This is a genomic window from Marinobacter sp. (genome assembly GCF_033722735.1).
In the GTDB taxonomy this organism is placed as follows: Bacteria; Pseudomonadota; Gammaproteobacteria; order Pseudomonadales; family Oleiphilaceae; genus Marinobacter.
On sequence record NZ_JAWVYN010000013.1, the window covers coordinates 56,897 to 114,181 of the forward strand.

Genomic DNA, 57,285 nt, shown 5'->3' on the forward strand with positions numbered 1-57,285 from the left:
GAACTGGGTCCGCAGCTTGACCTGCTTGCCAATCACCTTTTGGGCATTCTGCAATACCCGCGGGAATGAGAACCAACGCGGTTCCCCGATATCCCGGAACATCTGGTTGGTATTGAAGGTGATGATCTGCTTGACGGAATGGCGCAGGGCCTTGGACGGGATGGTCCCCCAATGGGTGCAGTTACCGCCCACCGTGGGCTTGTCCTCGATAATCGCAACCCGCTTGCCATTTTTCGTCGCATTCATCGCCGCGCCTTCTCCAGAAGGCCCCGCACCGATCACGACGACGTCGTAATGATGTTCTGCCATGCGCGCAGTAACTCCTTATCCACGTCGTATTTGGAAGTTGTGTTGGCTACTTTTATTGCTTTTCTGATAAGCGATTGCTGCTCGACGATCGCCCATACAGCTGGTCCAGCTGCGAAGTCTGATTCGGCATTGCTACTCTGGCTTGCTGGCATCGTACGCCAGGGCGTCGGCGGTCTTCCCTTCTTGGGCCAGACGTTCGTTTTCTTCCTTGCACTTCCTGGTGTTGCCGCCACAGATCTCACAGGCCCCGTCGATGCCCAGCGCACCAATACCGCCGCAGGTACCGCTGATCGGCTTGCGCCCCATGATGACGCCAATGGACATCGCGGCCAGCAGAATGCCTACGATAAGAAAAACCAGTAGAAAGGTACCCATTGTCCTGTCCTCTCAACCCCCTCATTCCACCAGGTAGGAGGAAAATGCCGGGGTATAGTGTGATTCAAACCCGTTATCGCCCCGCACGATAAAATAGGCGGGAATATTCTCGCGGATGGCCAGATCTCGCGCTTTCTCATAACCCATGACATTGAAAGCGGTGGCCATCCCATCTGCCAGCATACAGTTTTCTGCGATCACCGTCACAGACGCCAGGTTGTGGCCAATAGGCTTGCCGGTCAGGGGGTCAATGGTATGGGAATAACGCTGCCCCTGGGATTCGTAGTAGTTACGATAGTCGCCTGAGGTGGCCATGCCATGACGCTCCAGCGCCACCACGCGGTTGATCACACCGCGTTCAGCCACCGGCTCTTCAATGGCCAGCCGCCAGGCATCACCGTTCGGTTTACGCCCACTGGCCCGGACTTCGCCGCCAATCTCCACCAGAAACGCCGTCACACCCTGCTCCGACAGATACCGCGCCACCGCATCCACGCCGTAACCTTTGGCGATGGCCGACAGGTCCAGGTACTGGGGCCGGCGGGTGCGGACGGCCGGCGGGTCCTGCCGCAGCTCGATGTTCTGGTACCCGGTGGCGGCCAGGCGTTGCGCCAGTACGCGGTCGTCCGGGACGGTCTCCGGCCTGGCCTCCGGGCCAAACCCCCACAGGTTCACGATCGGCCCGACGGTAATGTCAAAGGCCCCCCCACTGAGTTCGGACACCGCTTGCGAGGCTGACAACACCTGGAGCAGACCGGGAGAAATCCCAAACCAGTCCGCCTGACTCGGTGCCCTGTTGAAGCGGGAAAGCTCGGAATCGTCGCGCCAGGTGGACATGGACGCATCCACCTCTTCCAGCACGGCAGTGATACCCTGCCCCAGATTCTCCAGACGCGCCTGATCATCCGTCAATACGACATTGATATGATAACGGGTGCCAAAAACTGGGCCGGAAAGCTCCCAGACTTTGAGCTCCTCCTGAAACGAGCAACCCGCCAGGGCCGCGAGTGCCAGCGTCAGAACAACGCTGGCAAACACACCCCTGACGGGTCGGATCATGCGGGATGTCATGAAGCCTGTTTAACCCCCGAAGTCATCCAGCATGATGTTCTCGTCCTCAACACCCAGATCCTTCAGCATCTTGATGACGGACGCGTTCATGATGGGGGGCCCACACATGTAGTACTCACAGTCCTCAGGCGCCGGATGGTCCTTCAGGTAGTTCTCGTACAGTACGTTGTGGATGAATCCGGTGTAACCGGTCCAGTTGTCCTCAGGCAGCGCATCGGACAGGGCCACATGCCATTCGAAATTGTCGTGCTCCTCGGCCAGGCTGTCGAAGTCTTCCACGTAGAACATCTCGCGGACACTGCGGGCGCCGTACCAGAAGGAGATCTTCCGCTGGGAGTGCAGACGCTTGAGCTGGTCGAAGATGTGCGAGCGCATCGGCGCCATGCCGGCACCACCCCCGATGAAGACCATCTCGGCGTCGGTGTCCTTGGCGAAGAACTCGCCGAACGGCCCCATCACCGTCACCTTGTCACCCGGCTTCAGGTTGAAGACGTAGCTGGACATGATGCCCGGCGGATGATCGGTGCCAGGAGGCGGCGTCGCGATCCGGATGTTGAACTTGAGCACACCCTTCTCTTCCGGGTAGTTCGCCATCGAGTAGGCGCGAATGGTCTCTTCCTTGTTGATCGCCTTGTAGCGCCAGATGTCGTGCTTGTCCCAGTCCTCGTGGAACTCCTCCTCAATGTCGAAATCCTTGAAGTCGATTTCGTAGGGAGGGCACTCCAGCTGGACGTAGCCACCGGCACGGAAGTCCACTTCCTCACCTTCCGGCAGCTTCAGCACCAGTTCCTTGATGAAGGTTGCGACGTTATGGTTGGAAATGACTTCGCACTCCCACTTCTTGACGCCGAAAAACTCTTCGGGAACCTCGATCTTCATGTTCTGCTTGACCGGCACCTGACAGGACAGACGCCAGCCTTCGCGCTCTTCACGGTTGGTGAAGTGGGTCTTTTCGGTAGGCAGCATGGCACCGCCACCTTCCAGCACCTTGCACTTACACTGGGCGCAGGTACCACCACCGCCGCAGGCGGAGGACAGGAAGATACCGTTGCCCGCCAGAGTACCCAACAGCTTGCCACCGGCCTCGGTGGTGAGCGTGTGCTCTGGGTCGTCATTGATTTCGATAGTCACATCACCGGTGCTGACCAGCTTCGAGCGTGCCGCCAGGATGATCGCCACAAGCGACAGCACGATAACGGTGAACATGACCACGCCGAGAATAATTTCTGTATTCATGGTCTCGCCTTTTCGTTAATTCGAATCACCGGTTGGATTACAGTGAAATACCTGAAAACGACATGAAGCCCAGGGACATCAGACCCACCGTGATGAAGGTGATGCCCAGGCCACGGAGACCTTCCGGCACGTCGCTGTACTTGAGCTTCTCACGGATACCGGCCAGCGCGACAATTGCCAGCGCCCAACCCAGGCCCGCACCGAAGCCATACACCACACTCTCTCCAAAGGTGTAGTCCCGCTCAACCATGAACAGGGAGGCCCCCATGATGGCGCAGTTTACGGTGATCAGCGGCAGGAAGACCCCCAGCGCCGAATACAGGGCCGGTATGTACTTGTCCAGTACCATCTCCATGATCTGGACCATCGCGGCGATCACGCCGATGTAGGTCAGCAGACCCAGGAAACTCAGGTCGATGTTCGGCAGCCCCGCCCACGACAACGCACCTTCACGCAGGATGTTGTTGTAGATCAGGTTGTTTACCGGCACGGTCAGGGTCAGCACCACCACCACGGCGATACCCAGGCCAACAGCCGCTTCGATCTTCTTGGAGATGGCCAGGAAGGTACACATCCCCAGGAAGAACGCCAGAGCCATGTTCTCAACGAAAACGGCCTTCAGAATCAGACTGATATAATGTTCCATCAGAAGGCCTCCTTGGCTTTGTGGCGAGACATCTTGTACTCAGGCTCCTCCACCTGCTCCGGCTTCCAGGCGCGCAGGCCCCAGATCGCCAGGCCGATGATGAAGAACGCACTTGGCGGGAGCAGCAGCAGACCGTTCGGAATGTACCAGCCCCCCTCGTTCACTACCGGCAACAGCGTCATTCCGAACAGGGACCCGGCGCCCAGCAGCTCACGGAAGAACGCCACGAACAGCAGCAGCACCGAGTACCCCAGACCGTTACCGATACCGTCGAGGAAGCTCAGCCAGGGGCCGTTCTTCATCGCAAAGCCTTCGGCGCGGCCCATGACGATGCAGTTGGTGATGATCAAGCCGACGAACACCGACAGCTGCTTGCTGATTTCATAGGCATAGGCCTTGAGCACCTGGTCGACCACAATAACCAGGGACGCAATGATGGTCATCTGCACAATGATCCGGATGCTGTTCGGGATCTGGGTGCGGACCAGGGATACCGCCAGGTTAGCGAAGGCGGTGACGGCAATCACCGAAATACACATGACAATGGTCACGTTCATGCTGGTGGTCACCGCCAGCGCTGAACAGATCCCCAGGATCTGCAGTGCAATCGGGTTGTTGCTAAAAATCGGTTCGAGCAGAACCTGCTTGGCTGAAGCGTCTGCCATGATCAGACCTCCCCTTGACGCAGTTTTTGCAGGAACGTGGCATAGCCGTTGTCGCCCATCCAGTAGTTGAGCAGCTGCTCAACACCGCGGCTGGTCAGTGTAGCACCGGACAGGGCATCAACCTTGTGTTCCTTGTTTTGATCGTTGGGATCAACACCACCCTTGACGAGACGAATCTGCGGCTGGGTCATGTCGCTGGCGTCGTATACGGATTTGCCAACCCACTGCTGCTTCCAGCGGGGGTTATCCACCTCGCCACCGAGGCCCGGGGTCTCCGCATGGGCATAGAATCCCAGGCCTTCGATGGTGTTGGCGTCCCCCTCGAGGGACACGAAGCCGTAGAGGGTCGACCACAGACCGTAGCCGTGCACCGGCAGCACCACCCGCTTAAGCTCGCCGTCTTCACTCAGGGTGAAGATCTTGGCGATGTTCGGACGACGCTTGATGCCCGCCGGGTCTTCGGAGGACGGCAGGGCTTCGGACATGGCCGGATCGGAGGCCGCCTTGTACATGTCGTACTTCATGGCGTCTTCGACTCCAACGGTCTCGGGATCGACATACTCACCGGTGTCCAGGTCGAGCAGACGTACGTCGAAGCGCTGGAACAGCTCTTCGATCTCATCGGGGCTGGCACCCTGCTCCAGCATACCAGCCGCAGCCAGGATGTTGGACTTGATGTCCAGGTTCTGGTTCGTCACCTGGGCCGGTTTGAGCATAACCGCGGCGGTGGAGACCACCACGGAGCAGACGATACACAGCGCCAGAGCAACAATCAGGGTTCTGGAGACGGTTTCCTTGGCTTTAGACACGGGCAAGCCTCCGTTTGATGTTGGCCTGAACCACGTAGTGGTCCATCAGCGGTGCGAACAGATTGGCGAACAGGATCGCCAGCATAATGCCTTCCGGGAACGCCGGGTTGATGACGCGAATCAGCACGGTCATCACACCTACCAGGATGCCGAATACCCAGCGACCGGTGTTGGTCATCGCGGCAGAGACCGGATCCGTGGCCATGAACATCATGCCGAAGGCGAAACCACCAATTACCAGGTGCCAGTGGGCCGGCACATCGAACATCGGGTTGGTGTCGGAACCGATCACGTTCAACAGCAGGGTCATGGCGATCATGCCGATCATCACCCCACCGACGATGCGGTAGGAGGCGATTTTCATCACCAGCAGAATCAAACCGCCGATCAGGATGGCCAGGGTGGAGGTCTCGCCCACCGAGCCCTGAATGGTTCCAATGAAGGCGTTCATCCAGCCAATGTTCTGCTCCAGCGCCTCGAGACCGCCACTGGCGGCCCAGCTCAGGGCCGTGGCACCGCTGAACCCGTCCACCGCGGTCCAGACGGTATCGCCGGAAATCTGCGCCGGATAGGCGAAATACAGGAAGGCACGGCCGGTCAGGGCCGGGTTGAGGAAGTTCTTGCCGGTACCGCCGAACACTTCCTTGCCGATCACCACACCGAAGGTGATGCCCAGGGCCACCTGCCACAAGGGCAGATCCGGCGGACAGATCAGGGCAAAGAGGACGGAGGTCACGAAGAACCCTTCGTTGACTTCGTGACGGCGCACGGTGGCGAACAGCACCTCCCAGAAAGCACCCACCGCGAAGGTGACGAAGTAGATGGGCACGAAGTAGGCCATGCCGTAGACGAAGTTGTCCCAGATGTTGCCGGGATCGTTACCCGCCAGCGCCTGGATAAAGGCGGTGCGCAGGCCGCCGTCGCCCATCAGGGCATCCGGGTTGGTTGCGAGAAAGCTGTTGGCCTGGAACCCAATGTTCCACATGCCAAAGAACATGGCCGGGAAGGTACACAGCCACACGGTGATCATGATCCGCTTCAGGTCAACACCATCGCGAACGTGAGCCGTGGTGGAAGTTACATAGCCAGGTGTATAGAAGATGGTGTCGACAGCTTCGTAAAGCGCGTACCAGCGCTCGTACTTGCCGCCCTTTTCAAAGTGATGCTCGATGCCATCGAGAAACGTACGGATACTCATATCGTATTAGCCCTCGATCTCGATTCGGGTCAGGTTCTCGCGGAGAATCGGACCGTATTCGTATTTACCCGGGCACACAAAGGTACACAGAGCCAGATCTTCTTCGTCCAGTTCCAGCACGCCGAGCTTCTGGGCGGACTCGGTATCGCCGACAATGATCGAGCGCAACAGCTGGGTAGGCAGGATGTCCAGCGGCATCACCTCTTCATAATTGCCGACCGGCACCATCGCCCGCTCACTGCCATTGGTGGTGGTGGTGAAGTCGAACTTCTTGCCACCGAACAGCCTGGACAGGTAGATGTTGAGCGTGGAGAACTTGTTGGTACCCGGCGACAGCCAGCCCATGAACTCCCGCTTGGTGCCCTCTTCCAGTACCGACACCTGGTTGGCAAAGCGGCCCAGGTAGGCACAGGGACCCGAGCCACGACGGCCGCCCCAGACGGAACCGGAGATCAGACGAACCTCATCGCAATCCGTCGCCACCTCACCCTCGGTCAGTTCGGTCAGGCTAGCGCCGATACGGGTACGCACCAGGCGCGGCTTGAGCGCTTTGGGCCCGCCGATGGCCACCACACGCTCCACCGGCAGCTCGCCGGTTTCGAACAGCTTGGCGATGTCGATGACGTCCTGATAGCCGATGGTCCAGACGGTCTTGTGAGCGCTGACCGGATCCAGGTAGTGGATGTGGGTACCAACATTGCCGGCCGGATGCACACCATCAAACTGCTGCACTTCGACCTTGTCGGACCTGGGAACGGACACGTCGGAGCCGGGCTTGCCAGTAACGAAGACCTTGCCATTGGTGAGCTTGGCCAGCAGGCTCAGGCCTTTCTCGAAGGCGGCACTGTTCTCACCAATGATCACGGTGGGATCGGCGGCCAGCGGGTTGGTGTCCATCACCGACACGAAGATGGAATTGGGGGTAGAGTCGATCTCGGGTACTTTGCTGTAGGGGCGGGTCCGGAACGCAGTCCACAGACCGGATTCCACCAGGTTGTCGACAACCTGTTGACGCTCCAGGCCGGCAATGTCGGCCTCGGAATAACGCGCGAAGGTTTCAGCCTCATCACCATCGATCTCGATGACAATCGACTGGAATACGCGGCGCTCTCCCCGGTTAACTTCTTTCACCACACCAGCAGCGGGTGACGTATAACGCACGCCCTCGGTCTTCTTGTCCGTAAACAGCAGCGACCCGCGCTTGACGCGGTCTCCCTCTTTGACAGCCATCGTCGGCTTCATGCCGTTATAGTCAAAGCCGATCAAAGCCACGTGGCGAACGGGCTTGCCATCGGTAATGGTCTGTTCGGGAGCGCCACTGATGGGAAGATCCAGGCCTTTCTTGATCTTGATCATTAGCCTCGTCCAATCATCAGAAACTTTTCGATGGATTTGCCACGCCTGACCCCTGCGGCTCAGGCTTCCCCCGTGGCTTGCGCCAGACCGGTTGAACCGAAGCAGCGGACGGACCGGTGGCATGTTGATGCCAGACCTCGTCGCCAGCAGGAAAGAAATGAAGTGATTTCTGTGTCAGACGTACCCAAAATCGCGCCAATTATAGAGACTCAGCGACCGCATTTCCACCGCAACCGCTCCGACTTTGTACCTAAAACGTAACCTGCTTAAGCACTTGCCGCCATATAAAAAAGCCCCCGACGATCAAAATCCCCGGGGGCTTTTGCTTGGACGGTTCAGCCTGTCAGATCAGGCCTCACTGTCGGTTCAGCGAGCGCGCTTGGGAAACACCGGGTAGGTGACACCCGCCATCTGGTTGACCACACGGATCACCTGGGCGCTGTAGCCAAACTCATTGTCGTACCAGACGTACAGGATCAGACGCTTGCCATTGGCAATGGTGGCTTGCGCGTCGACCACCCCGGCGTGACGGGATCCCACGAAATCGGTGGATACCACTTCCGGAGAGTTGACGAAGTCGATCTGCTTCTGCAGCTCGGAGTGCAGCGCCATTTCCCGCAGGTAATCGTTGGCGCTCTCGACGGTAACGTCCTTCTGCAGGTTGAGGTTGAGGATCGCCATGGACACGTTCGGGGTCGGAACCCGGATGGCATTGCCGCTCAGCTTGCCCTTCAGTTCCGGCAGAGCCTTGGCCACCGCCTTGGCCGCCCCCGTCTCGGTGATAACCATGTTCAGCGGCGCAGAGCGACCACGACGGCTGCCCTTGTGGTAGTTGTCGATCAGGTTCTGGTCGTTGGTGTAGGAATGCACGGTTTCGACGTGGCCGTCCTCGATGCCGAATTCATCGTGGATCGCCTTCAGCACCGGCGTGATGGCGTTGGTGGTACAGGACGCCGCAGACAGGATCTTGTCGTCGTCAGTGATCCAGTCGTTGTTGATGCCATAGACAATGTTCTTGATGTCGCCCTTGCCCGGCGCGGTCAGGATAACGCGGCTGACACCCTTGGACTTCAGGTGCAGGCCCAGACCTTCCTCATCGCGCCACTTGCCAGTGTTGTCGATGACCACCGCATTGTCGATGCCGTATTGGGTGTAGTCCACCTTGTCCGGACCATCGGAGTAGATCACCTTGATGAAGTTGCCATTGGCGATAATCGCAGAGTTCTCTTCGTCCACGGTGATGGTGCCGTTGAACGGACCGTGCACGGAATCACGACGCAGCAGGCTGGCACGCTTTTCCAGGTCGTTGTCGGCACCGCCCTGACGGACCACGATGGCGCGCAGGCGCAGGTTGTTACCGCCGCCGGCCTTCTCGATCAGGATGCGAGCCAGCAAACGACCAATCCGACCGAAGCCGTACAGGACCACGTCCTTGGTGCCGTTTTCAGCATTCTCCTGGGACTCGGCACCATACTGGCCAACAACCGGCGCAATCTCACGCTTCAGAAACTCTTCGACCGACTCGGAACCGCCCTCGGACTTGTACTTGACCGCCAGCTTGCCGATGTCGATATGCGCCTGGCCAAGCTCCAGCTTGTCCATGGCCTCGAGAATGGGCAGAGTGTCGTGCACGGACAGCTCGTATTCCTCGACCTGGCGGACAAAACGGTGGGCACGAATAATACCAATCACAGACTGATTGATGATGGCGCGACCGTAGACGGAGGTCACCACGTTGTTCTTGCGGTACAGGCGACCGATCAACGGGATCATCGCCTCAGCGGTGGATTCCCTTTCCGTCCAGTTCGACAGGTGCTGGTTAATCTGTTCGTGACTCACGCTTAGACCTCTGCAGTTAGCACTTGGCAGCTCCCGACAACATCCCCGGCCGCCATGCTGGGCGACGGGCCTGGATCAGGGGCTGATTGGAAAATGGGCGCATATTATCCAACGGTTTCGCGCCCAGCGCAAATGACCGCGCGTTTAACGTGCCGCAGGCTTTTAGGCCAGTGCCGCTCTCCAGCCACCCCCATGACCTCGTTACCGCGCCGGCGCTACCATGACAGCATTACCGGCGACCGGTAGAATAGCTCCCCTTTTCGGATCTAGAAAACAGGCCTGGCAGGAGCACCCCGTTAGCCATGACTCAAGGCGCATACCCCCAACCGACCAGCGGCCGCTTGCTGGCCCCCGAGTTCCCGGACAAACCGGCGGACCATCGCTACTGGACAGGCTTGTCCGGTAGCCGTTCCGCACTCGCCATCTGCGAGAGCGCCCGGGCACACCGGGGCCTGACCCTGGTGATCACCCGCACCACCGACGAGGCCCTGGAACTGGAACAGGGCATCCGCTTTTTCCTCGGCCTGGGCTTTGAGGAACAGCCCGCCCCGGGGCCGGACGGCCTTGAGTTGCTGGCGCTGCCGGACTGGGAAACCCTGCCCTATGATCAGTTTTCGCCCCACCAGGACATCACCTCCCGGCGAATTCGGACCCTGCACCGTCTGCCCGCCACCCGGCACGGCATCCTGGTGGTGCCGGCGCGGACCCTGATGCACCGCCTGGCGCCGGTCAATTACCTGCAGGGCAACACGCTGCTGCTGGAACTGGGCCAGACCCTGGATATCCACAGCTGGCGCCAGTCCCTCGAGGCCGCAGGCTACCGCCATACTGAAAATGTCTACGAACACGGCGACTACGCGGTCCGCGGAGCCATTCTCGACATCTACCCGATGGGCGCCACCCTGCCCTACCGCATCGACCTGTTCGATAACGAGATTGAAACCCTGCGCACCTTCGATCCCGAAACCCAGCGTTCCATCGATCGCATTGACCGCGTTGAACTGCTGCCAGCCAACGAGTTTCCCTGGCACAAGGAGGCCCGCTCGGGCTTCCGCAACCGCTGGTTCGAGCAGTTTCCCCACAGCGACAAGGACGCCCCCATCTATCAGGACATAACCCAGGGCATCACTCCACCCGGCATTGAGTACTACCTGCCGCTGTTCTTCGATGAAACCGCCACCCTGTTCGACTACCTGCCCGCGGACACCCAGGTATTTACCGCCGACCACCTGAAGGAAGCCATCGATCAGTTCCAGGACGACACCCTGGCGCGCTACGAAGACCGGCGCCACGACCGGCTGCGCCCCATATTGCCGCCCCAGGCCCTGTTCCTGCGCACCGAGGAACTGTTTGCCTCCCTCAAGGCCTATCCCCGCGTGACCCCGAGGGCCGAAACACTGCCTGACGAAGCCCGCGCCATCGCCTGCGGTGGCGAGCCCCTACCCAACATCGCCATGGACGGCCGTAGCGCTGACCCCGCTGCCCGCCTCAAGCAGTTCCTGAACGAGTTCGACGGCAGGGCGCTGATCTGCGCCGAATCGTCCGGTCGGCGCGAGGCCCTGATCGAGAGCCTGGTCGACTACGGCCTCAAGCCCAGGACCCTGGCCGACTGGCAGGGGTTCCTGGACGACGCCAGCTCGCTGGCGATCACTGTCGCACCGATCGAAGACGGCCTGGTGCTGCCCAGTCACCATCTGGCGCTGATCACCGAAGCCGCCCTGTTCGGCGAACGGGTCTTGCAGCGCCGCCGCCGAGAAAAACCCACCGAAGTGGACGATGCCGGCTATCGCGACCTCTCCGAGCTGCGCATCGGCGCCCCTGTGGTCCATATCGACCACGGTGTCGGCCGCTACCAGGGCCTCGAGACCATTCACGTCGACGGTGACGCAACCGAGTTCCTGATGCTCGAGTATGCCGGTGGCTCCAAGCTCTATGTACCCGTATCGAGTCTGCACCTGATCTCCCGCTACAGCGGCGCCGACACCGAACACGCGCCGCTGCACAAGCTCGGCACCGAACGCTGGAGCCAGGCCAAGCAGAAGGCCCTGGAGAAGATCCGCGATACCGCGGCCGAACTGCTGGACGTCTACGCCCGTCGGGAGGCCCGCCAGGGCTACATCTTTGAACACCCGGCCGAGGCCTACCGCAGCTTCGCCGCCGGCTTCCCCTTCGAGGAGACTCCCGACCAACAGGCCGCCATTGAGGCGGTCATTGAGGACATGACCAACGAACGCCCGATGGACCGGCTGGTATGCGGCGATGTGGGCTTCGGCAAGACCGAAGTGGCCATGCGGGCCGCCTTCATCGCCACCCACTCCGGCAAGCAGGTGGCGGTGCTGGTCCCCACGACCCTGCTGGCGCAGCAACATTACGAGTCGTTCAGGGACCGCTTTTCCGACACCCCGGTGAACGTGGCACTGCTCAGCCGGTTCCGCAGCGGCGCCCAGACCACCAAAACCATTGGCGACATAGAAAGCGGCAAGGTGGACATTGTCATTGGCACCCACAAACTGCTGCAGGGTGACATCCGCTTCAAGAACCTGGGGCTGGCGATCATCGACGAGGAACACCGTTTCGGCGTCCAGCAAAAGGAAAAGCTCAAATCCCTGCGGGCCGAGGTGGACATGCTCAACCTCACGGCAACCCCCATCCCGCGAACCCTGAACATGGCCATGGGTCACCTGCGGGATCTGTCCATCATCGCCACGCCGCCGGCCCGTCGGCTGTCGGTGAAGACCTTTGTGCGCCAGCGGGATGACGCCATGGTGAAGGAGGCCATCCTGCGGGAAATCCTGCGGGGCGGCCAGGTGTACTTCCTGCACAATGAAGTGAACACCATTCAGAAAGTGGCGGAAGACCTGCGCCAGCTGATCCCGGAGGCCCGGGTTGGCATCGCCCACGGCCAGATGCGGGAGCGGGAGTTGGAGCAGATCATGTCCGACTTCTACCACAAACGGTTCAATGTGCTGGTGTGCACCACCATCATCGAGACCGGCATCGACATACCCAGCGCCAACACCATCATCATCGAGCGGGCAGACAAGTTCGGCCTGGCCCAGCTGCACCAGTTGCGGGGCCGGGTGGGTCGCTCCCACCACCAGGCCTATGCGTACCTGCTCACGCCGCCCCCGAAGGCGATCACCAGCGACGCCCGCAAGCGCCTGGAGGCCATTGCCGAAGCCCAGGACCTGGGCGCCGGCTTCATGCTGGCCACCCACGACCTGGAGATCCGCGGTGCTGGCGAACTGCTGGGCGAGGAACAGAGCGGCCAGATCGAGAGCATCGGCTTCACCCTCTACATGCAACTGCTCGACGAGGCGGTCAAGGCCATCAGGGAGGGCCGGACTCCCAATGCCGAACTCCCACTGAGTCATGGTACCGAGATGAACTTGCGGATTCCGGCGCTGATTCCGGATGACTACCTGCCGGATGTGCACAACCGGCTGATGCTGTACAAGCGCATCGCCAGTGTGGATTCCAACGAGGCGTTGAAAGAACTGCAGGTTGAGATGATTGACCGTTTCGGATTACTGCCCGATCCGGCCAAGAACCTGATGCGCCAGTCGGAACTCCGACTGAAGGCCGAAGCCCTGGGCATCACCAAGATCGACGCCGGCAAGGACTGGGCCCGACTGGAATTTGGCGCCAGCACGCCGGTGGATCCGCTGACGCTGGTGCAGAAGGTGCAGCAATCGCCCGAGCGATTCCGCCTTGAAGGGGCCAATTGCTTCGCATTCCGGCTGAAGGACGCCACCACCGATGGTAAACTCACTGGCGTTTCAGACATGCTGAACCAGTTGGCACCGAAACCCGCCTAGCGCCCTTGCTTGATAAAACGCCAGGCACAACCCCCTGATTGTGGAGATCTCCAGTGCGATTGATTGCCAACCCACCTGTCCGACCACTACTGGCAGTGTTAGCCGTCCTGTTGCTGGCGCCACAGGCGCTTGCGCAGTCCAGTTCGTCGACACAGGCCAGCAATGCCTATCGGGCGGAAATCGTCCTGCTGGAACGGCTCGTAAGTCCGGAACAGGTCACCGAACGGATGGCGGGACGACACCCCAGCGTCACCGAAGACCTGCCCGCCAAACTGCTGGTCCGGGATTCCGCCGGTAACAGCCTGAGCACCTTGAACCTGGTCTCGCCCAACGAGATGCGCCTGGGTACCGCCGCCAACCGGCTGGTGAACAGCGGCCGCTTCCGGGTACTGATGACCGCTGGCTGGTATCAGTCGTTCCCGCCCAACTATGAGGGTGAAACCATGCAGGTTGCGCTCGGGGATTGGCTTGCGGAAGCCGGTCACCGGGAAATCGAAGGCACCATCACCATCGACCGGCAGCGTTTCCTGCACGTGAATGTCGCCCTGAACCACTGGCAGCCTGCCAGGCAGCCAAACACCACCTCGGCAGCGGACAACGCCGGCGAAACCCCGACGGACGGGTCGGTGGCGGCCATGGCCCGGGGCGGGGAAATCAGCGGGGAGGCGGCACGCCAGCCGGCGGCGGAACTGCTGACCTGGATTCGCGAAACCCGGCGGATGCGCAGTGAGGAAATCCACTTCCTGGACTCCCCCACCATCGGCGTGCTGGTGTTCTTCCGCAAGATTGAGGGTTAATCCGAGACTCCCCGAGCCCCCTCAGACCCTGGCGCCGAGCGCGCCAAGGTCGGTCACCGAATCGGCCAGGATACGCTTGACCCCGGACATCCCCTTGTCGATGGCCTGCTCAATCTCTTCCATGGTAATGATGTGATCGGTCTTGCCTGCCGCCCAGTTCACCACCAACGCCAAGCAGACATAATTCATCTTCAGCTCCATGGCCAACACCGCCTCGGGCATGCCCGTCATGCCGACCAGGTCACACCCATCCCGCTCCAGCCTGCGGATCTCTGCCGCGGTTTCCAGGCGAGGCCCCTGAGTGGCGGCATAAACGCCGAAATCGGAACAGGCGACACCGGCTTCCCCGGCCTTCCGGATCAGGATTTCCCGTGCCGCCGGAGTGTAGGGATCGGTGAAGTCAATGTGGGTGGTCGCCTCCAACTCCCCCTCGAAGTAGGTGCAGGCGCGCCCCCAGGTATAGTCAATCAATTGATCAGGGACCACCACTTGGGCCGGCCCCATCTCCGGGTGAATACCACCGACCGCATTGACCCCCACCACGGTTTCCACGCCGGCTTCTCGCAGGGCCCACAGATTGGCCCGGTAATTGACCTGGTGCGGCGGTATCCGGTGAGGATCGCCGTGTCGCGCCAGGAACACCACCTCCTGGCCATCCAGTTGACCAAACACCAACGGTGCCGAAGGATCGCCCCAGGGAGTCTCCACTTCCCGCTCGCCATCAATGGCAAGGCCGTTGAGTTTGGTCAGCCCGGTCCCTCCGATGATGCCAACGGGACACCGGTTTGTTGTTTGCAGTGTCGTCATGACGCTTGGCCTCCTCCGGCCTGAGGGGGCGCTGCCGCCAACGCTTCGTCCTGCCCGCCGGCGGCCAGTCGAACGGTGTCCGCCAGGTGCAGGGTGCGTGTCGGGAAGGCGACCTCGGCCCCATGTTTCTCAATAATCTGGCTGATCTTCAGCAACACATCCTGTTTGATGGCGTGATACTTCACCCATTCGGTCGTTCTGGTAAAGGCGTAGATCATGATGTCCAGTGACGACGCACTGAAGGCGAGGAAATTCACGATCATCGTCTGGTTGGTGTCGATCTCCTCATGGCTCTCCAGCATGGCCCGGATCTCCGCCACGATCGGCGCCATCTGACTGACATCGGCGTAGCGGATGCCAACCGTTTCGGAAATGCGCCGATTGCTCATTCGCGACGGATTCTCCACGGCAATCGTGGTGAACGCGGCGTTGGGGACATAGAGGGGACGCTTGTCGAAGGTACGTATGGTGGTCAGGCGCCAGCCAATCTGTTCCACGGTGCCTTCGATGTTGCGATCCGGTGAACGGATCCAGTCGCCAACCTTGAAGGGCCGGTCCAGGTGTATGATGAAGCCACCGAAGAAGTTGGCGAGCAGGTCCTTGGCGGCGAAACCGATGGCGATGCCGCCAACCCCGCCGAACGCCAGTACCCCGGAGATGCTGTAGCCCAGCGACTGCATCACAATCAGTACCGCGGTAATGATCACCACCGCGCGCAGCAGCTTGCTGATGGCGGTAACGGTGGTGTAATCCATCGGCCGGCGTACCTTGGCGGGAGACGACAGCATTATTTCGCCCTGCTTGATCACCCCCAGCAGCGTCCACACCAGCAACCAGATAAAGCCCAGACTCAACAGCGTATCGTTGGCGGTGAAGATCTCCGCCCGGGAATAGCGATAGGCCGCCTCGGCCGACCAGTAAACGCCCTGTAACCAGACAAAGCCCACGGCGGGCTTGCGAACCGCGTGCAGGAAGGCGTCGTCCCAGAGATTCCGGGTTCCCGAGAACTTGCGCTCCAGGAGCAGGATGATCTTGCTCACCAGAAACGCCACCAATCCCGTCAGCAGCACCATGGCGAACACGGCCAGGGTTATTCGCCAGGTCTCGGACAGGCCCTGCCAGCTATCCACCCAGTTGACGAGCAGTCCGGGAACGTCTTCTTCCATCACTTGCCTCTTCCTTCAGGTCAGTAGGTCAATCCAACACGAAACCGTTGCAATGAGCCCAGACTGCGGCATCAACGAATCAGCACCGGGGTACCGGCAGGCACCCGCTCAAACAAGGCCAGCAGATCGCAATTACGCATACGCACACAACCGTGGGAACGCGGCTCCCCCATGGGCTCGGAATCCGGCGTGCCGTGAATGTATATGAAGCGTCGGAAACTATCGACCCCGGGGCCGCGGTTTTTACCCCATTCACGGCCGCATAGCCAGAGTATGCGGGTCAGGATCCAATCCCGCTCCGGGCAACTCCGGGCCAATTCGGCCGAATAGAGCTCGCCAGTGGGCCGACGGGCCACAAACACCGAATTCTCTGGCTGGCCGTCGCCGATACGGGCCCTCACGTAATGCTCACCCCGGGGCGTGCAGCCGGAGTTCTGCCGTTCACCAGGGCCGTTGAGGGCGGTTGAAACGGGATAGACGACCGCTTCCCCACCCTCCGGCTCGAACAGGGTGAGGGTCTGGGTACCGATGTCGATCTCTATGTGTGGAGGGGAGGCTGCTGCCACGACTGTCGCTCTCTGTCATCCTGTTTGAGAATGCTTTCGAGCGTAACCGACAGCCGGGGAATCAGGCAACTGACGGCTTTGAGATGAGCGTCGGAATCGCCGCTTCAGCCTGCAGCCCGGCGGCAAGGAACGGCACCAGACGGGCGGCAATTTCCTGCACCGACGTTTCAACGCCCAGCTTGGTTTGCAGGATGTCCCGCAGGGCATCGCTGCTGGACATGGTGAAGGCCGTGGCTCCCAGCATGAACTGGATTCGCCAGTAACGGTCGACGGCAGACAACTGCGGCGTGGCTCCCTTCAGAAGGGCCATAAAGCGTCCAAACGTCTGACTGTACTCTTCTTCGAGGAATTCCCTCAGGTGACCCTGGGACTGGGTATAGGCCAGCCCCAGCAGGCGCATGAAGATCGAAATGCCCTTCTCATTACGCTGGGGCATGCTGACGGCGCTCTCCGTCAGGGCCCACAGGGTCTGCTCCAGGCTTGGGGGCGCACCCTCGCAGCTGGCTTCCAGATCATCGAAAGCGCTCTCCAGGGTTTCAGTGAACGGCGTCAGGAAACGGGCGAATACGGCCTGAATCAAGGCATTCTTGGAGCCAAAGTGGTAGTTGACAGCCGCCAGATTGACGCTAGCCTTACTGGTGATCATCCTCAGGGAGGTTTCGGAAAATCCCCGTTCCGCAAATAATTCCTCTGCCGCATCGAGGATGCGATCAACCGTATCAGACTGCGCCATGTGAATCCCAAGGTCCATACCAAACGTCTGTTTGAAACATACGTTTGAACCCTGGGGTTGTCAAGCTCTCGGCTCTGGCTCCGCGGCCGCCGACTCCCAACCTTCATCAATAGCGCGCTGATTGCCCTCAAAAAACGCCCTTTCCAGGCGACTGTAAGCTTTCTCGGACTCCAGCATATAGATGAGGTAGAGCCGGATATGTTCCCGCCGCGTCAAGTAACGGGGCAATAGCCGCCGTTCCGACATCTCGATCAGGCGACGAAATCTTAACGCCCTCAGCGCAGGATTGAATTCGACCATTTGCGCACATTGCCAGAGCAGGCCGGCGCTGCCCTCCAAATGCGCTATGTGTTTTCGGGCATCGCGCACCAGTCGTTGGCGCAGCAGTATCAGCTCCCAGTAGGACGGCTGGTCCGAATAGAGACGGCGAATCATGGGCACACCGCCGAGCAGTATGATCACGAAGGCACCAAACCCGGTTCCCGCTATCCAGGCGGGCACCAGTCCGGTCAGTCCGCTGAGGAACACCAGCCCCGCCAGGGTTGCGGCGAACAACCAGAGATCGCGGCGTCGACGTGCCGCTGCCACCGTGTAGTTATCCGGCCAGTCCGGCATCGCCAGTAAGTTGAAATCCAGCAGCAACACCCGGTCGCATTGTCGCAGCAACTGCCGGAGCTTCTTCAGCCGTTCTCCGGCCAACCGGCTTGGTGTTGGCGCTGCGTCCGCCGGCCCTTCAGTTTCACCCTTCTGGGCGCCCTCAACCGGTTGCCCTGGCCGGTCCGCTGGCGCCTGTTCGGCGGCCTCGGTGGCCTGAGCGCTCGCGTTCCCAGCCGATGGCTGCACCAGGGCAGGCTCAGCGCCCGCCTTCGGATCCGCCGGTCGCCCGGGGTGCAACATGGCCCCCCCTTCTGCCGCCCCAGCCTGTTGTGTACCTTTGGAATCAGCCATAGCTGCCTACCACACCGACAATTCCCATCGGCGCACCTCTCCTGATAGTCCGTTTGTTTCCGCCAGACCTTCCATTCACACAGTCGTGTGGCTTCCCTTCTTTGGCTATCGGCAGGGCATCCAGGAACTTGAGTACGTGGAACCCGGACACTTGGCAGCGGTACCCGTGACCGTTATGCTTGGCCTCGGCCACTGCGCATCTTAGAAAGAGGAACGGCATGTTTACAGGTATTGTCCAGGGTATCGCGACCATCGATCACATTGACAGCCGCCCAGGACTCAGCACGTTCAGCATCCGGTTTCCCCGGGAACATCTGCAGAATGTGGCGATTGGCGCTTCGGTGGCAATAAATGGAACCTGCCTGACCGTCACCAGTCAGCAGGACGACTGCCTCTGCTTTGACGCCATGCGGGAAACCCTGCGGCTGACCACCCTGGGGGATCTTCGTTCCGGGGATCGGGTCAACTTCGAACGGGCCGCCCGTATCGGTGATGAGATCGGCGGCCACCTGCTGTCCGGCCACATCCATACCACGGCGCGGTGTGTGGCGGTGGAGCGCCCGGAGAACAACTGCACCCTGCAGTTTGAACTGGCCGAAGAATGGCTGCGCTATATTTTTCCTAAAGGCTTCATCGCCATCAATGGCGCCAGCCTGACGGTGGGCGAAGTGACCGACAAGCGCTTCAACGTCCACCTGATTCCGGAAACACTCAGGGCCACGACTTTCTCCGATACCCGGGTCGGCGACCGGGTCAACATCGAGATCGACAGCCAGACCCAGACCATCGTTGATACGCTGGCCCGGCTTGGCTACGACCGCCCTGCCCGCTGATACGCAGTAGGTCAACGAATTAACCAGACGGGACACTAATGGCGTGCCTCGAACACCACGAATTTCGGCGTGGCGTCGAGTTGCCGAACCTTGCTGAAATCCCGGCGCAGGGATTTGTGGTAACCCAGGTGCCGGTTCCCGACCACCAGCAGGCGCCCGCCGGAGCGTAAGTGCCTCGAGGCCTGGCGAAACAGCCTTAGGGCAATGTGGTCCCCTACCACCCCGCCCTCGTGGAACGGCGGATTCAACACAATCAGGTCAAACGGGCCCGCATTTCGGTCAATGCCATCGCTATGGCAAAAGGCTACCGTCACCTGGGCGCCCGAGTGGGCCTCCACATTGCGCCGGCAACTGAGCAAGGCCTGACTGGAAACGTCTGAGAACGTCACCTCAAGGTCACTGCGCTGGGCCAGAGCCGCCAGCCCCTGGACGCCATTACCACAGGCCAGGTCGAGTAGCCGGGCGCCGGATGCCAGTTCCCGCGCACACTGGCGCACCCAGGGCAACAGCACCGCAGCACCGACATCCAGGCGGTCTCGCGAAAACACCGCCGGCAAGGCGTCGAGCCGCACCCCGTCGGGCTGAAGCCGGTAACCCTGCCACAAGCCCGGCCAGCCGGCCAAACCGGCCTCGCCGGGGCGACACACCACCACCCGGGCTTTTTTGCGGGCCGGCAATACCTGCTCGGTGTCCACCAACCGCGCAAACACATCCACGCTTCGGTCCGGCAGGTGCTTGATCATGCCCCCGGCAAGCAGCAGGCCGCCGGGCTTCAGTGCCCCATTGGCCCAACGCAGCACATACTCCAGGTAATCCAGTTGACGCGGGATGCGCAGGATCAGGGCGTCAAACCCGCCCTCCGGCGGCGATGCCCAACTGCAAACCGTCGGCGCCGGCAGCCTGTTCCGCTCCGCATTGCCGGCCAGCGCACCGGCAACCGTGGCGCTGTCCGCCAGTACCCCGGGCTGGACGTCCGCCAGCGCCAGGGTCAAGGCACCGAAGCTGTCATCCACCACAACCACCCGCTGCCCCGGCGACAGGCGGCTCCTGGCGGCGTCAATTAACAACTCATCAGCGGCGTCCCAGGCTTGCAGGCTTCGCCCCCGGGCACCCGGCCGGGCCAGGGCCAGTTCGGCCTGGTCGAAATGGAGAATATCAGCTGTCATATCAGGCAATGGATCGCTCATCGGTAACCTGACGCCATTCTAGGCTGATTATTCTAGAAAATAACCCTAAAGTGCTTTTCAAAGAGCCTCTGATTAGCTCCGAATCGCCTCTGCGTGCTCTGAAGGCCAGAGATGATCCAGAGTTAATCAGAGCCTCCTCAGGCTTTGAATGGCGCGCAGCGTCAGCGTGTTCACCCTGATGGTCCGGCTCGTGACGAACGGCCCGGGTCGTCCCAATGACAGAAATGTGAGAGTTCCGATGATCCAAGATTCCATCAAAAGCGGACTGGAGTCCGTACAAACCACCCGCAAGCGCCTGGAAGACCAACTCCGTCCGCAGCTGGACTGGGCAACCGTGGAATTGAAGAAAGTTCTCACCGAGATGGGTGCCGACGTCAGCGAACCGGCCTCACTGAGCGACGTGGTTGAGCAGATCCGCAGCAAGAACCCGTCCCTGCGCGCGCTGGCCCGTCAGTTCGACGTAGCCACCTACGACCTGCGCAAGAAGCTGTGGTGGAACGCCAACATGATGACCGCCTACTTTTCCGACAAGGCCGGCAAGACCTTCGAGGCCGACGTGAAGCCGAAGCTGGTTGAGGCTCGCGACCGCGCCGAAGCCCAGGCCCGCCGGACCGTCGACCAGCTGCGCGAGCTGAGCCAGCAGTTTGGCGGCAAGGCCGAGGAAGCAAGCAAAGATTGATTTCAGGTTGTGCTCCATTCTGGACACATACCTATTTTTGCCCCTTACCCCAGGGGCTTTTTTATTTTTGGGCGGCCCTAAAATGGCCAGGGGCGGCGAACCCTTACCTCCCCCGGCTGCTTCAGTCTATTTCGGTTCGGCGTTCACCTGCTCGATAAACGCCGGCGTCAGTGCATCAATGACCGGTCGCGGCCCGCGAACGAATTCCGGTGCCGGCATCTCCGGTTCCCGCTCAACCAGCCGCGGCTCCTCCGACCAATGCAGGATCTCCAAGCAACCGTTGGCCTGCTCCACCAGCGCGGTACAGTGCTCCACCCAGTCGCCGTCGTTACAATACAGCCCCTCATGACTGCGCAGGAAACCGGCGGAGTGGATGTGACCACAGATGAAACCGTCATAATGCCCCCGTTCGGCAACGGTCAACGCGGCCATCTCGAAGCGGCGAATAAAGGACCGGGCCTTACCTATGCGGGTTTTCACCCAGGCTGCCAGTGACCAGTAGGGTTTTTTCCGCAACCGGCGCCAGGCATTAAACCATCGGTTGAGGCGAAGCAGCAGGCCGTGCGCCCGGTCTCCCACGAGCAACATCAACGGGCTACAACGCACCACCTGGTCGAACTGGTCACCGTGGCACACCACAAAGCGGCGGCCGTCGGCGGTGGTATGGATGGCCTTCTGGCGCAGTTCAATGCCCGACAGGGTCTGACCACAGAAATGCCGCATGAATTCGTCATGGTTGCCCGGCACATAGATGACCCGGGTCCCACCCGCGGCAATGTCCATAATCCTGCGGACAATGGCCTGGTGCGACTCGGGAAAGTGCACCCGGCGCTGCATGGCGATCAGATCGATGATGTCACCGACGAGATACAGGGTGTCGCACTCGACGGTGGCCAGAAAATCCAGCAGGTACTCGGCCTGACAGTCTGCCGAGCCCAGGTGCACGTCCGAGATGAATACACTTCGGTATTTGTACATCAGCAGCCTCCCGCTTGCTTAGGGCACCTCTGAATCCCCCTTGATCCTCCCGAGAGTCAACACTGGATCAGGAGTTGTTCGGGGGCTCCTCAGATCTGTTCCTAAGGTCCCGCAGCGGAATGACGGCGATGTGACAGACTCAGGACATTTCAGTGACGTTTGGCGCTGTAGACGGTGAATCTCGGGTCCTGGGCCACCACACGGGCCGGCCCGACATGCCGATTGATCAACCGCTCGTAGGGCAGGAAACGGTTGGCCACCAGGCGCAACTCGCCGCCGGACGTCAGGTGGCGGGCGGCCTGGGCCAGAAACCGCTCGGTCATGGAGGTATCGTTGCGAACGCCACTGTGGAAGGGAGGGTTGGTCACGATGGCGGCATACCGTCCCGAAACGTCCGCCAAGCCGTCGCCCGGTGAGATCTGTCCGTGGGCACCCGCGCGCAGGTAGGTTTGCCGGGCACACTCGACGGCCTGGGCCTGCACATCCACGCCGTCCACGGTCAGGGATTGTCCCTGGTCCGCCGCCCAGCCCTGTAACCAGGCCCCGATCACGCCAGCCCCACAGGCAAAATCAAGCACCGGCCCGGCAACCGGTTCCCCGGCCAGGGACTGCAGCAGCAGCCGGGTACCCTTATCCAGCCGGCCGTCGCTGAAGATCCCCGGTAACCCGGCAACGTCCACGGCAACCCCAGCCTCCTCGACGGTGTGCCAGGTCAGCCAGTCCGCAATCGACAGGGCGGACAGCGAGGTTACCGATTCCGCCAGCCACACCTGGCAGTGGCGGGCACTGTCCACCTTGGCGACGGAACCGGAGATGGCCTTCAGGCGCTTGACCGCACTGGCAATGCCCTCACGCTTCTCCCCCAGCAGGACCAGCCGCCCAGCCGGTGCCAGCAGGGCGCCGGCGAGGCGGAGCCGAAGTTCCAGCTCGGCCTTGGCCTTGGGCATGAACACCACCACCGTGTCGGCCTGTCCGTAAGGGTTCGCCGGATCGAAATAGCCAAATAACGGTTGCCACTGCCCGCTACCGCTCAGGGACTGGAAGACACCGTAATGATCCGTCACCACGCACGCCTCCCCGGACACTTGCCCCAACACCGTGGTATCAGACAACCCGATCATCACCGGGCATCCACCAACAAGAAGGTCGCGGTTTTTCAAAAGCGCTGCGTGGGAATTCAACATGGAAGGCGGTATCCCGTTGGAGAATTGGAAACGGGATACTTTAGCGTGATTACGGCCCGGAGTCTCGCCCCGGGCCTAGCCAGCAGGCCACTGGCGCCGGTGCCCCCCAGCGCCTGGTGCCGGAATGACCTGATGCTTACTTGTAACCGGCGACGGTGCCTACCCGGAGGGCATCTTCGGGGGACATGTCCCACTCCGCGGATTTGACCTGGGACGCACTGTTCACGCCCGGCTTCTGGTCGTACCGGGCAGTTCTGGACTTACGCTGGCTCAATGCACTGATCGCCTTATCGATGACCTGTCGCATACTGTGGTACCTCCTCAATCTACAGGGACAGTATACAAGCGACGAGGAGGGTCACATGTTGACGTGATTCACGATTTTTTGACATTTATTGACATTCTTCATGCCAATAATCGGTCACTTTCTGGCACCCCTGAGCCCTGCCGCAACCAGACAGCAGCTCCCAGGTGGACACCACCGCCCGCTCGGGGCGGCATCAGCTGGACACCGCCCCCTCCTGCCCCACCGAGGTGTGGATGGTGCTCTGGGCCAGGTCCAGCAATTCGCGTAGGGCCACGGAGAACATGGCGTACTCCGGTTCACGAACCCCCTTGAGTTCGGTGAGCATGCTGCGCCAGCGCTTGACCATCGGCTTGTACTGGGCGATCCAGCTCTCGACGCATTTCTCTGCCCCTTCCACCCGGCAGGCCAGGTTCAGGACCCCCGTGGTCAGGGCCCGCTGCTGCCAATCCAGGTCTTCGCGGAAGCTCTCCCGGGCCAGGGCCTGCCAGTGGGAGGCGGGCACCAGGTCGGCGATGGCGCTCGCAAACCAGGTCAGCTCCAGCTTGTCGCCCAGGGTGTAGTAGAGGTTGGCGACGGACTTCAACGGCATGCCCGTCGCTTCCTTCGCCTCAATAATGCCGAGGGTGGAATAGAGGTAGTCACACCCGGACACCACAGCGGCCAGATCCTCGGGTACCCCCTTGGCCACCAGCGCCTCATTCTTCTTGCTCCAGTCGGCTTTCGCCTGCTCGCCCAGGTATTCCCCAAGGTTGGCCGCAATCAGGCCAATACTCTCGGAGAAGCGGTCCATGTGCGTCTCGATATCCAGCTCGGCCCGCCGGTTCCGCAACAACCACCGCACCGCCCGCCGGATCAGGCGCATCAGGCTGTTCATCAGTTCCATCTGCAACTGGGCCGGGACCTTGTAATCCAGCGCTTCCACCTTGTCCCACCAGGTGTCCAGGCGGAAGATGTCCCGCGCGATGATCCAAGCCAGGGCAATGGCTGACGACGATGCCCCGGTGGACTGGCTCAGACGCTCGACGAAGGTGATCCCCATGTGGTTGACCATATCGTTGGCCACCTGGGTGGCGATGATCTCACGCTTCAACTGGTGGGCGTCCAGTTCCGCTGCGAACTTCTTCACCATGGTCTGGGGAAAGACTTTGTGCATTTCATGGGTCAGCAAGGGCTCATCGGGCAGGTCGCTGTCGATCAGTGTCTGCTTCAGGTCGCCCTTGACGTAGGAGATCAAAACCGACAACTCGGGACGGGTCAGTCCCTTCTTGTCCAGCTTGCGCTCGGTAAGCGTTTCATCATCCGGCAGGAACTCCAAGTCCCGGTTGAGCTTGTCCGCCTGTTCCATCGAGTTCATCAACCGCCGGTATTCCTCCAGCCGGGTCGCAGCCTCCAGGTTGGCGATGCTCAGCGCCTGGGTCTGGCGATAGTTGTTCTTCAACACCAGCTGGGACACATCGTCAGTCATCTCAACCAACAACTGATTGCGCTGCTTCTCGGTCAGGTCGCCATTGGCCACCACGCCGTTGAGCAGAATCTTCATGTTGACCTCGTGGTCGGAACAGTCCACACCACCGGCATTATCAATAAAGTCGGTGTTCAGGCGTCCGCCCCGAAGTGCATACTCAATCCGCCCCAGCTGCGTCATGCCCAGGTTGCCGCCCTCGCCCACCACCTTGCAACGCAGCTCCGAGCCGTTGATGCGCAGGCCATCGTTGGCCTTGTCCCCGACATCGCCGTGTGCCTCGCTGGCCGCCTTGACGTAGGTGCCGATACCGCCAAACCAGAGCAGGTCCACCTGGGCCTTGAGGATATGGCTGATCAGCATGTTCGGGGGCACCCGGTCGGCCTTGATATCCAGCAGCTTCTTCATCTCCGCACTGACCGGGATCGACTTGGCGCTTCGGCTGAACACGCCGCCCCCCTTGGAGATCAGCTCCGGGTTATAGTCGCTCCAGGCGGAACGGGGCATGGCGAACAACCGCTCCCGCTCGGCGTAGCTCTTGGCCGGATCGGGCTCGGGATCGATAAAGATGTGCATGTGGTTGAAGGCAGCCACCAGCCTGGTTTTGTCCGAGCGCAGCAGGCCGTTGCCGAACACGTCTCCGGCCATATCCCCAATGCCAATGGCGGTGAATTCATCGGTCGCCGGGTTGATCCCCAGTTCCCGGAAGTGCCGCTCCACCGACACCCAGGCGCCCTTGGCGGTGATGCCCATTTTCTTGTGATCGTAACCGTTGCTGCCCCCAGAGGCGAAGGCATCGCCCATCCAGAAGCCATACTCGGCCGCCAGGCCGTTGGCAATGTCCGAGAAGGTGGCGGTACCCTTGTCGGCGGCCACCACCAGGTAATGGTCGTCCTCGTCATGACGGATGAGCCGATCAGGCGGCCGGATCTCGCCGTCCACCAGGTTGTCGGTAACATCCAGCAGCCCCCGGATAAAGCACTTGTAGGCTTCCACCCCCTCCTGGTGAAAGGCATCGCGGTCCGAGGGATCCGGCAGCTTCTTGGCGACAAATCCCCCCTTGGCCCCCACCGGCACGATGACGGCATTCTTCACCTGCTGGGCTTTGACCAGGCCGAGGATTTCGGTGCGGTAGTCCTCGAAACGGTCCGACCAGCGCAGGCCGCCCCGGGCCACGCGGCCACCCCGCAGATGCACGCCTTCCACCCGGGGCGAGTAGACAAAGATCTCGAACATCGGCATGGGCAGTGGCATATCGGGAATGCTGGCCGGGTCGAACTTCAGGGAGATGTAGTTCTTGGGCTGGTCCTTATCGAGCTGGAAGTAGTTGGTGCGCAGGGTTGCCTGCATCAGCTCCAGGTACAACCGCAGCACCCGGTCTTCGCTGAGATTTTCAACGCTGTCCAGTTCGGAGGTGAATTCAATCTCCAGTTTCTGCTGGCCCGCCACGCTCTTGGTGTCACTGCCGTACCGGTCCGGATTGAACCGGACCTCGAAGAATTCCAGCAGCAGCCGCGCCAGCTCCACATGATTGACCAACGTGTTGGAGATGAAGGTCTGACTGTTGGAGATGCGGATCTGGTGCATGTAGCGGGCGTAGGTACGCAACAACGCAATTTCCCGCCAGCCCATGTACGACGACAGCAGCAGCCGGTTAAAGCTGTCGTTCTCCGCCTCGCCATACCATACCCGGCGGAACAGGTCCTCGAAGATCGGCTTGATGCGGTGAATATCCACCACCACCCCACTGCCGGCCTCCAGGGAGAAGTCGTGAATCCACACCGTGCGGTCATTGCGATCCACCACCTCGAAGGGATGTTCACCAATGACACGGAACCCCAGGTTGTCAAAGATGGGCATCACGTCGGACAGCGGCAGCGGCTCGTCCGGGTGGAACAGCTTGAAGTGGAAGGTACTCTCGGCCTCCTCGAGCGCCCGGTAGAAACTCATGCCGAGCCGCTTGTTGTTGACCACGCCGGTAATGTATTCGAGATCGATGGCCGCACGCCGGGGCGAGAACATATCCTGATAGGAGGCGGGGAAGGCGGAACTGAACAGATGGAAGATCTCGTTGCCCCGCTCCTCACCGTAGGTCTCACTGAGGGCCTCGTCCAGACCGTCGCGCCAGGACTGTGCCAGTTCGATGATCCGTTCCTGCAGCTCAGCCGTGGGCAGCTGGCGGTTTTCCACCCGGGGAACGCGGACGGTGAACTGGACCCGTGCCAGCACCGACTCGGAAAAATGGGTCACGAACTCGATGTCCTGGGCCTCCAGGCTCTCGCACAGTACCTGCTCCACTTTCAACCGTAGCTCGGTGTTATAGATGTCCCTGGGAAAGAAGCACAGGCAGGTGACAAACTGCGCGTACAGATCCTCCCGCATGAACAACCGCACCTTGCGCCGCTCCTGGATGTAGTGAATGTCCAGGGCGGTTTTCAGCAGTTCCTGGTGATCAATCTGGAACAGCTCGTCCCGCGGGTACACCACCAGGATCTGTTCCAGCTCCTTGCCGGCGTAGTCGTCCCTCAGGAAACCGGAATTGGCCATCACCGCTTCCACCTTGCGCCGCAGCAAGGGAATCTCGTCCGGACGCTCGTTGTAGACCCGGGAGGTGTACAGGCCCAAGAACCGGTGTTCGCCAACCACCTCCCCCTTGTCATTAAACTTCTTGACCGCGATGTAGTCGGGATAGGCCGGTCGGTGCACCCGGGAACGCTGGGCGGACTTGGCAAAGATGAAGATGTCCTCGGTGCGGGTCATTTCCTGCCGCGTGCGCTTGGGCATCTCGCTCAACCGCACCTTGTCCGGACGCTCGTTGTTGACCCGCAGAATCCCCAGCTCGGAATTGGCCACCCGCTGGACGACGGTGCCCTTGCGGTCCTTGGCGAAGTCGTATTCGTCATAACCCAGAAAGGTAAAGCGGTCCTGCGACAGCCACTTGAGAAAGGCCCGTGCCTCTTCCCTGTCCTCATCGCTGATTTTGGCGGCCGTGGTGTCCAGTTCCTGAATACACTGCTCGATCTTCTCGGTGACCAGCGGGAAATCGTCAACGGCGATGCGGACTTCGTGCAGCACGCCCTGGAACACCTCCTCCAGTTCGGTCAGGTCCCTGGGATCGCTGTGCCGGTCGATTTCCAGCACGATAAAGGCTTCGTAGTCGGTCTTCTTGGTGGACCGCTTGCGGGTATGCAGTTTCTTCAACTTGCCGCTGCGATCACGGTCCACCTGCAGCACCGCATGGTGAATGGTGTGGATACCGATCTCCCGCTGGTTGATGGCAATCCGGATGGAGTCGATCAGAAACGGTATGTTCGGGTGCAGGATAAAAATGATGGTATGGGGTGACTGCCAGCCGTCACTCTCCAGGTCGGCGTTGAACACCGCAACCGGTGACTCGTCCGCCTTGCGGGTCTGGAAGAACTGCCAGGCCGCCAGTATGGAACCGTAGGTATCCGAGAATCGTCGACTGACCAGTTCGTCCAGTGGCATGTGGGACAGGTACTGGACGGCAAAATCATTGAGTCGCTTGGCTTCCGATTTTTCGATCTTTTCAGCAAATGCTTCCGACAACTGTTCTAAAAACTGCTCTTTGCTGGCCACAGTCAGCGCGTTCATGATCAACCTCGGTCAGTTTAATGAAATGTTAATCTTCCGGAGCAAACCGACGATTGCCACCCGACCGCCAGCGATCCGCGCCTTCCTGACCACAGATCGCCGGGCGCAAACCCAGGGGCTGTCACACAAGCATAGTCAAGCCCTTGATTTTTGCCGACCAGCCCCGAAAACTGGAACAACTTTTAAGGTCCGCAAATACACCTATGGAGCAGAATCTGCCGATGTCGCTACAGCACACCTTTGGGGAACTCAGGGATCAACTGGCCAAACGGATCATCGGTCAGGAAAAACTGGTGGAACGGCTGCTGATTGCCCTGTTGGCCGACGGCCACCTGCTGGTCGAGGGTGCTCCGGGGCTGGCCAAGACCACCGCCATCAAGGCCCTGGCGGATCATCTTGAGGGGGATTTTCACCGCATTCAGTTCACCCCCGACCTGCTGCCCTCGGATGTGACCGGCAGTGAGATCTACCGCCCGGAGACCGGCCAGTTCGAGTTCCAGAAAGGGCCGATCTTTCACAACCTGGTGCTGGCCGACGAGATCAACCGGGCACCGGCCAAGGTGCAGTCGGCCCTGCTGGAGGCCATGGGCGAGCGGCAGGTGAGCGTTGGCCTTCGGACCTTCCCGCTCGATCGACTGTTCCTGGTGATGGCCACCCAGAACCCGATCGAACAGGAAGGCACCTACCCCTTGCCGGAGGCCCAGCTCGACCGCTTCCTGATGCACGTGGTGATCGACTACCCGTCACCCGAAGCCGAGCGGGCCATCCTGCACCTGGCCCGGAACGAGTACAACGCCGGCCTGGCGCCGGTTGACGTGCGGCTGACGGCCGACCAGGTATTCGAGGCCCGGCGCGCCATCGCCGATGTTTTCATGTCCGAGGCGGTGGAGGACTACCTGCTTGCCTTGATCCTCGCCAGCCGCGATCCGGCCAGCCTGGACCCGGAGCTGGACCGCTGGACCTCCTTTGGCGCCAGCCCCCGCGGTACCATTGCCCTGGACCGCTGCGCCCGTGCCCTGGCCTGGCTCAGTGGACGGGACTACGTGACCCCCGACGATGTCCGAAACGTGGCGTTTGATGTGCTGCGTCACCGGCTCCTGCTGACTTTCGAGGCCGAAGCTGAAGGCATGACGCCCGACACGGTCATTCAGCGACTGATCGATACCGTCCCGGTGTCCGCCTGAGGCGTTTATGTCCGCTACCATGAGGGCTCCGGATACCGCCACCCACATCACCCTGCCCGAACTGATCCGGCTGCAGGCCGATGCCCGGGCCTTGCGCCTGCCGAGTGCCCGCCCGGTCAGCAGCCGACAGGCCGGTCTGCAGCGTTCACCGCGCAAGGGACGGGGGATGGCCTTCGCGGAAGTCCGTCCATACCAGGCCGGCGATGACATTCGCAGCATCGACTGGCGGGTCACCGCGCGCCGGCAGACGCCGCACACCAAGCTCTACGAAGAAGAGCGAGAGCGCCCGCTGCTGCTGATTTGCGAGCTGGGCAATTCGCTGTGTTTCGGCAGTGTGGGGGCGTACAAACAGGTCCGTTGCGCCCAGTTGGCGGCCCTGCTGGCCTGGCTCGGGCTCTGGTCCGGCGATCAGGTCGGCGGTATTGTGTTCAACGACCGCCGTATCGATGTGTTACGCCCCGCCCGGCGCAAGAAAACGGTGCTCCGGCTGCTGGACGATCTGGCCGAGTTCCAGCACCAGCCGGACGATCCGCTGCCCCCTCGTGGCCCGAGTACGCCGGCAGCGATCACTCTGGATACGGCCCTGCAGGAGGCCCTGCGGGTAAGCCACACCGGTGGCCGGGTGTTCGTACTCAGCGATTTCCTTTCAGTAACCGACGACACCACTGCCTTGCTGGCCAGTCTCTCGCGCCACAATACGGTCACGGCATTGCGGATCCTAGATCCACTCGAGCAGGCGCTGCCCGAGTCGGGGCGCTACGCCGTGGCCAGTCCTGACGGCCCGCTGTGGTTTGACGCCAGTGACTCTCGCCTGCAGGCAGCGTTTGCCGCCCGGGTCCAGCAGCACGAAGCCCGTCTGGCGCAGTGTTTCCGCCGGTCGGCGGTGGAAGTCCAGGCGGTCTCAACCGCGGATGATCCCGCGGTGATCCTGAAATCAGCGCTGGGCCCCCGTGGCCAACTGAGGTAACCCGCGACACCATGGAACAGGACCCTTTGAGCCAACTACGCGACATCCACCTGCCGGAACCCGGTGGTTTCTGGCCCCCGGCACCGGGCTGGTGGGCCTTGGCACTGATCGTCATGGTGCTGGTAACGGTCCTTGCGATCTGGCTGGTACGCAAACACCGCCGCAATCGCTGGATTGCCCTGGCACTGGCGGAATTGGACGCCCTGGCGGAACAGCAACGCCGGGATACCGCCTGGTTTGTCCGCCTTAACGAGCTACTGAAACGGAGCGCCCGCCACCGGTATCCGGACCGGGTTCCCGAAGCCCTGAGTGGCCAGAGCTGGATCGACTTTCTACTGGAAACCAGCCCGAGGGACCGCATCGCCGCCCGGCCGGTGGTGGCGGCGCTGGTCGCCAGCAGCTGGCAACCACGGCCGAGCTGCAATCCCGACCAGGCCCTGGCGGTCAGCCGCCAATGGCTGAGGGGGCAACGATGTTGACGCTGGCCTATCCCTGGTTACTGATCCTGCTGGCACTGCCGCTGCTGGCCCGCCTCCGCAAAGCGCGTCAGCGCCCGGTCCAAGCCCCGGTGCTGCCGGTGGAGCCCTGGTTGCGTGACCTGCCCGGTGTCAGCCGGCAGGGCGACAGCCTGTCGCCGTGGCACCGCTGGCTGCTACTGATCGCCTGGGGCCTGTTGGTGGTGGCACTTGCCCGGCCCCAACAGGTGGGCGAGCAGGTGCAGATGCCCATCACCGGCCGCGACCTGTTACTGGCGGTGGACATATCCCCCAGCATGGACGAGCGCGACATGGTGGTCCAGGGGCGCACCATCAACCGGCTGCAGGCGGTCAAGCGGGTGTTGAGGGAGTTCATCGTCAAGCGCCAGGGGGATCGCCTGGGGCTGTTGCTGTTCGGCAGCCAGCCCTACATCCAGGCGCCGCTCTCCTTCGACCACGAGACCATCAACACCCTGCTGGACGAAGCCGGCATTGGCATGGCCGGCCGGGCCACCGCCATTGGCGATGCCATAGGCCTGGCCATCAAGCGTCTGCGGGACCGCCCGGAAGGCCAGCGCGTGGTGATCCTGCTCACCGACGGCGCCAACACCGCCGGTGAGGTGGCCCCGGACACCGCCACCGACATTGCCCGGGATGCCGGCGTGCGCATCTACACCGTCGGCATCGGTGCCGAGTCCCTGATTCAGCGCGGTCGGCGAATCAATCCGTCCCGGGACCTGGACGAGGCACTGCTCAAGCGCATTGCGGAACAGACCGGCGGACGCTATTTTCGGGCCCGCAGCCTGCCCGAACTGGAATTGATCTACGAAAGCATCAACCAGCTGGAGCCCATCGAACTGGACGGCCAGTTCTATCGGCCGGTGACCGAACTGTTCTTCTGGCCGGCTGGCATCGCGACAACGATCTGGCTGATGTTGCAACTAATGGTGGCCATAGCCGCCGTGAAACGGGAGTTGCGCCATGGCTGACTTTCATTTCCTGCGTCCCGCCTGGCTCCTGCTGATGCTGGTCATCCCGCTGCTACCGTTGCTGTGGCGGTTCCGTGCCAGCGGTGACAGCGGTTGGGCCCGCATTATTCCCGCCCACCTGCTGGCGCCCCTGGTGGGGAGCAGCAGCAACGGACGAGCCAACCGCGGCAAGCCGGTCATCCTCCCGGCGTTGACGGTGGCGGTGCTTTCACTGGCCCTTGCCGGCCCGGCCTGGCGCGAAGCGCCCACACCCTTGCAACGCCAGAACGACAGCCTGGTGATCATCCTAGACCTGTCGTTGTCGATGCTCGCCACCGACGTGCAGCCGGACCGCCTGACCCAGGCCAAGCGCAAGGTACGCGATATCCTGGCGGTTCGCCGGGCCAGCCTGACCGCCCTGGTGGTGTACGCCGCGGATGGTCACGTGGTGGCGCCGCTGACCGACGATCAGCGCACCATCGAAGGCATGCTCGATGCCCTCGATCCACTGATCATGCCGGCCACCGGCAACCGGGCCGATTTGGCGGTGGCCCAGGCGCTGGCCTTGCTGGCGAATGGCGCCCCGGGTTCGGGACGCATGCTGCTGATCACCGACGATGTCCATCCCCGCTACCGGGATGCCATCGTCCGCCGGCTCGATGGCGCCCCCTACCCCCTCGACACCCTGGTGGTCGGCACCGAGAGCGGTGGCCCCATCCCGCTGGCCCGGCGTGGCTTCATTCGGGACCAGGGCGAGATCGTGGTGAGCAAGGCCAATCCCGCCCGCTTGGCAGAGCTGGCCCGGGCCAGCGGAGGACAAAGTCATCCCCTGACCCTCGATGGCCGGGACATCCAGGCGCTGCAATTGAGCTCTGAAGACAGCGACGATTGGCAGGACGCCGAGCGGGACCTGACCGTCGCCCGCTGGCAGGATGACGGCTATTGGCTGCTGTGGGCCATCCTCCCCCTGCTGTTATTGGGCTGGCACCGGGGCACGCTGTTGCTGCTACTGACCGCCGTGGTCCTGCCAACGCTGCCCAGACCCGCCCTGGCACTGGAGTGGGACGACCTGTGGAGCCGCCCGGACCAGCGGGGCGAGGCCCTGATTGCCGAAGATCCCGAGGCTGCGGCCAAACGTTTCCAAGATCCCCAGTGGCAGGGCAGCGCCCTGTACCGGGCCGGCGACTACGAGGCGGCCGCTCAGGCCTTTGCCGCTGCCGACAGCGTATCCGCCGCCTACAACCGCGCCAACGCCCTGGCCAAGGCCGGCGAGCTTGAGGAGGCCCTGGCCGGCTACGAGTCCGTGCTCGAACGGGCACCGGACCATGCCGACGCCCGGGCCAACCGCGATCTGGTCAAGCAGTTGCTGGATCAACAGCAGCAACAGCAATCCGGCCAGAGCCAACAGAATCCACAGAACGGCGAGGGGGATCCGCCAGCGGAGAGTGACAGCAACGGCCAGTCGCCGCCCTCGTCCGGTGACGGTGACCAAGGCGACGGCGACAAACAAAGCTCCGACAGCCCCCAGGACAAGCGCCGGGGCGACTCGCCGGGAGAGCAACAGGGGCAACCGTCACAGCAAGACGAGTCGAGTGCCGAGCCGCCTGAGGACACCGACGCCGATAGCCGAACGAGCAGCGGTGACGAAGACCAGCAGCCCCCCGAAGGGCAACCGGCGCCGCTGGGCGAGCTGGACACCTCCCCCCTGAGCCAGGGCCAGGAACAGTGGCTGCGGCGGGTGCCGGACGACCCCGGCGGCCTGCTGCGACGCAAGTTCCTGCACCAATACCAGGACCGAGCCACCCAACCCGATGAGAGCGACACACCATGGTAAGCCGCCTGAAAATACTACTGGTCTTGCTGATGCTACCGCTGCTGCCGGCCCATGCCGCCAACCTGACGGTGGAGCCCAGCCGAACCGAACTCTACGAAGGCGAAACCCTGACCCTGGTGGTGAAATCGAGCATGAAGCTGTCGTTCAGCCTGGACAACATCTTCGATCTTGGCATGCCGGATCTGCCGATGCCCGATATCGACAAGCTGGAGCCGGATTTCAAGGTGCTGTCCCAGAATCAGCGCTACAGCGTCCAGACCATCAACGGGGAAATGCACGGCGACGTCACCTGGACCTTCGAAATCGCGCCCACCCGCACGGGGGACCTGCAGATTCCGGCGTTGAGCTTCAAGGGCGCGACTTCTGAGCCCATCGACATTACCGTCAAGGCCGGCACCGCACCCGATGCCGCCGGCAACCCGAAGCCGGCCTTCATCGAGCTGTCCGCCGACAAGGACCGCCTGTACGTACAGGAACAACTGGTGGTGACAGTGCGGCTGTTCTTCACCGGCAACCTGATCCGGGGCGAGCTATCGGAACCGGAACACCCCACCGCGTTGATTGAAACCCTGGGCACCCAACGGGAATACAAACGGTTCCGCGACGGCCGGGAATACCGAGTGGTGGAGCGCCGCTACGCCATTTTCCCGCAGCAGCCGGGTACCCTGACCTTCCCGCCACTGCGGTTCGAAGGGCAGAGCCGGGCGCCCACCGGCCAGTTGAGGTACCTTCGGGACAGCGCGGAGCTGTTCGAGATCCCGGTGCAGGCACCGCCCGCCGAGTTTTCCGGCGGCACCTGGCTACCGGCCAGCAGTCTGACCCTCACCGAAACCGGCCTGCCCAGCGCCCCCACCATCGACCAGGGCCAGAACCTGTCCCGCACCCTCACCCTCAAGGCCCAGGGCCTGACTGCCGAAGCCCTGCCCCCGTTGCCCACGGAGGTCCCCGACGGCTTACGGGCCTATCCCGACCAGGCCGAGCGCCACACCGAGGCCGGTGCCAGTAGCCTGATTGGCAGCCTCACCCAGTCGTCGGCGTTGGTGGGAGTCGCACCCGGCGAGGTGGTCCTGCCGGAAATCCGCATTCCCTGGTGGGATACCACCACCGACAGTGAGAAAGTCGCCGTGTTGCCCGCCCGCACCCTGACCATTGTCGGTGCACAGGCAGCGCCAACTACGCTTCCAGAGCCCGAACCGCCTCAGCCCGCCGTCTCCGCGGAGCCGGTCGCCTCCACCTCCGCCAACGGCTGGCCATGGCCCTGGATCAGTCTGGTGCTGGCCTGTGGCTGGCTCGCTACCCTGCTGCTGTGGTGGCGTCGGCGAGCCACCACCAGGCCACCGGCACCGGTCTCGCCCAGGGCGGCCACGGGCGAACAGGCGTTATTCCAGGTGGTATGCAGCGCCGCTCGCCAGGGGCGTGCCGACACCCCGGAATTGCTGTTGAAATGGTACAACCGGTACCAGGGCCGGCGCCGGTTTCACACCCTGTCCGAGCTGCTGGCGCACCTACAGGATGACGAGCTGACAGACCAGCTCAATCGACTGCAGGGCCACCATTTTGCCCGCAACGCGACGCAGCCCGCCGCATCGGAATGGCACGGTGAACGACTGGTAGAACTTTTGAAGGGGTTGCGGCGGCCGGCTGCCGGAGCTCCGAAGGATCAGGGGCTGCCCCCACTCTACCCCGCCGGCCTGACCGGTCGGAGCTGATCGGCCCGAAGCCGGGGGGCAGTTGCGAGGCAAGACCGTCAGGGCAGCTGGCGGTCGATGGTGACGGTGACCGGCGCTTGTGGCTCCGCCGTGACCGCCACGGGGTCGGCCAGTTGGCCCTGCCAGTCCCCGGCTTGCGGCAATGGGTTGCCGGACATCGACAACCGGGCGCTCACCACCACCTCCGCCCGGTCGGAAATACGCAGGGTCGGATTCATTGCGAAACTGTCGTCCAGGTGGAGCTGCAGCGGCAGATCCGCCGCTCGACGGCGGGCCACGGCAACCGGTGGTGCTCCCTGCGCCCCGGGAGAGCGGGCAATCACAAACAGGGTGGTGTCCGGCGGCACCTCGCCCGTCAGCGCCTCGGCCAGCTCCACGCGCACCGTTACCCCCGCGGATTCAGCCTCCGCCTGTGCCGCAGTCGCAGCGGGATTGTCCAGCCCGAGGGCCTGGTAGGCCTGGTCGATCCCTTCTTCAATGGCCGCTCGCTGGGGATGGTCCGGAGCCACGGCGACGATTCTCTCCCAATAGTCGATGGCATCCCGGAACTGTTCTTTGCTGAAGGCATTGATGCCCAACAACCCCAGGGCATTCACCTCGTCCGGATTCAGCGCACGGGCCTTGTCAATGGCACGGCTCACCGCCTCGGTCAGCTCACCGCGGGAGTCGAAGAACAGCGCCTGGGCCGACAGACCCCAGGCCACCGCCCGTGCCTGGTCGTCCGGCACCACCGAGGCCAGACGCTCAAACGCCCAGGCGGCCTCCGGGTAACGCTCGATTCGCATGTAGGAACGACCCAGCATGGCCCAGCCGTCCGGGTTGTCCGGGCTGGCCTGCAGCCGCTCGCGAAGCTGTGCTGTCAGTTGCTCCATCTGCGCGAGCCGGTTGTCGTCGTCGGACGCCATCGCCAGCATTGACCGGTACTGTTGCACCTGGTCCATGGCACCCCATTGCTGGTACAGGTAGACCGCCGCCGCAGGCACCACGATCAGGCTGGCCAGAGCGACGACCACCGCCGAGGTACGGCGACCTCCGCGAATCGGTTTAGCCGTGCCACTGCTGCTGACATCGTCCAACAGGCTGCCTTCCAGTTCGTCCTTGAGCTGGCGATGACCTTCCGCGTCGAGAATGCCAGCGGCCAGCTCCCGGTCAAGCTCTTCCAGTCGGCTGCGATAGGCCAGCAAGTTCTGCTGACGCAGATCCGTATGATCCTGTCGAACAGAACGCGCGAAGAACAGGGGGTAAACGACGAAGGCCAGGGCCAGGAGAATCAGGACCGTTGCGGCCAGCCAGAAAGTGGTTGTCATAGATGGGCCATTAATCACTCAATGAAACGGGTTCAGTAGACACGGAGAGATGGGATCAGACCCCACCGTCCCGATCGCGCAGCAGCTGCTCCGCCCGACGACGTTCTTCTTCCGACAGGGGCGGCTCGGCACCACCCTGTTGGCGGGCCCGTATGACGAGGCCGACCACCACCAGCAGGCCACCGAGGACCGCGAGCAATGGGGTTGCCCACAGCAGCGCCGTACGCTGATTGAAATCGGGCTTGTACAGCACGAATTCACCGAATCGGCTGACTAGGGCATCGGTCACCTGTTGGTCGGTGGCGCCATCCTGCATCATCCGATAGACCTCATCGCGCATGTCCTTGGCGATGGGCGCGTCGGAGTCGGCGATGTTCTGGTTCTGACACTTGGGACAGCGCAGCTCCGAGATCAGCTCACGAAACCGCTCCTGTTCGCTGGCGGATTCAAACGGATACACATCGGTGGTGGCCTGCACCACCTGCGGCATTATCAGGAGCCAGAGGGCAATCAGGAAAGGACGCATCAGCCCTCCTTGGCGTACTGGTCGACCACGGGCCGGAGGGTCTCCTGCCAGACCCGGGGTGTGATCACGCCCACGTGCCGGTAACGGACAATGCCGTCGGCATCGATCACGTAGGTCTCCGGCGCACCGTAAACACCAAGATCAAACCCCAGCCTGCCCTGCGGATCGTACAGACTCAGCGCGTATGGGTTGCCCAGCTTATCCAGCCATTCCAGGGCCAGGTCCCGGTTGTCCTTGTAGTTGAGGCCGACGATACGCACACCTTCGTCGCGGGCCAGCCACACCAGGTCGTCGTGTTCGTCCCGGCAGGAGGGACACCAGGTGCCCCAGACGTTCAACAGGGAGACCTCGCCCTGGAACACATCGTCATGGTGGACCCGGTCCGGATCCTGCAGATCCGCCAGGGAGAACACCGGCACCGGCTTGCCGATCAGCGCCGATTCCAGCTGGGTCGGGTCCTTACCAATTCCGGCAAACAGGACAATGCCCAGGGCAACCGCCAGCAACACCGGGATAAACATCAATACGCGTCTCATCATACGGCTTCCGCCACTCCTTCGTCCTGACCACCAGGGCGGCGAGCCGCCTTGGCAGTCGCCCCTGAACGCACCTTGATCCGGTAACGCCGGTCGGCAATGGCCAGCGCACCGCCAACCGCCATGAACAGCGCGCCGAGCCACAGCCACCGGATCAGCGGCTTGTACTGCAGGCGCACGGCCCAGGCATCATCGCCGACCCGCTCACCCAGCGCGACAAACAGGTCGCGGGTCAGACCGGCATCAATACCGGCTTCGGTCATCACATTACGTTGAACCCGGTATTGACGTTTCTCCGGGTACAGCGTCGCAATCAGCCGGCCATCCCGGGTGATGTCGAACCGGCCGTACTGGGCCACAAAATTGGCCCCCTGGCGCTGTCCGACCTCGCTGAAGGTGAAGCGCAGGTCGCCGATCTCCGCCGTATCGCCTGGGCTCATGCGCACATCCCGTTCCACCCCGTAGTTGGACACCACCGTGGCCCCGGCCATGGTGATGGCCACGCCCAGATGGCCCAGCACCATGCCGTAATAGCTGCGGGACTGGCGCTTGAGACCGTGCCAGCGGCCATGGCGGGAGGCGGACTTGTCCCACAGGTCCAGGAACGTGGCAACCGCCACCCAGCACGCCGACAGCAAGCCGGCGAAGGCCCAGGGCGAGAAACCGCCATACACCACCAGGGTTGCGCAGGTCAGCACCAGGCTGATGGCGGCCGGCCACAGCAGCTTGCGGCCCAGCCAGCCGCCGTCGGTGCGTTTCCAGCGGGAGAAGATCCCCGCCCCCAGCAGGAAGCCGACCGCAATCGCCAGCGGGCTGAAGGTGACGTTGTAGAACGGCTCGCCGATCGACAGGCGGCCCGCCCCCAGATAATCCAGCACCAGCGGGTACAGGGTCCCCACCAGAACCAGCAGCATCGCCGCCACCAGCAGCACATTGTTCAGCAACAGGAAGATTTCCCGGGACAGCGCCCCATAGCGGGACCGGGTGTGCACCACCGGGGCCCGAAAGGCATACAACGCCAGGCTGGAGACGATGGTGATGGCCAGCAGACCCAGCAGGAAGGCGCCCCGGGTGGGGTCGGAGGCAAAGGCGTGGACCGACGTCAGCACGCCGGAGCGGACCAGGAAGGTGCCCAGCAGGCTCAGGGCGAACGTCACAATGGCCAACAACACCGTCCAGGACTTGAAGACGCCCCGTTTCTCGGTCACCGCCAGGGAATGGACCAATGCGGTCCCCGCCAGCCAGGGCAGCAGCGAAGCATTCTCCACCGGATCCCAGAACCACCAGCCGCCCCAGCCCAACTCGTAGTAGGCCCACCAGCTACCCAATGCGATGCCCACAGACAGGAACGACCAGGCCACGGTGGTCCAGGGCCGTGACCAGCGGGCCCAGGCCGCATCCAGCCGGCCATTGATCAGGGCGGCAATGGCAAAGGCAAAGGCCACCGAAAAGCCGACGTAGCCCATGTAGAGCATCGGCGGATGAACAATCAGGCCGAAGTCCTGCAACAGCGGGTTGAGGTCGGCGCCGTCGGCCGGCACATTGGGCAACAGGCGATCAAACGGGTTGGAGGTGATCAGGATGAACAGCAGGAAGCCCACCGATACCATGCCCATCACCGACAGCACCTGGGCAATCATCACCGTTGGCAGTCGCCGGCTGAACACCGCCACCGCCAGGGTCCAGCCGGTCAGCATCAGGATCCATAGCAACAGGGAGCCCTCGTGCCCGCCCCACACGGCACTGAATTTGTAGTACCAGGGCAACAGGCTGTTGCTGTTGTTGGCCACGTAGGCGACGGAGAAATCGTCCGTCACGAAGGCGTGAGTGAGCAGGCCAAAGGCAATGGCCACGAACACAAACAGGCCGCTGGCCAGGGGCCGCGCGAAGGCCTGCAGCTGTTCCCGGCCGCTAATCGCCCCCACCAGCGGTACGGTTGCCAGAAGCCCGGCAAGCAACAGGGCCAGGATCAGGCTGAATTGACCAAGTTCGGGATACATCGAGGCTACCTCACTGTGCCGGGCCGGATTCGGCATAGGGGCTTTCGACACCGGCTTTTTTCAGGGCGTCGCTGACTTCCGGCGGCATGTAATTTTCATCGTGTTTGGCCAGCACCTGCTCCGCGACAAATATCCCGTCCGACTGCAGGCGGCCCACGGCGACAACGCCCTGCCCTTCTGCGAAGAGGTCCGGCAGAATGCCGGTGTACTGAACCGGCACCGAGGAGGCAAAGTCCGTCACCTTGAAGCTCACCGTGAGATCCTCCTCGGCGCGCACCACCGAGCCCTGTTCGACCATGCCGCCGGCCCGGATGCGGACCTCGGTCGGCGCCTCGCCGGCCGCAATCTGGCTGGGGTCGTAGAACAAATTGATGTTCTGCCGCAGGGCGTAGGTGGTCAGACCCACCGCAATACCCACCCCGACCAGCAGGAACAGGATGACGGTCAGTCGTTTTTTTCGAAGCGGATGCATGGCCACAATAGCTACTCGACCTCAGGATGGATGAATTCGGGAAAAGCTGGCGGCAGCGGGTGCCTGGGCAGGGGCACCGGCCTCCTCCAGTCTGAGCAGCCGACGCTGCTCACGAAGTACGGCATTCCGGCGGGAACGGGACCACAAGGCCAGACCGGACAGGAACAGCACGAAGGCGCCGTAACACACCCAGACATAGGGCCCATGTCCTTCCATGGCCCAAAAGGCGGAGAGTGAATCAAACGCCATCATCAGTGCCCCCCTTCTTGGACCAGATCCCGGACCCAGCGGGTCCGGCGCTCACGCCACAGAATCTCGGTCTGCATTCGATAACAGGCCAACCAGCCAAACCATAGGTAAAGACCGAGAACCGACAGCAACAGCGGTACCCACATCTCCGGCGGCATGCTGGGTTTTTCGGTCAGCTTGAAGGTGGCGGGCTGATGCAGGGTGTTCCACCACTCCACCGAATACTTGATGATCGGGATATTCACCACACCCACCAGGATCAGCACCGCCACCGCGCGAGCGGAGCCCTTGTCGTCGGAGATCGCGCTGCCGAGCACAATGACGCCAAAATACAGGAACAGCAGGATCAGCATGGAGGTGAGCCGGGCATCCCAGATCCACCAGGTGCCCCAGGTGGGCTTGCCCCACACCGCACCGGTGAACAGGGCCAGAAACGTCAGCACCGCGCCAACCGGTGCCACCGAGCGGACAAACAGGTCGGCGAGCTTCATCCGCCAGACCAGGGTCACCAGCGCGGCCACCGCCATCATGATGTAGACTGACTGGGCGAGGAAGGCGCTGGGTACGTGAATAAAGATGATGCGATAACTGTTGCCCTGCAGGTAATCCTTGGGGGCAAAGGCCAGTCCCCAAACCAGCCCCGCCACCAACAGTCCGACACCCAGGACCAGCAGCCAGGGCATCAGTTTGTTGGCCATGCCGTAGAACCACTTGGGCGAGCCAAACTTGTGAAAAAGCGTCCACATCCGGTAATTACCTTCCTATCGACCTTTCCGGTTAACTGTTCGACAAACTGATCCTGAGCGCCGAGGCAGCCGCAAACGGGGCCAGAGTCAGCGCCAGCACCAGAAAAGCCGCCATCAGGGCCAGGTAGCCCTGCACCGGCGCGCCTTCGGTTGCCGCTGCCACGGTCCCGGTGCCGAAGATCAGCACCGGAATGTACAGCGGTATGATCAATAACGACAGCAGCACCCCTCCGGCCTTGAGACCCAGGGTCAGTGCCGCCCCGATCGCGCCGATCAGGCTCAGTACCGGAGTGCCGATCAGCAGCGTTAGACATAGAACTGCAATGGAGTTCCCTTCGAGGTGCAGCATGACGCCCAATACCGGCGCCAGCACCACCAGTGGCAACCCGGTCAACAGCCAGTGGGCCAGGCTCTTGGCCAGGACCAGCAGGAACAGCGGTTGCGGTTGCAGCACCATCTGCTCCAGCGTGCCGTCGTCAAAGTCGTGCCGGTACAGGTGATCCAACGACAGCAGCGTTGACAACAGCGCCGCCACCCACAGGATACCGGTTCCGGCCTGCTGGAGAAATGACACTTCCGGGCTAACACCTAAGGGGAACAGGGTCACCACCATGAAAAAGAACAACAGCGGGTTCAGCAAATCCTGCCGTTGGCGGAAACTGGAGCGCAGGTCACGCCGCACCACCGCCCACATGGCATGGCCGGTGCCGACATGGACTGTCGCAACTTTGACCCTTGGCGCATTACCCGTCATTGACAGCCCCTCCCTGCCCGAGTCGTAAACGGGCCATTCCCGGCAACTCGAGGTCGTGATGGGTGGTCACCACCACCGCCCCGCCCTGCTCGGCATGCTGTACCAGCAACCGTTCCACTCCCGCCACACCGTGGGCATCCAGTGCGGTGAAGGCTTCGTCCAGGATCCACAGGGGTTCATCAGAAATCAGCAACCGGGCCAGCGCCACCCGGCGCTGCTGCCCCGCCGACAGTTGCCGGCAGGGCACGTCGTGATAACCGTGCAGGCCGGTACCGTCCAGTGCCTGCCGAAGGGTGTCGCCGTTCACCGGGCGACGCGCCGCCGTCAGGGCTTGCAGGTTTTCCAGGGGGGTCAGCAGCGGTTTGATGCCCGGTCGATGGCCCAGATAGAGAAGATTGCGCAAAAACTGTTCCCGTCGATGATGTCGCGGGGCGCCCAGCCAACGGACTTCGCCACTGTAACTGTCGTTAAGGCCAGCCAGAATGCGCAGCAGGGTGGTCTTGCCGGCACCATTCGGTCCTTCAACACGGGTAATGCTGCCGGGTTCGATGGAGAAGCCAAGCCCCTGAAAGAGAACACGATTGTCACGTTCACACTGTAAATCGACAGCCTGTAAAAGCGGCTCGGTCATCAGGGCCTCAGAACATCGGCAATGCCTTGACCAACCGGTCACGGTCGCCTTCTCCCCTTTACATGAAGTTGGCTACACGTTCCCATAACATCAGTCACTCAAGTCACTGCGTAACGGCTTGGACATTGAAAAAAGCCCCATTGGGGGGCAAGCTTTAGGAAGTTCACCACTTCCAGCGCGCGGTATTATACCCAAAGCGGGGTCAGATTGCCCTTGTCCGGCCACAATTAGGTTCCCATGAAGCTACCCAACGGCACACCGCCCTCTCCCCCCCCGCCAGCGGCGTCGGGCGGGACCCCCAAGGCACCGACTCCCAGCCCAGAGCACAGCGCGATCGACAGTCTCGCCAGTGCCAGGGTTCAGCTCGACCAGTTGAAGTTGGCGGCCCGGTCCACGGCGTTGGCGCGGGTCTCCGAGATCGTGCGGCAATCCCAGAGCAAGGTGGAACAGTTGGTGCTGGAAATCCGCGGCAAGTCCCTGGCGGTCAATACCGCCATCGGGGATACCAAGCTGGAGGTGGGAGACCTGGTCAAGGTCATGCGGGCCGGCAACGAGTTGCGACTGCTCGGCAAGCTGGCACCGACGCCCCAGGCCCAGATTGCCCAGGCCCTGGCCCAGCGTTTGCCCTGGCAGCACCGGGTGGATACCGGTCTGGCCCAGCTGATGTCGACCCTGTCCGGTTCGCCAAGCGCCTCGCCGGTTGCTCCCAAGGGAGCCGAGCTGCCGCCGGACGCCCAGAAGTCCATTGCGCAACTGATTGCCCGATTGCCCACGCAAGGTTCCCTGGCCCGCGCTCCTGAAGGCGCGGAGGGCGCCGGGCAGATCCGGCAGTGGCTGGCGGACAGCGGCCTGTTCAGCGAAGCCCGGCTCGCGCAAACCGTCAATCCGACCACCCCCGACCTCAAACTGGCCCTGGGTCGCATCGTTGCCGCGCTGCTGGCGAGCCGCGGCGATGACAGCGTCCAGCAGCTCAACCGCCTGACACCGATAACCAGTCCGGACCTGGTCCAGGCACCACTGCAGTTCCCCACGACCCTCCAGCCTCCCACCTCGGGCAAGGCCGACGGCATCACCGTCGGCCAGATGTTGCGGGTACTGGCGGGCATGCTGAACCGGGTGTCGGTCAATCAGCTTCACAGTCAGGCCCTGTCTGGCCGCGGCCCGACTGAGGGGACGGCACCGACCACAACCTGGTTGATGGAATTGCCCTGGCTCAATGCACACGCCGAGCCCCGCCTCGCCCAACTGCGCCTCGAGCATTACGAGGAACGCGAGGACAACGGCCCCGCCACCCGCAGACAGGTCGCCGAATGGCGCTTCACCCTAGCCATGGAACTGGATGAGCTGGGGCCTTTGTATTTTGAGGTTTCGCTGCGCCAGCACCAGGTATCGGCCCGGGTCTGGGCGGAACGGCAGCGTACGCTGACCCAGGTGAAGGAAGAACTCGGCACCCTGCAACGGGGGCTGAGCGACCTCGGTCTGGAAGTGGTGGACCTGGAGTGCCGCAGGGGGCAACCCGGCGCGGCGAAAACCCAACTTGAGCATCGACTGGTAGACACTAAGGCATGACCGATTCCAATTCCACCGGCACCGGGCGCCAGCGGGGCAACGCCGCCGTTGCCCTCAAGTACGATGGTCAGCGGGCGCCGACCATTGCCGCCACCGGCACCGAGGAACTGGCGGAAGAAATCATCCGGATTGCCCAGGAACACGGGGTTCCACTTTACGAAAATGCCGAACTGGCAGGGATACTCAGCCGGCTGGAACTGAATGACGAGATTCCCGAGACCCTTTACCGAGTGATAGCCGAAATCCTGGCGTTTGCCTTCAACCTGCAGGGCAGGACGCCGGATGACGTGAGCCCGAGGTCGTAACGGTCTCAGGCCGCACTTTTCCGGCGCAAGGCCGACACCAGCTCCGCCTCAGGCCGGGAGATGCCACAGGTATTCATCAGGTCGTCAACGTCCGCCCCCAACTCCACCAGGCGGGACGCCTCGTCGTAGGAGATTCTCAGGGGATCGTTCTGTCGCATCTCATCCAGCAGGCCCCGCATTTCGTGCAGCTGCCGCTCGCACGCGACGACCCGATGGCCGACCCCCATACTGCCGCTACCGGTGGCGTGGAGCTCACGGCCGAGACTGTCGCAGCGGGACTTGAGCTGAGCCCGCAAGGTACGAATCTGGCGCTGGGTGACGACCGACTGCACCAGCATGACGGCCAGCACAGCAGCGGTCAGTAGCCAGGGAGCAAGTGTGGTCCAGGATGCCGGCATAGGTATATCCTCCGTTGAGCGATGTCCCCGAGGCGGCCGTCTCCCGCTCCCAAGCCCTTACGGGCGGCTAGAGCGCGGCGATTTCGGCCCACTCGTGATCGGACAGCATTTTCTCGAACTCCACCAGGATGATGAGTTCGCCGTTCTTGTTGCAGACACCCTGGATAAACTTGGCGCTTTCCTCGTTACCCACGTTGGGTGCCGTCTCAATTTCACTGGCTTTCAGGTACACCACCTCTGCCACCGAATCCACCAGGATGCCCATCACCTGGTTGGCGGATTCCATCACCACGATGCGCGTGGCGTCGGTGACTTCTGCCTCGGCCAGGCCAAAACGGCGCCGGGTATCGATCACCGTGACCACATTGCCGCGCAGGTTGATGATGCCCAGGACGTAGTCCGGGGCTCCGGGTACCGGGGCGATCTCGGTGTAACGCAACACTTCCTGGATCTGCATGACGTCGATACCGTAGGTTTCGTCGTCCAGCCGGAACGTGACGTACTGGAGTACCTGATCGTCCTGGGCCTGATTCTGTTGTCCACTCTGGGAAGCCATGTATTCGTCTCCTCCACCGGCCGCCCGTGGTGGGCAACCCGATCGTCAAAAATTCATCGTCAGTGCCCAATACTATAGTTAAGGGCACAAACCGTGCCAGTATCACACGGTGTCATTGAGTAACAGCCGGACGGAGGCGGTGTTTCGATGCCCCGCCCGGCCCTGCCAACACTACTCCAGGCTCAGGTGGTGTTCCCGCTCGGCGCGGACCAGTAGCCGGGCCATGGTGCTTACGTCGATCAGCGCGCACATGTGGCTGACCACCGTCCCCGCCAGCCAGGGACGCTTGCTGCGCGAGGTTCGCCAGCGCACCTGATCCGGATCCAGGGTAAAGGACTGGGCCACGTCATCGCAGGCCAACGCCCATTCGCTGTTATCCAGCCGGATGACAAAGCGGTAGTGATCCCGGGCCCCCGCTGGCACGCGCCCGGCCATGATCCACTCCGCCGTGTCCACCACCCGGAGATTCTGGGTTCGCTCCGGCAGGATGCCCATGTACCATCTGGGGCTGCCGGGCATGGCTTTCACATCTTCTTCCAGGCGATGAATCGCCCCCAACAGGATCAGCGGCACCGCCAGCTGCAGGCCGGCCACCCGGAAGAGCAGGCATTCGAAGGGCCGCTCGGACCATTCCGGCCGGGCGTCCGGCTCGCCCTGCTCCGGACGCTTCGACGGGACAGTCTGAATCTCCGGAGCCGGGGCTGGCGGAGCCACCGGTATTTCGCGCGCCGCAGGCTCTGCCAGCGCTGATGGCGTCGCGTCGGCGACGTCGGTTTGTGGCGCGGCCGCGACAGGAGCGGGGGCGGGCTCTGGCGAGACCTCCACTGCCGGCTCCACCACCTGGTCAGCCGGTGGTGGCTCCGCCGTCCGCTCGGCCGCCCCCGAGTCCTGCTCCTGGTCCTTTGCCGCATCCGTGGCGGTGTGCAGCAGCTCGTCCAGGTAGCTGGCCAGGGCGTAATCGGGATCCGCCAGTCCAGTTTTCCGGCCTGAGGTCATGTCACGGTTCCTCACGGCCACGGCACCGCTGTGTCAAATTCCCGACGATCATCTGGGGGTACCCCGGGATCCGGTTCGGGCCAGCAGGTCATCGAGCAGGTGACGATAGGCCCGAACACCATGGGTTTCGGTATCCAGTGCCGAAGGCACCAGCCCCGCCTGACTGGCATCGCGGAACTTGGTGTCCACCGGAATGGCATAACGCCACAGGCGATCGGTATAGGTCTTGCGCAGGAGGTTCAGGCTCTTGACCGAGGCCTGGGTCCGGCGGTCGAACAGTGTGGGGACGATGGTGTAGTCGAGCTGGTTCTTCTGGGACCGCATCACCATTTCCAGGGTATGCAGCATGCGCTCCAACCCCTTGATCGCCAGGAACTCCGTCTGCACCGGGATTACCAGATGCTGGGTTGCGGCCAGGGCATTGACCATCAACACCCCCAGGGTCGGGGTGTTGTCCAGCAGGACAAAGTCGAAGTCGTCCCACAACTGGGCCAGGGCCCGGGATACGATCAACCCCATCCCCTCAACCCCCACCATTCTCCGTTCCAGCGTCGCCAGGGCGGTGCTCGCCGGTAACAGCGACAGCCCCGGACAACTGGTCTCGGTGACCAGCTGCGCCGGCAGCCCCTCGGGCACCTTGCCCTGGTGCTGGAACAGGTCGAATACGCTGTGGGCGAGGCCATCGGGATCATGCCCGAACCAGCTGGTCAGTGAGCCGTGGGGGTCCAGGTCCACCACCAGTACCCGCTTGCCACGCTCCGCCAGCAAGCCGCCCAGCGCCACCACCGACGTCGTTTTTCCGACGCCCCCTTTTTGATTGGCTACCGCCCAAATTCGCACTATGGAAACTCCAGAATCTATACCTGTGTTATCGGCCAGACCGGCTATTACTTAACGGCAAAGTCTTGCCAACCAAAATCACATTGACCCAGGGATACACGAAGCGTGCCAATATTCGTCCGCAGCGAACCGGTGCTAACGCATGGCTCCGCGAATACTGGCATCGCGGGAAATCAGCAAGACCACGCGGCGATTGCGTTTACGGCCTTCCTCGGTGTCATTGCGGGCAACGGGCTGATGGGCCCCGTACCCGACGGCGGCCATGCGCGCTGGGGCGATCCCCTCCATGGCGAGCATGCGCACCACCGCCGAAGCACGGGCGGTGGACAGCTCCCAGTTGGAGGGGTAGGCGGCGTTTCCAATCGGGAGATTGTCGGTAAAGCCTTCCACCCGGATGGCATTGTCCGTGTCGCGCAGGACGCCGGCGATCTTCTCCACCACCGGGAAGGCGTCGTAGTGGGGCTCGGCGTCGCCACTGCTGAACAACAGGCTGTTTCGCAGGCTCAGCTCCAGCCATTCATCGCTGGTTTCCATGGTCACCACCCCCTGCTGGATGAGCTCGTCGAACTCCAGGGCCAGTTGCTGCGACATGGCCCGCAGTGAGGCGGTCCGGGCCCGTGCACCGTCCTGCTGATGGCTGGGGGCTGCAGTCACCGGCGGCGGGATCACCGCCTGACCATCGGCGGGAATGGCGGACTGGGTCTGCTCCCCCACTTCAATCGGATCAAGCGACCGCTGGGGCGCGTTAAACACCCCCGTCAGGGTATCCGAGAGCACTTTGTACTTCCCCTCGTTGACCGAGGAAACCGAGTACATCACCACAAAGAAGCCAAACAGCAGCGTAATGAAGTCCGCGTAGGACACCAGCCAGCGCTCTTTGTTGTGGGAATCCTCTTCGGTGTGTCGCAGCCGTTTCATAGCGAGTCAGCCCAATCACGCCTTCGGCGGGTAAGGAATTCAGGACAGGAAACCGCGCAGGCGCAGTTCGATGGAGCGGGGATTCTCCCCGTCGGCAATCGCCACGATGCCGTCGATCATCATGTCCTCGTAGCGGGACCGTTCCCGGGCGATTCCCCGCAGCTTGTTGGCCACCGGGAAAAACAGCAGGTTGGCCAGGGCAACCCCGTAGATGGTTGCCACAAAGGCCGTGGCGATGCCGCTGCCCAGAGTTTCCGGGTCTTCCAGGTTGGTCATGACCTGAATCAGGCCCATGACCGCCCCGATAATACCAATCGTGGGGGAATAGCCCCCCATCGCCTCGAACACCTTGGCGGAATCCAGATCCCGCTGCTCCCGGGACTCCAGTTCCACTTCCAGGATGCTGCGGATGGATTCGGTCTCGGAGCCATCCACCAGCAACTGCAGCCCCTTGCGGGCGAACCGCTCCGGTTCCCGCTCTGCCAGCCCCTCCAGGCCCAGCAGCCCCTGCTTGCGGGCCTTGACGCTCCAGTCGATGACCTTGCCGATGCCATCCTCCATGCCAATGTACGGCGGCAGGAACACCCAACGGGCCTGAACAAAGGACCGTTTCAGGATCGGCCAGGAGGTTTGCAGGATGGTAGCCGCCAGGGTACCGCCGATCACGATCAACGCCGCCGGGCCGTTGAACAGGGAGCTCAGCGCTCCCCCCTCGAGCAGGTTGCCACCGAGTATGGCTACAAAGGCCAGGATGACTCCGAGCAGACTGAGGATATCCATCAGCGGACGCCCTCGACCAACCGCGGGCCAAACTCCTCCAGCGACAGCACCTCGTCACTGAGGCCGGCTTTGGCCACGACCATCGGCATGCCATAGATCACCGAGGACTGTTCATCCTGGGACCAGACCACCGAGCCGGTCTGCTTCATCATCCGGCAGCCCTCCTTGCCGTCCGCCCCCATGCCCGTGAGGATGATGCCCAGCGTTTTACCCGGAAAACTGCGGGCCAGTGAACCGAACGTCACATCGACACAGGGTTTGTAGTGCAACCGTTCATCCCCCGGCAGGATACGCACCCGCCCCTGGCCGCCACGGTTCTCGATCATCATCTGCTTGCCGCCGGGCGCCAGAAGCGCCACGCCCGGCTTGAGCAGGTCACCATCCTCCGCCTGACGCACCTCAACCCGACACAGCTTGTTGAGGCGATCGGCGAAGGCCGGGGTAAAGCTGGCCGGCATGTGCTGGATCAATACGATCGGCGCCTTGAAGTCTGCCGGCAGGGCCGTGAGCACCCGCTGCAGGGCGATTGGCCCCCCTGTGGAGGTGCCTATAGCGACCACGCTGTAACTCTGGGGCGCAGCGCGCTTACCGGCGGTGGACCTGGCCGGCGCGGGAGCCACCGGCTTCTGTGGACGCGGGGCCGGTGCCGGTCGCGCTGTAGTCCGGGTGGCGGGACGGGGGGACGGCGGTACTGTCGGCGCAGGAGTGGCACCGGGTCGGCTGCGGGCCACGTCCAGGATCCGGTCCTTCAGTATCTGTTGCAGCTGACTGCTGTCCCTGGCGATCTCCTCGAAGTTCTTGGGCAGGAAATCCACTGCTCCGGCATCGAGCGCATCCAGAGTCACCCGGGCGCCCTCGTAAGTCAGGGAAGAGAACATGAGAACCGGTGTCGGCCGGCACTTCATGATTTCGCGCACGGCGGAAATGCCATCCATGACCGGCATTTCGTAGTCCATGGTAATCACGTCGGGCTTGAGTTTCTCCGCCAGCTCGACCCCTTCGCGGCCGTTGGTGGCGACGCCAACCACCTGGATGTTGTCTGAGGCATTGAGGATCTCGGTCAGCCGCTTGCGAAAAAAGCCCGAATCATCCACGACCAGAACAGAAACCGTCATTCACTCCTCCAGCACATACAGTCCATTCTCAGGTTCGTCATAGCCTGTCCGTTAGCCATAGTGCTGAAGCAGACTTGGCACGTCGATGATCAGGGCGATGCGACCATCGCCGGTGATGGTCGCGCCGGCCATACCCGGCGTCCCCTGCAGCGCGCGTCCCAAGGGCTTGATGACTACTTCTTCCTGGCCAATCAGCTGATCGACCACAAAGCCTACCCGCTTGGTCCCCATGGCCACTATCACCACGTGGGCATTGCTGGGCTCCCGTTCAACCGGGGCGCTCTTGACCAGCCAGCGTTTGATGTGGAACAGCGGGAAGACCTTGTCCCGCACGACGATGCATTCTCGCCCGTCCACCACGTTGGTTTTACTCAGATCCAGATGGAAAATCTCCACCACATTGACCAACGGCAGGGCAAAGGACTGATCGCCCAGCATGATCATCAGCGTGGGCATGATTGCCAGGGTCAACGGCACCTTGATGATGATGCGGGAACCCTTGCCGAGCTCGGATTCGATGTTGATCATGCCATTGAGCTGGCCAATCTTGGTTTTGACCACGTCCATGCCCACCCCTCGGCCGGACACGTCGGAAATCTGGTCCTTAGTGGAGAAACCGGCCGCGAAGATCAGGTTGTAGCATTCGTTGTCGGTGAGCCGGTCGGCGGCGTCCTGGTCATACACCCCTTTCTCGACCGCTTTTTGACGCAACTTCTCCGGGTCCATCCCCGCGCCGTCGTCTTCGATGGCCAACAGGATATGGTCCCCCTCCTGTTCGGCCGACAGGGTGACCCGCCCCACCCGGGGCTTGCCCGCCTTTTCGCGGACGTCGGGGGGTTCTATGCCGTGGTCCACCGAGTTCCGAACCAGGTGCACCAACGGGTCCGACAGGGCTTCCACCAGGTTCTTGTCCAGGTCGGTGTCTTCGCCGTGCATCTCCAGGTTGATCTCTTTCTTGAGATTGCGGGCCAGGTCCCGCACCACTCGGGGGAAACGGCCAAACACCTTTTTGATCGGCTGCATCCGCGTCTGCATCACCGCCGACTGCAGATCCGTGGTGACAACATCCAGATTGGACACCGCCTTGTGCATCTGCTCGTCTTCACTCTCGGCCCCCAGACGCTGGAGTCGATTGCGCACCAGCACCAGTTCCCCGACCATGTTCATGATGTCGTCCAGACGCTTGGTGTCCACCCGCACCGTAGTTTCCGCAGCCGGGGCCGGCGTACTGGCAGCGGGCGTGGGCTCTGTGGCCGGTTTGGCTGGGGACGGTTTGGCCGCAGGCTTGGGCTCCGGAACGGGCCCTGGCCCCGACTCGGGTTTGTTTGCCCGGTCGTCGGCGGGCCCCTCTTGGGCAGCTCCCGCAGAGGTCGGCCCACTGCCCTTGCCATGCAGGTCATCCAGCAGCTTCTCGAACTCGTCGTCGCTGATCAGGTCGCTGCCCGAGGTCTCGCCGGCGGCCTGCTCGTCCGGTTGATCACCGGTATTGCCGTTTGCCGGGGCTCCGGAAAATTGCCCCTGGCCGTGCAATTCGTCGAGCAGCGCCTCGAATTCATCGTCGGTGATCTCGTCACCACCGGTCTGCTCGCCGTCGCCACCTTCAGCGGGAGCCTCCGGTTTGGCCGCAGGTTCAGCCTGACCGTCGTCCAGGGCATCCAGCAGCTGTTCGAACTCTTCGTCGGTGATATCGCCACCGGGCTCGCCCTCAGACGCAGGCTCCGCCGGTGCCTGGGAGGCAGTCGCCGACGACGCAGCGGCTTCGGCCGGTTCCGCCAGCTGGTCGAGCGCCTGGATCAGCTCCGCGGGTGCGGGCGTGGGCTCTTCCCGGTTGCGCACCTGGGCGAACATCGCATTGACGTTGTCCAGCGCCTGCAGCACGACATCCATCAATTCCGCGTCCACCCCCCGTTTATGATTACGGAGGTTGTCGAAGACGTTTTCGGCGGAATGGCAGCAATTCACCAAGGCCTCCAACTGCAGGAAGCCGGCCCCGCCCTTGACGGTATGAAAGCCGCGGAAGATGGCATTGAGCAAATCACTGTCGTCCGGATGCTGCTCAAGCTCCACCAGCTGTTCGGAGAGCTGATCGAGAATCTCGCCCGCTTCTACCAGAAAGTCCTGCAGGATTTCTTCATCGGCATCAAAGGCCATGCGTTCCCCTTATCTAGAACCCGAGACTGGACAGCAGGTCATCCACATCGTCCTGTCCCGATACGACATCCGATCGCTCCGCCGCCTTGATCTGCGGGCCTTGCCCTTTCTCCGGTGACTCTTCCGGCTCGGAGATTTCGTGGACGGTACCGGTAATCTGATCGACGTGACTGGCCATGACCACTAGATTGAGCAGGTGGTCTTCCACTTCTTTCACCAGTTGGGTCACCTTCTGGATGACCTGGCCGGTGAGATCCTGGTAATCCTGCGCCAACAGGATTTCGGACAAACTGCCATAAATGGTGTCCGACTCCTCGGTGAGATTGACCAGGAACCGATCGATTCGTCCGTACAGCTCGCGGAATTCCGCCGGCTCCATTTCCCGGCGTCTCAGACGGAGCCAGTCATCACGCAGGTCGCGAGCCTCTTCCTTGACGGCCTGGGTCCGCGGCATGGTGTCTTCCACCAGATCCATGGTGCGGTTGGCCGCCTTGCTGGTCATCTGGACCACATACTCCAGGCGGTCGGACGCGTCTGTCATTTTCGACAGCGCCTCCTGCTGCTCGGAATTGCGAGGGTCAATCTGAAAATTGCGAATGGCTTCGTGCAGACTCCGGGTGAGTCGGCCCACCTCCCGGTATAGGCTCTGGTCCCGGACGTCGTTCAAGTCGTTGATCACACTCATCGCGCGGGCGTAGTTCCCGGCGGTGACCTGATCCATCAATTCCGCTGCCTGTGACCGCAGTTTTTCGATCGCTTCCGGGTCGAGGCCTTTTTGGTCATCATTGTTCTTGCTCATGGGAGCTCTTCCGACCCGTTGTCACTGAATTCGTTCGAAAATTTTCTCAATCTTTTCCTTGAGCACCGCCGCGGTGAACGGTTTGACTACGTAACCGTTAACCCCTGCCTGGGCGGCCGCGATGATCTGCTCCCGCTTCGCCTCCGCGGTCACCATCAGCACCGGCAACGACTTGAGGTTTTCATCGGCACGGACTTCCTTGAGCAGCTCCATACCACTCATACCCGGCATGTTCCAGTCGGTCACCAGGAAATCGTACTTACCACTCTTGAGCATGGGCAGTGCGGTGTTACCGTCATCCGCCTCATCCGTGTTGGTAAACCCCAGATCTCGCAGCAGGTTCTTGATGATCCTGCGCATTGTGGAGAAATCATCCACAATCAGGATTTTCATGTTTTTGTCCAAAGGGACCTCCAGTTAATCGCATGCGGCAATCTTGCATTCAGGGTCCGTGTGCCGGATCCCCGAGTCGAATTCTAGCAAGTCAGCCATCAGTACAGCGCCTATTGTGTGGGCTTTGCGTACCGTGTAAAGCGCCTGTTACCAAATGCTACACAGTTCCAGCCGGATTCCCGGCTACAAGCCACTGTCTGCAGATTGCCAACCGGACAGGCGAGCCCGCAATCGCATGGCGGCCTGGCTGTGTATCTGACTGACCCGGCTTTCGCTCACTTCCAGCACGGCACCGATCTCCTTCAGGTTCAGCTCTTCCTGATAGTAGAGACTGAGCACCAGTTTTTCCCGCTCAGGCAACTCTTCGATTGCCTCGGCCAGGCTGCGTCGAAACGCATTGGACGTGATATCGGCGAGCGGATTATCAGAGCCATCTGTTTCTTCTATCGGCACCTCGCCGGATTCATTGAGTTCATCAAGGCTAAAAAGTCGGCCGCCGTTGGCGTCGCTGAGGCAGGCGTGGTATTCGGCGAGGGTCATCTCCAGCTCTTCAGCCACCTCGGCGTCCTGAGCCTCCCGCCCGAGACGGTCTTCCACCGTCTTGATGGCCTGGGACACCCGCCGGGCGTTGCGGTGTACCGATCGCGGCACCCAGTCACCCTTGCGGATCTCATCGACAATGGCGCCCCGGATCCGGATGCCGGCGTAGGTTTCAAAGGAGGCGCCCTTGTTGGACCGATACTTCTGCGCTGCCTCCAGCAGGCCAATCATCCCGGCCTGCATCAGGTCATCAAGCTGCACCGACTCCGGCAGCCGCGCCATCAGGTGCAGGGCGATCTTCTTGACCAGGGGGGCATGGGTTTCAACGAGCTGTTGGGCCTGCCCTGCGCCGGTCCGTTGGTATATCCCGAGTTTCTTCGCCAATGTCATGTAACCAGCTTACCGTTGCGGGATGGAACTCAGACCTCGACCAGCCGTTCGACAAAGAATTCCAAGTGGCCTCGCGGAGAGGAAGGCAGCGGCCAGTTGTCCACCTGCTCCGCCAGCGCCTTGATGGCCAGTGAGGCCTTGGCACGGGGATAGGCGTCCAGCACCGCGCGCTGCCTCTGCACGGCCTTTTTGACGGCTTCATCAAACGGCACCATCCCTACATATTGTAGCGCCACATCAAGGAAGCGTTCAGTGACCCGGGACAGTTTATTGAACAGGTGACGTCCCTCCTGTTCGGTACGAACCTGATTGGCCAGGATGCGGAAGCGGTTGACGCCATAATCCCGATTCATCAGCTTGATCAGGGCGTAGGCATCGGTGATGGAGGTGGGCTCGTCACAGACCACCAGCAACAACTCCTGGGAGGCCCGCAGGAAGCTGACCACCGATTCCGAAATGCCGGCGGCGGTGTCAACGATCAGCACGTCGATCTGGTCGCCCAGTTCACTGAAGGCATTGATCAGTCCGGCGTGTTCCATCGGAGACAGCTGGGTCATCTTCTGGGTGCCGGATGACGCCGGTACGATCTTGATCCCGCCCGGGCCGTCCACCAGTACGTCACGCAGGTCACATTCGCCGTTGAGCACATCGAACAGGTTGCGGTTGGCGGTAATACCCAGCAACACATCAATGTTGGCCAGGCCCAGATCGGCGTCCAGCAACACCACCCGGCGGCCCTTCTGGGCTAGTGCGATGGCGAGGTTTACCGAGACATTACTCTTGCCAACCCCGCCCTTGCCGCCGGATATCGCAATTACTTGAACCGGATGTGCTCTGCTCATACTGAATCTTGTCTCTTGCCTTTTCTGCTACCACGGTCTGGGGTCCGGGTAGGCCGTTGTTGTTGGTGGCCAGCGTCCGAAGCGGGCTGAAATGTGTTAACCGGGCATCACGCCCCTTGTGCCACACTGCGCTCCTGCTGTGTCTTGAGCCGCTCGACCCCCTGGCGTACCAGTTGCACCGCATCAGCGTGATGCAGGTCATCGGGAATCTTCTGGCCATCGGTATAGTATGCCACGGCCAGCCCGGTCTCCATCGCAAATCCGAGGCACTCACCCAGGGTTAGCGCTTCATCGAGCTTGGTCATCACGCACCCTGTAAGATTTGCCATCTTATAGGAATGCCAGACCGATTTCATGATGCGCGGCTGACTGGTGGCCGAGACCACCAGGTGCGAGAGGATCTCGTGTCTGCTTTGCGCCAGTTCCGAGAGCTGTTCCTCATACCCCCTGTCCGTGTGAGTCAGCCCGGCGGTATCCACCAGCACCAGATGCCGGTCCGACAGCTCATCAAGGATGCTGTCCAGCGAATGGCTGTCATCCACCACCCGCACTGGCACATTGAGAATGCGACCGAAGACAAACAGCTGTTCGTGGGCGGCAACCCGGAACCGGTCTGTGGTCACCAGCGCCAGCGAGTCCGCGCCGTGCCGCAGCACATACTGGGCGGCGAGCTTGCCAATGGTGGTGGTCTTGCCGGAACCGGTGGGCCCCACCAGCGCGTAGATCCCGCCCTGGTCCAGCCATTCGCTGCGAGCCGTCCTGATGCCGGCGGCCAGGGTCTTCAGCGCCTGTTTCCAGCCATCCTCCAGACGCCCGCCACCATGGCTCCGGGACAGCGCCCCCGCCAAGTCATACCCCAGGCCATAGTCCTGGAGACGCTCGACCAGACGCTGCTGCACCGCGTTGGCGGCGGGCTCAACGCTGGTCGCGGCAGTCCGGCCACTGACCATCTCCCGCAGCGAGGCGATCTCGGCCCGCATCTGTGCCAGTTCGTCCTGGGTACCGCGCGCCGGCGCCGGCCGGTTGTCGGACCTGGTCAGGGGTTCCGGCTCAGCCGCGGGCTGGCACTGGGCGCCGCTCTGGGCCCGCTGCTCCCGCACCTGGGCAATCCGGGAACGGGAGCGGCCCAGTTCATCCTCCAGCCTGCGATGCTGCTCGGCCTGCAGTTCCGCCAGACGGGAGCCGTTGGTGGCCTCCAGGGCCGACTCCCCCAGCCGCTGGCGGGCGACGTTCTCGTCATAATCCAGCGCCGTCACGATCTCAACGCCGTCGTCCACCCGTCGGTTGGAGAGAATCACGGCATCCGGCCCCATCTGATCCCGGACGCACTTGAGCGCTTCAGCCATGGTTGGCGCAAAGAACCGTTTTACCTTCATGATTCATCCTCCTGCGGTGACCGTCGAAAAACCGTCACCGGATCTCGGGTTTCCGTGGCTTACTGGCCAACGGACGCCACAATCGTAATCTGCTTGTTGTCCGGTATTTCCTGGTAGGAGAGCACGTGCAGCCGCTCCACCCCATAACTGGCAAACCGCGCCAACACCGGCCGCAAGGGCCCGGAAACCAGCAGGATGGCGGGTTTGCCCAGCATTTCCTGACGCTGGACGCTGTCCTGCAGTGAACGCTGCAGCTTCTCCACCATGCTCGGCTCCAACACCAGCCCGATGTCATCCCCGCCGCCGGTTTGCTGACTCTGTTGTAGTGACTTTAGCAATAACTGTTCCAGGTCTGGATCCAGGGTAATAACGGG

55 protein-coding genes (2 of these 55 only partly in view) are annotated in these 57,285 nt (G+C 62.2%); 12 read left to right on the forward strand and 43 right to left on the reverse strand.

The window, feature by feature from the left end; all coding sequences use genetic code 11:
- From sthA to R3175_RS11245, 10 genes are all read right to left on the reverse strand, one after another.
- Window positions 1–309 carry the 5' end (the start) of a Si-specific NAD(P)(+) transhydrogenase gene (sthA, locus tag R3175_RS11200; RefSeq protein WP_318944361.1) on the reverse strand. Its footprint begins 1,083 nt before the window's first position, so only the first 309 of its 1,392 coding nucleotides appear in the window; it begins with the start codon at window positions 307–309; its stop codon lies off the left edge, out of view.
- A gap of 132 nt (window positions 310–441) precedes the next feature.
- Window positions 442–684 (reverse strand): (Na+)-NQR maturation NqrM, encoded by a 243-nt coding sequence (gene nqrM / locus R3175_RS11205; protein WP_318944362.1) that lies wholly within the window; start codon window positions 682–684, stop codon window positions 442–444.
- 21 nt (window positions 685–705) lie between these two features.
- Entirely contained in the window at window positions 706–1,743 is a 1,038-nt protein-coding gene (locus R3175_RS11210; protein ID WP_318944363.1) for an FAD:protein FMN transferase, read from the reverse strand.
- 21 nt (window positions 1,744–1,764) lie between these two features.
- Window positions 1,765–2,991 (reverse strand): NADH:ubiquinone reductase (Na(+)-transporting) subunit F, encoded by a 1,227-nt coding sequence (gene nqrF / locus R3175_RS11215; RefSeq protein WP_318944364.1) that lies wholly within the window; start codon window positions 2,989–2,991, stop codon window positions 1,765–1,767.
- Between the two features lie 37 nt (window positions 2,992–3,028).
- Complete coding sequence (gene nqrE / locus R3175_RS11220; RefSeq protein WP_318944365.1) at window positions 3,029–3,637, reverse strand: NADH:ubiquinone reductase (Na(+)-transporting) subunit E; 609 nt, start codon at window positions 3,635–3,637, stop codon at window positions 3,029–3,031.
- Complete coding sequence (locus R3175_RS11225; RefSeq protein ID WP_318944366.1) at window positions 3,637–4,302, reverse strand: NADH:ubiquinone reductase (Na(+)-transporting) subunit D; 666 nt, start codon at window positions 4,300–4,302, stop codon at window positions 3,637–3,639. The genes nqrE and R3175_RS11225 overlap by 1 nt, the downstream gene beginning before the upstream one ends.
- A 2-nt stretch (window positions 4,303–4,304) precedes the next feature.
- Window positions 4,305–5,111 (reverse strand): Na(+)-translocating NADH-quinone reductase subunit C, encoded by an 807-nt coding sequence (locus R3175_RS11230; RefSeq protein ID WP_318944367.1) that lies wholly within the window; start codon window positions 5,109–5,111, stop codon window positions 4,305–4,307.
- On the reverse strand, window positions 5,104–6,309 hold the full coding sequence (locus R3175_RS11235) for an NADH:ubiquinone reductase (Na(+)-transporting) subunit B (protein ID WP_318944368.1): 1,206 nt from the start codon (window positions 6,307–6,309) through the stop codon (window positions 5,104–5,106). The genes R3175_RS11230 and R3175_RS11235 overlap by 8 nt, the downstream gene beginning before the upstream one ends.
- 6 nt (window positions 6,310–6,315) lie before the next feature.
- Complete coding sequence (locus tag R3175_RS11240) at window positions 6,316–7,665, reverse strand: Na(+)-translocating NADH-quinone reductase subunit A (protein ID WP_318944369.1); 1,350 nt, start codon at window positions 7,663–7,665, stop codon at window positions 6,316–6,318.
- A 366-nt stretch (window positions 7,666–8,031) separates the two neighbouring features.
- Complete coding sequence (locus tag R3175_RS11245; protein WP_413231765.1) at window positions 8,032–9,438, reverse strand: glyceraldehyde-3-phosphate dehydrogenase; 1,407 nt, start codon at window positions 9,436–9,438, stop codon at window positions 8,032–8,034.
- Between the two features lie 368 nt (window positions 9,439–9,806).
- Between R3175_RS11245 and mfd the strand changes: the two genes are divergently transcribed.
- Window positions 9,807–13,322 (forward strand): transcription-repair coupling factor, encoded by a 3,516-nt coding sequence (gene mfd / locus R3175_RS11250; RefSeq protein ID WP_318944371.1) that lies wholly within the window; start codon window positions 9,807–9,809, stop codon window positions 13,320–13,322.
- A 53-nt stretch (window positions 13,323–13,375) separates the two neighbouring features.
- Window positions 13,376–14,119: a CsiV family protein gene (locus tag R3175_RS11255; RefSeq protein ID WP_318944372.1), complete on the forward strand. Its 744-nt coding sequence runs from the start codon at window positions 13,376–13,378 to the stop codon at window positions 14,117–14,119.
- Between the two features lie 21 nt (window positions 14,120–14,140).
- On the opposite strand, the gene R3175_RS11260 is transcribed toward R3175_RS11255, so the two are convergent.
- The 5 genes from R3175_RS11260 to R3175_RS11280 all read right to left on the reverse strand — a co-directional run bounded on the left by R3175_RS11260 (window position 14,141) and on the right by R3175_RS11280 (window position 18,339).
- On the reverse strand, window positions 14,141–14,926 hold the full coding sequence (locus R3175_RS11260) for an S-methyl-5'-thioinosine phosphorylase (protein WP_318944373.1): 786 nt from the start codon (window positions 14,924–14,926) through the stop codon (window positions 14,141–14,143).
- The gene (locus tag R3175_RS11265; RefSeq protein ID WP_318944374.1) at window positions 14,923–16,092 is read right to left on the reverse strand and encodes a mechanosensitive ion channel family protein; all 1,170 of its coding nucleotides are present in this window, start codon (window positions 16,090–16,092) and stop codon (window positions 14,923–14,925) included. The genes R3175_RS11260 and R3175_RS11265 overlap by 4 nt, the downstream gene beginning before the upstream one ends.
- Window positions 16,093–16,163: 71 nt before the next feature.
- Entirely contained in the window at window positions 16,164–16,628 is a 465-nt protein-coding gene (locus tag R3175_RS11270; RefSeq protein WP_318944417.1) for a L,D-transpeptidase, read from the reverse strand.
- 91 nt (window positions 16,629–16,719) lie between these two features.
- A complete protein-coding gene (locus R3175_RS11275) occupies window positions 16,720–17,391 on the reverse strand; it encodes a TetR/AcrR family transcriptional regulator (protein WP_318944375.1) in 672 nt (223 codons plus the stop codon).
- Window positions 17,392–17,451: 60 nt separating this feature from the next.
- Complete coding sequence (locus R3175_RS11280) at window positions 17,452–18,339, reverse strand: hypothetical protein (RefSeq protein ID WP_318944376.1); 888 nt, start codon at window positions 18,337–18,339, stop codon at window positions 17,452–17,454.
- 218 nt (window positions 18,340–18,557) lie between these two features.
- Here R3175_RS11280 and R3175_RS11285 point away from each other — a divergent pair, with 218 nt between their 5' ends.
- Complete coding sequence (locus R3175_RS11285; protein ID WP_318944377.1) at window positions 18,558–19,172, forward strand: riboflavin synthase subunit alpha; 615 nt, start codon at window positions 18,558–18,560, stop codon at window positions 19,170–19,172.
- Window positions 19,173–19,207: 35 nt separating this feature from the next.
- Here the strand turns inward: R3175_RS11285 and R3175_RS11290 are convergent, their stop codons facing one another.
- Window positions 19,208–20,338, reverse strand: coding sequence for a class I SAM-dependent methyltransferase (locus R3175_RS11290; RefSeq protein WP_318944418.1), 1,131 nt, complete (start codon window positions 20,336–20,338; stop codon window positions 19,208–19,210).
- 259 nt (window positions 20,339–20,597) lie between these two features.
- On the opposite strand from R3175_RS11290, the gene R3175_RS11295 reads away from it, so the two are divergent.
- Complete coding sequence (locus R3175_RS11295) at window positions 20,598–21,038, forward strand: hypothetical protein (protein ID WP_318944378.1); 441 nt, start codon at window positions 20,598–20,600, stop codon at window positions 21,036–21,038.
- Between the two features lie 126 nt (window positions 21,039–21,164).
- On the opposite strand, the gene R3175_RS11300 is transcribed toward R3175_RS11295, so the two are convergent.
- The 4 genes from R3175_RS11300 to R3175_RS11315 all read right to left on the reverse strand — a co-directional run bounded on the left by R3175_RS11300 (window position 21,165) and on the right by R3175_RS11315 (window position 28,584).
- The gene (locus tag R3175_RS11300; protein ID WP_318944379.1) at window positions 21,165–22,016 is read right to left on the reverse strand and encodes a UDP-2,3-diacylglucosamine diphosphatase; all 852 of its coding nucleotides are present in this window, start codon (window positions 22,014–22,016) and stop codon (window positions 21,165–21,167) included.
- A gap of 149 nt (window positions 22,017–22,165) precedes the next feature.
- Complete coding sequence (locus R3175_RS11305) at window positions 22,166–23,137, reverse strand: class I SAM-dependent methyltransferase (protein WP_318944380.1); 972 nt, start codon at window positions 23,135–23,137, stop codon at window positions 22,166–22,168.
- 199 nt (window positions 23,138–23,336) lie between these two features.
- Window positions 23,337–23,507, reverse strand: a complete 171-nt coding sequence (locus tag R3175_RS11310; protein ID WP_318944381.1) for a hypothetical protein — start codon at window positions 23,505–23,507, stop codon at window positions 23,337–23,339.
- A gap of 193 nt (window positions 23,508–23,700) precedes the next feature.
- Entirely contained in the window at window positions 23,701–28,584 is a 4,884-nt protein-coding gene (locus tag R3175_RS11315; RefSeq protein WP_318944382.1) for an NAD-glutamate dehydrogenase, read from the reverse strand.
- A 221-nt stretch (window positions 28,585–28,805) separates the two neighbouring features.
- Here R3175_RS11315 and R3175_RS11320 point away from each other — a divergent pair, with 221 nt between their 5' ends.
- From R3175_RS11320 to R3175_RS11345, 6 genes are read left to right on the forward strand one after another with little or no spacing between them, the layout of a single operon-like run.
- Window positions 28,806–29,768 (forward strand): MoxR family ATPase, encoded by a 963-nt coding sequence (locus tag R3175_RS11320; RefSeq protein WP_318944383.1) that lies wholly within the window; start codon window positions 28,806–28,808, stop codon window positions 29,766–29,768.
- A gap of 7 nt (window positions 29,769–29,775) precedes the next feature.
- Window positions 29,776–30,735 (forward strand): DUF58 domain-containing protein, encoded by a 960-nt coding sequence (locus R3175_RS11325; RefSeq protein ID WP_318944384.1) that lies wholly within the window; start codon window positions 29,776–29,778, stop codon window positions 30,733–30,735.
- Between the two features lie 26 nt (window positions 30,736–30,761).
- Window positions 30,762–31,214 (forward strand): DUF4381 domain-containing protein, encoded by a 453-nt coding sequence (locus R3175_RS11330; RefSeq protein WP_318944385.1) that lies wholly within the window; start codon window positions 30,762–30,764, stop codon window positions 31,212–31,214.
- Window positions 31,208–32,200: a VWA domain-containing protein gene (locus R3175_RS11335; RefSeq protein WP_318944386.1), complete on the forward strand. Its 993-nt coding sequence runs from the start codon at window positions 31,208–31,210 to the stop codon at window positions 32,198–32,200. The genes R3175_RS11330 and R3175_RS11335 overlap by 7 nt, the downstream gene beginning before the upstream one ends.
- Complete coding sequence (locus R3175_RS11340; RefSeq protein WP_318944387.1) at window positions 32,193–34,013, forward strand: VWA domain-containing protein; 1,821 nt, start codon at window positions 32,193–32,195, stop codon at window positions 34,011–34,013. Before R3175_RS11335 ends, R3175_RS11340 begins: the two co-directional genes overlap by 8 nt.
- Window positions 34,007–35,722, forward strand: coding sequence for a BatD family protein (locus R3175_RS11345; RefSeq protein WP_318944388.1), 1,716 nt, complete (start codon window positions 34,007–34,009; stop codon window positions 35,720–35,722). Before R3175_RS11340 ends, R3175_RS11345 begins: the two co-directional genes overlap by 7 nt.
- A gap of 38 nt (window positions 35,723–35,760) precedes the next feature.
- On the opposite strand, the gene ccmI is transcribed toward R3175_RS11345, so the two are convergent.
- From ccmI to ccmA, 9 genes are read right to left on the reverse strand one after another with little or no spacing between them, the layout of a single operon-like run.
- Entirely contained in the window at window positions 35,761–37,029 is a 1,269-nt protein-coding gene (ccmI, locus tag R3175_RS11350) for a c-type cytochrome biogenesis protein CcmI (protein ID WP_318944389.1), read from the reverse strand.
- A gap of 55 nt (window positions 37,030–37,084) precedes the next feature.
- Window positions 37,085–37,555 (reverse strand): cytochrome c-type biogenesis protein, encoded by a 471-nt coding sequence (locus R3175_RS11355; protein ID WP_318944390.1) that lies wholly within the window; start codon window positions 37,553–37,555, stop codon window positions 37,085–37,087.
- Window positions 37,555–38,091, reverse strand: a complete 537-nt coding sequence (locus R3175_RS11360; RefSeq protein ID WP_318944419.1) for a DsbE family thiol:disulfide interchange protein — start codon at window positions 38,089–38,091, stop codon at window positions 37,555–37,557. Before R3175_RS11360 ends, R3175_RS11355 begins: the two co-directional genes overlap by 1 nt.
- A complete protein-coding gene (locus R3175_RS11365; RefSeq protein WP_318944391.1) occupies window positions 38,091–40,091 on the reverse strand; it encodes a heme lyase CcmF/NrfE family subunit in 2,001 nt (666 codons plus the stop codon). The genes R3175_RS11360 and R3175_RS11365 overlap by 1 nt, the downstream gene beginning before the upstream one ends.
- A gap of 10 nt (window positions 40,092–40,101) precedes the next feature.
- Window positions 40,102–40,563, reverse strand: coding sequence for a cytochrome c maturation protein CcmE (ccmE, locus tag R3175_RS11370; RefSeq protein WP_318944392.1), 462 nt, complete (start codon window positions 40,561–40,563; stop codon window positions 40,102–40,104).
- Between the two features lie 21 nt (window positions 40,564–40,584).
- The gene (gene ccmD, locus R3175_RS11375) at window positions 40,585–40,815 is read right to left on the reverse strand and encodes a heme exporter protein CcmD (protein ID WP_318944393.1); all 231 of its coding nucleotides are present in this window, start codon (window positions 40,813–40,815) and stop codon (window positions 40,585–40,587) included.
- Window positions 40,815–41,558: a heme ABC transporter permease gene (locus tag R3175_RS11380; protein ID WP_318944394.1), complete on the reverse strand. Its 744-nt coding sequence runs from the start codon at window positions 41,556–41,558 to the stop codon at window positions 40,815–40,817. Before R3175_RS11380 ends, ccmD begins: the two co-directional genes overlap by 1 nt.
- A 31-nt stretch (window positions 41,559–41,589) precedes the next feature.
- Window positions 41,590–42,252, reverse strand: coding sequence for a heme exporter protein CcmB (gene ccmB / locus R3175_RS11385; RefSeq protein ID WP_318944420.1), 663 nt, complete (start codon window positions 42,250–42,252; stop codon window positions 41,590–41,592).
- A 49-nt stretch (window positions 42,253–42,301) separates the two neighbouring features.
- Entirely contained in the window at window positions 42,302–42,943 is a 642-nt protein-coding gene (gene ccmA / locus R3175_RS11390; protein ID WP_318944395.1) for a cytochrome c biogenesis heme-transporting ATPase CcmA, read from the reverse strand.
- Window positions 42,944–43,180: 237 nt separating this feature from the next.
- Between ccmA and R3175_RS11395 the strand changes: the two genes are divergently transcribed.
- Window positions 43,181–44,512, forward strand: a complete 1,332-nt coding sequence (locus R3175_RS11395) for a flagellar hook-length control protein FliK (protein ID WP_318944396.1) — start codon at window positions 43,181–43,183, stop codon at window positions 44,510–44,512.
- Window positions 44,509–44,817 carry an EscU/YscU/HrcU family type III secretion system export apparatus switch protein gene (locus R3175_RS11400; RefSeq protein WP_318944397.1) on the forward strand — a complete coding sequence of 103 codons (309 nt, stop codon included), beginning with the start codon at window positions 44,509–44,511 and terminating at the stop codon, window positions 44,815–44,817. The genes R3175_RS11395 and R3175_RS11400 overlap by 4 nt, the downstream gene beginning before the upstream one ends.
- Before the next feature lie 5 nt (window positions 44,818–44,822).
- Here the strand turns inward: R3175_RS11400 and R3175_RS11405 are convergent, their stop codons facing one another.
- From R3175_RS11405 to flhA, 14 genes are all read right to left on the reverse strand, one after another.
- Window positions 44,823–45,215: a DUF2802 domain-containing protein gene (locus tag R3175_RS11405; RefSeq protein WP_318944398.1), complete on the reverse strand. Its 393-nt coding sequence runs from the start codon at window positions 45,213–45,215 to the stop codon at window positions 44,823–44,825.
- Window positions 45,216–45,282: 67 nt separating this feature from the next.
- Window positions 45,283–45,771: a chemotaxis protein CheW gene (locus R3175_RS11410; RefSeq protein ID WP_318944399.1), complete on the reverse strand. Its 489-nt coding sequence runs from the start codon at window positions 45,769–45,771 to the stop codon at window positions 45,283–45,285.
- 171 nt (window positions 45,772–45,942) lie between these two features.
- Window positions 45,943–46,767: a chemotaxis protein CheW gene (locus R3175_RS11415; protein ID WP_318944400.1), complete on the reverse strand. Its 825-nt coding sequence runs from the start codon at window positions 46,765–46,767 to the stop codon at window positions 45,943–45,945.
- Window positions 46,768–46,815: 48 nt separating this feature from the next.
- On the reverse strand, window positions 46,816–47,607 hold the full coding sequence (locus R3175_RS11420) for a ParA family protein (protein WP_318944401.1): 792 nt from the start codon (window positions 47,605–47,607) through the stop codon (window positions 46,816–46,818).
- A gap of 135 nt (window positions 47,608–47,742) precedes the next feature.
- Window positions 47,743–48,525, reverse strand: a complete 783-nt coding sequence (motD, locus tag R3175_RS11425; protein ID WP_318944402.1) for a flagellar motor protein MotD — start codon at window positions 48,523–48,525, stop codon at window positions 47,743–47,745.
- A gap of 39 nt (window positions 48,526–48,564) precedes the next feature.
- Window positions 48,565–49,305: a flagellar motor protein gene (locus R3175_RS11430; RefSeq protein WP_318944403.1), complete on the reverse strand. Its 741-nt coding sequence runs from the start codon at window positions 49,303–49,305 to the stop codon at window positions 48,565–48,567.
- The gene (locus R3175_RS11435; protein ID WP_318944404.1) at window positions 49,305–50,420 is read right to left on the reverse strand and encodes a chemotaxis response regulator protein-glutamate methylesterase; all 1,116 of its coding nucleotides are present in this window, start codon (window positions 50,418–50,420) and stop codon (window positions 49,305–49,307) included. Before R3175_RS11435 ends, R3175_RS11430 begins: the two co-directional genes overlap by 1 nt.
- A gap of 51 nt (window positions 50,421–50,471) precedes the next feature.
- Window positions 50,472–52,571: a chemotaxis protein CheA gene (locus R3175_RS11440; protein WP_318944405.1), complete on the reverse strand. Its 2,100-nt coding sequence runs from the start codon at window positions 52,569–52,571 to the stop codon at window positions 50,472–50,474.
- 13 nt (window positions 52,572–52,584) lie between these two features.
- Complete coding sequence (locus tag R3175_RS11445; protein ID WP_318944406.1) at window positions 52,585–53,370, reverse strand: protein phosphatase CheZ; 786 nt, start codon at window positions 53,368–53,370, stop codon at window positions 52,585–52,587.
- Window positions 53,371–53,391: 21 nt separating this feature from the next.
- The gene (cheY, locus tag R3175_RS11450; protein WP_318944407.1) at window positions 53,392–53,775 is read right to left on the reverse strand and encodes a chemotaxis response regulator CheY; all 384 of its coding nucleotides are present in this window, start codon (window positions 53,773–53,775) and stop codon (window positions 53,392–53,394) included.
- Between the two features lie 171 nt (window positions 53,776–53,946).
- Complete coding sequence (locus R3175_RS11455; protein WP_318944408.1) at window positions 53,947–54,693, reverse strand: RNA polymerase sigma factor FliA; 747 nt, start codon at window positions 54,691–54,693, stop codon at window positions 53,947–53,949.
- 29 nt (window positions 54,694–54,722) lie between these two features.
- Entirely contained in the window at window positions 54,723–55,535 is an 813-nt protein-coding gene (locus tag R3175_RS11460) for a MinD/ParA family protein (RefSeq protein ID WP_318944409.1), read from the reverse strand.
- Window positions 55,536–55,642: 107 nt separating this feature from the next.
- Window positions 55,643–56,911 (reverse strand): flagellar biosynthesis protein FlhF, encoded by a 1,269-nt coding sequence (gene flhF, locus R3175_RS11465; RefSeq protein ID WP_318944410.1) that lies wholly within the window; start codon window positions 56,909–56,911, stop codon window positions 55,643–55,645.
- A gap of 59 nt (window positions 56,912–56,970) precedes the next feature.
- Window positions 56,971–57,285, reverse strand: partial view of a flagellar biosynthesis protein FlhA gene (gene flhA, locus R3175_RS11470; RefSeq protein WP_318944411.1) — the 3' portion only. The gene runs 1,857 nt beyond the window's last position; only the last 315 of its 2,172 coding nucleotides appear in the window; its start codon lies off the right edge, out of view; it ends in the stop codon at window positions 56,971–56,973.

Bases quoted from the DNA above. Each gene is read 5' to 3' on its own strand.
- ccmI (WP_318944389.1), bottom strand. From the start codon at position 37,029: ATGACAACCACTTTCTGGCTGGCCGCAACGGTCCTGATTCTCCTGGCC.
- R3175_RS11235 (WP_318944368.1), bottom strand. From the start codon at position 6,309: ATGAGTATCCGTACGTTTCTCGATGGCATCGAGCATCACTTTGAAAAG.
- ccmD (WP_318944393.1), bottom strand. From the start codon at position 40,815: ATGATGGCGTTTGATTCACTCTCCGCCTTTTGGGCCATGGAAGGACAT.
- R3175_RS11300 (WP_318944379.1), bottom strand. From the start codon at position 22,016: ATGTACAAATACCGAAGTGTATTCATCTCGGACGTGCACCTGGGCTCG.
- ccmA (WP_318944395.1), bottom strand. From the start codon at position 42,943: ATGACCGAGCCGCTTTTACAGGCTGTCGATTTACAGTGTGAACGTGAC.
- R3175_RS11460 (WP_318944409.1), bottom strand. From the start codon at position 55,535: ATGAGCAGAGCACATCCGGTTCAAGTAATTGCGATATCCGGCGGCAAG.
- R3175_RS11275 (WP_318944375.1), bottom strand. From the start codon at position 17,391: ATGGCGCAGTCTGATACGGTTGATCGCATCCTCGATGCGGCAGAGGAA.
- flhF (WP_318944410.1), bottom strand. From the start codon at position 56,911: ATGAAGGTAAAACGGTTCTTTGCGCCAACCATGGCTGAAGCGCTCAAG.
- R3175_RS11340 (WP_318944387.1), top strand. From the start codon at position 32,193: ATGGCTGACTTTCATTTCCTGCGTCCCGCCTGGCTCCTGCTGATGCTG.
- R3175_RS11410 (WP_318944399.1), bottom strand. From the start codon at position 45,771: ATGGCTTCCCAGAGTGGACAACAGAATCAGGCCCAGGACGATCAGGTA.
- mfd (WP_318944371.1), top strand. From the start codon at position 9,807: ATGACTCAAGGCGCATACCCCCAACCGACCAGCGGCCGCTTGCTGGCC.
- R3175_RS11240 (WP_318944369.1), bottom strand. From the start codon at position 7,665: ATGATCAAGATCAAGAAAGGCCTGGATCTTCCCATCAGTGGCGCTCCC.
- R3175_RS11305 (WP_318944380.1), bottom strand. From the start codon at position 23,137: ATGATCGGGTTGTCTGATACCACGGTGTTGGGGCAAGTGTCCGGGGAG.
- R3175_RS11335 (WP_318944386.1), top strand. From the start codon at position 31,208: ATGTTGACGCTGGCCTATCCCTGGTTACTGATCCTGCTGGCACTGCCG.
- nqrM (WP_318944362.1), bottom strand. From the start codon at position 684: ATGGGTACCTTTCTACTGGTTTTTCTTATCGTAGGCATTCTGCTGGCC.
- R3175_RS11285 (WP_318944377.1), top strand. From the start codon at position 18,558: ATGTTTACAGGTATTGTCCAGGGTATCGCGACCATCGATCACATTGAC.
- R3175_RS11380 (WP_318944394.1), bottom strand. From the start codon at position 41,558: ATGTGGACGCTTTTTCACAAGTTTGGCTCGCCCAAGTGGTTCTACGGC.
- R3175_RS11265 (WP_318944374.1), bottom strand. From the start codon at position 16,092: ATGGAAGAAGACGTTCCCGGACTGCTCGTCAACTGGGTGGATAGCTGG.
- R3175_RS11435 (WP_318944404.1), bottom strand. From the start codon at position 50,420: ATGACGGTTTCTGTTCTGGTCGTGGATGATTCGGGCTTTTTTCGCAAG.
- R3175_RS11345 (WP_318944388.1), top strand. From the start codon at position 34,007: ATGGTAAGCCGCCTGAAAATACTACTGGTCTTGCTGATGCTACCGCTG.
- R3175_RS11355 (WP_318944390.1), bottom strand. From the start codon at position 37,555: ATGCGTCCTTTCCTGATTGCCCTCTGGCTCCTGATAATGCCGCAGGTG.
- R3175_RS11310 (WP_318944381.1), bottom strand. From the start codon at position 23,507: ATGCGACAGGTCATCGATAAGGCGATCAGTGCATTGAGCCAGCGTAAG.
- nqrF (WP_318944364.1), bottom strand. From the start codon at position 2,991: ATGAATACAGAAATTATTCTCGGCGTGGTCATGTTCACCGTTATCGTG.
- R3175_RS11415 (WP_318944400.1), bottom strand. From the start codon at position 46,767: ATGACCTCAGGCCGGAAAACTGGACTGGCGGATCCCGATTACGCCCTG.
- R3175_RS11225 (WP_318944366.1), bottom strand. From the start codon at position 4,302: ATGGCAGACGCTTCAGCCAAGCAGGTTCTGCTCGAACCGATTTTTAGC.
- R3175_RS11430 (WP_318944403.1), bottom strand. From the start codon at position 49,305: ATGGATATCCTCAGTCTGCTCGGAGTCATCCTGGCCTTTGTAGCCATA.
- ccmE (WP_318944392.1), bottom strand. From the start codon at position 40,563: ATGCATCCGCTTCGAAAAAAACGACTGACCGTCATCCTGTTCCTGCTG.
- R3175_RS11445 (WP_318944406.1), bottom strand. From the start codon at position 53,370: ATGAGCAAGAACAATGATGACCAAAAAGGCCTCGACCCGGAAGCGATC.
- motD (WP_318944402.1), bottom strand. From the start codon at position 48,525: ATGAAACGGCTGCGACACACCGAAGAGGATTCCCACAACAAAGAGCGC.
- R3175_RS11290 (WP_318944418.1), bottom strand. From the start codon at position 20,338: ATGACAGCTGATATTCTCCATTTCGACCAGGCCGAACTGGCCCTGGCC.
- R3175_RS11320 (WP_318944383.1), top strand. From the start codon at position 28,806: ATGTCGCTACAGCACACCTTTGGGGAACTCAGGGATCAACTGGCCAAA.
- R3175_RS11245 (WP_413231765.1), bottom strand. From the start codon at position 9,438: ATGATCCCGTTGATCGGTCGCCTGTACCGCAAGAACAACGTGGTGACC.
- R3175_RS11325 (WP_318944384.1), top strand. From the start codon at position 29,776: ATGTCCGCTACCATGAGGGCTCCGGATACCGCCACCCACATCACCCTG.
- R3175_RS11260 (WP_318944373.1), bottom strand. From the start codon at position 14,926: ATGACGACACTGCAAACAACAAACCGGTGTCCCGTTGGCATCATCGGA.
- R3175_RS11360 (WP_318944419.1), bottom strand. From the start codon at position 38,091: ATGAGACGCGTATTGATGTTTATCCCGGTGTTGCTGGCGGTTGCCCTG.
- R3175_RS11440 (WP_318944405.1), bottom strand. From the start codon at position 52,571: ATGGCCTTTGATGCCGATGAAGAAATCCTGCAGGACTTTCTGGTAGAA.
- R3175_RS11400 (WP_318944397.1), top strand. From the start codon at position 44,509: ATGACCGATTCCAATTCCACCGGCACCGGGCGCCAGCGGGGCAACGCC.
- R3175_RS11210 (WP_318944363.1), bottom strand. From the start codon at position 1,743: ATGATCCGACCCGTCAGGGGTGTGTTTGCCAGCGTTGTTCTGACGCTG.
- nqrE (WP_318944365.1), bottom strand. From the start codon at position 3,637: ATGGAACATTATATCAGTCTGATTCTGAAGGCCGTTTTCGTTGAGAAC.
- R3175_RS11315 (WP_318944382.1), bottom strand. From the start codon at position 28,584: ATGAACGCGCTGACTGTGGCCAGCAAAGAGCAGTTTTTAGAACAGTTG.
- R3175_RS11280 (WP_318944376.1), bottom strand. From the start codon at position 18,339: ATGGCTGATTCCAAAGGTACACAACAGGCTGGGGCGGCAGAAGGGGGG.
- R3175_RS11455 (WP_318944408.1), bottom strand. From the start codon at position 54,693: ATGACATTGGCGAAGAAACTCGGGATATACCAACGGACCGGCGCAGGG.
- R3175_RS11365 (WP_318944391.1), bottom strand. From the start codon at position 40,091: ATGTATCCCGAACTTGGTCAATTCAGCCTGATCCTGGCCCTGTTGCTT.
- ccmB (WP_318944420.1), bottom strand. From the start codon at position 42,252: ATGTGGGCGGTGGTGCGGCGTGACCTGCGCTCCAGTTTCCGCCAACGG.
- R3175_RS11405 (WP_318944398.1), bottom strand. From the start codon at position 45,215: ATGCCGGCATCCTGGACCACACTTGCTCCCTGGCTACTGACCGCTGCT.
- R3175_RS11395 (WP_318944396.1), top strand. From the start codon at position 43,181: ATGAAGCTACCCAACGGCACACCGCCCTCTCCCCCCCCGCCAGCGGCG.
- R3175_RS11295 (WP_318944378.1), top strand. From the start codon at position 20,598: ATGATCCAAGATTCCATCAAAAGCGGACTGGAGTCCGTACAAACCACC.